The sequence below is a fragment of the Enterobacter sp. CGMCC 5087 genome (assembly GCF_003144775.1).
Classification (GTDB): Bacteria; Pseudomonadota; Gammaproteobacteria; order Enterobacterales; family Enterobacteriaceae; genus Enterobacter; species Enterobacter cloacae_M.
Genome location: NZ_QFXN01000227.1, coordinates 1 through 42609 on the forward strand (window position 1 = coordinate 1; position 42609 = coordinate 42609).

Annotated in this window: 42 protein-coding genes; 33 read left to right on the forward strand and 9 right to left on the reverse strand. The window is 55.7% G+C overall.

Translation table 11 applies throughout. The features are described from left to right. The 7 genes from DEO48_RS19635 to hisP form a co-directional block, all read left to right on the forward strand. Positions 1-737: amidophosphoribosyltransferase (locus DEO48_RS19635; RefSeq protein ID WP_258306124.1), on the forward strand; the 737-nt coding region annotated here is incomplete at its 5' end. Positions 738-826: 89 nt separating this feature from the next. After that, positions 827-1396, forward strand: a complete 570-nt coding sequence (locus tag DEO48_RS19640) for a UbiX family flavin prenyltransferase (protein ID WP_109846069.1) — start codon at positions 827-829, stop codon at positions 1394-1396. A 291-nt stretch (positions 1397-1687) separates the two neighbouring features. After that, positions 1688-2470, forward strand: a complete 783-nt coding sequence (argT, locus tag DEO48_RS19645) for a lysine/arginine/ornithine ABC transporter substrate-binding protein ArgT (RefSeq protein ID WP_047174239.1) — start codon at positions 1688-1690, stop codon at positions 2468-2470. Between the two features lie 226 nt (positions 2471-2696). Continuing rightward, a complete protein-coding gene (gene hisJ, locus DEO48_RS19650) occupies positions 2697-3479 on the forward strand; it encodes a histidine ABC transporter substrate-binding protein HisJ (RefSeq protein ID WP_109846070.1) in 783 nt (260 codons plus the stop codon). Between the two features lie 88 nt (positions 3480-3567). Beyond that, positions 3568-4254 carry a histidine ABC transporter permease HisQ gene (locus DEO48_RS19655; protein WP_109846071.1) on the forward strand — a complete coding sequence of 229 codons (687 nt, stop codon included), beginning with the start codon at positions 3568-3570 and terminating at the stop codon, positions 4252-4254. After that, positions 4251-4967 (forward strand): ABC transporter permease, encoded by a 717-nt coding sequence (locus tag DEO48_RS19660; RefSeq protein ID WP_014071132.1) that lies wholly within the window; start codon positions 4251-4253, stop codon positions 4965-4967. The genes DEO48_RS19655 and DEO48_RS19660 overlap by 4 nt, the downstream gene beginning before the upstream one ends. 8 nt (positions 4968-4975) lie before the next feature. Further along, positions 4976-5749 carry a histidine ABC transporter ATP-binding protein HisP gene (gene hisP / locus DEO48_RS19665; RefSeq protein ID WP_023312558.1) on the forward strand — a complete coding sequence of 258 codons (774 nt, stop codon included), beginning with the start codon at positions 4976-4978 and terminating at the stop codon, positions 5747-5749. Positions 5750-5859: 110 nt separating this feature from the next. Here the strand turns inward: hisP and DEO48_RS19670 are convergent, their stop codons facing one another. The 4 genes from DEO48_RS19670 to yfcG all read right to left on the reverse strand — a co-directional run bounded on the left by DEO48_RS19670 (position 5860) and on the right by yfcG (position 8394). After that, positions 5860-6369, reverse strand: a complete 510-nt coding sequence (locus tag DEO48_RS19670) for a GNAT family N-acetyltransferase (RefSeq protein WP_109846072.1) — start codon at positions 6367-6369, stop codon at positions 5860-5862. Positions 6370-6413: 44 nt separating this feature from the next. Next, positions 6414-7307: a TIGR01777 family oxidoreductase gene (locus tag DEO48_RS19675; protein WP_109846073.1), complete on the reverse strand. Its 894-nt coding sequence runs from the start codon at positions 7305-7307 to the stop codon at positions 6414-6416. Between the two features lie 13 nt (positions 7308-7320). Then, positions 7321-7689 carry a dihydroneopterin triphosphate 2'-epimerase gene (gene folX / locus DEO48_RS19680; protein WP_023312555.1) on the reverse strand — a complete coding sequence of 123 codons (369 nt, stop codon included), beginning with the start codon at positions 7687-7689 and terminating at the stop codon, positions 7321-7323. Between the two features lie 75 nt (positions 7690-7764). Then, positions 7765-8394, reverse strand: coding sequence for a GSH-dependent disulfide bond oxidoreductase (gene yfcG / locus DEO48_RS19685; RefSeq protein WP_023312554.1), 630 nt, complete (start codon positions 8392-8394; stop codon positions 7765-7767). Between the two features lie 141 nt (positions 8395-8535). Between yfcG and yfcF the strand changes: the two genes are divergently transcribed. From yfcF to yfcD, 3 genes are read left to right on the forward strand one after another with little or no spacing between them, the layout of a single operon-like run. Beyond that, positions 8536-9180, forward strand: a complete 645-nt coding sequence (gene yfcF, locus DEO48_RS19690) for a glutathione transferase (RefSeq protein WP_109846074.1) — start codon at positions 8536-8538, stop codon at positions 9178-9180. Between the two features lie 56 nt (positions 9181-9236). Next, positions 9237-9788, forward strand: coding sequence for a phosphodiesterase (gene yfcE, locus DEO48_RS19695; RefSeq protein WP_146198308.1), 552 nt, complete (start codon positions 9237-9239; stop codon positions 9786-9788). Between the two features lie 55 nt (positions 9789-9843). Continuing rightward, positions 9844-10398, forward strand: a complete 555-nt coding sequence (yfcD, locus tag DEO48_RS19700) for an NUDIX hydrolase YfcD (RefSeq protein WP_023312551.1) — start codon at positions 9844-9846, stop codon at positions 10396-10398. Between the two features lie 3 nt (positions 10399-10401). On the opposite strand, the gene DEO48_RS19705 is transcribed toward yfcD, so the two are convergent. Beyond that, a complete protein-coding gene (locus DEO48_RS19705) occupies positions 10402-11421 on the reverse strand; it encodes a LacI family DNA-binding transcriptional regulator (RefSeq protein WP_023312550.1) in 1020 nt (339 codons plus the stop codon). A gap of 234 nt (positions 11422-11655) precedes the next feature. Between DEO48_RS19705 and DEO48_RS19710 the strand changes: the two genes are divergently transcribed. The 5 genes from DEO48_RS19710 to DEO48_RS19730 all read left to right on the forward strand — a co-directional run bounded on the left by DEO48_RS19710 (position 11656) and on the right by DEO48_RS19730 (position 15638). Further along, complete coding sequence (locus DEO48_RS19710) at positions 11656-12099, forward strand: PTS sugar transporter subunit IIA (protein WP_109846076.1); 444 nt, start codon at positions 11656-11658, stop codon at positions 12097-12099. A gap of 80 nt (positions 12100-12179) precedes the next feature. Next, entirely contained in the window at positions 12180-12452 is a 273-nt protein-coding gene (locus DEO48_RS19715; protein WP_003861447.1) for a PTS sugar transporter subunit IIB, read from the forward strand. A gap of 21 nt (positions 12453-12473) precedes the next feature. Continuing rightward, positions 12474-13865 carry a PTS ascorbate transporter subunit IIC gene (locus DEO48_RS19720; RefSeq protein ID WP_032659183.1) on the forward strand — a complete coding sequence of 464 codons (1392 nt, stop codon included), beginning with the start codon at positions 12474-12476 and terminating at the stop codon, positions 13863-13865. After that, positions 13862-14692 (forward strand): transketolase, encoded by an 831-nt coding sequence (locus tag DEO48_RS19725; protein WP_109846077.1) that lies wholly within the window; start codon positions 13862-13864, stop codon positions 14690-14692. Before DEO48_RS19720 ends, DEO48_RS19725 begins: the two co-directional genes overlap by 4 nt. Further along, entirely contained in the window at positions 14685-15638 is a 954-nt protein-coding gene (locus tag DEO48_RS19730; RefSeq protein WP_109846078.1) for a transketolase family protein, read from the forward strand. Before DEO48_RS19725 ends, DEO48_RS19730 begins: the two co-directional genes overlap by 8 nt. Before the next feature lie 72 nt (positions 15639-15710). Here the strand turns inward: DEO48_RS19730 and pta are convergent, their stop codons facing one another. Further along, positions 15711-17852, reverse strand: a complete 2142-nt coding sequence (gene pta / locus DEO48_RS19735; RefSeq protein ID WP_023312545.1) for a phosphate acetyltransferase — start codon at positions 17850-17852, stop codon at positions 15711-15713. Positions 17853-17928: 76 nt separating this feature from the next. After that, entirely contained in the window at positions 17929-19131 is a 1203-nt protein-coding gene (gene ackA, locus DEO48_RS19740) for an acetate kinase (RefSeq protein WP_023312544.1), read from the reverse strand. Between the two features lie 337 nt (positions 19132-19468). Here ackA and yfbV point away from each other — a divergent pair, with 337 nt between their 5' ends. The 4 genes from yfbV (at position 19469) to DEO48_RS19760 (ending at position 23090) form a co-directional block, all read left to right on the forward strand. Then, positions 19469-19924 (forward strand): terminus macrodomain insulation protein YfbV, encoded by a 456-nt coding sequence (gene yfbV / locus DEO48_RS19745; RefSeq protein ID WP_023312543.1) that lies wholly within the window; start codon positions 19469-19471, stop codon positions 19922-19924. A gap of 92 nt (positions 19925-20016) precedes the next feature. Beyond that, the gene (locus DEO48_RS19750; protein ID WP_023312542.1) at positions 20017-20511 is read left to right on the forward strand and encodes a YfbU family protein; all 495 of its coding nucleotides are present in this window, start codon (positions 20017-20019) and stop codon (positions 20509-20511) included. Positions 20512-20522: 11 nt separating this feature from the next. Beyond that, a complete protein-coding gene (locus tag DEO48_RS19755) occupies positions 20523-21182 on the forward strand; it encodes a sugar phosphatase (RefSeq protein WP_109846079.1) in 660 nt (219 codons plus the stop codon). Between the two features lie 75 nt (positions 21183-21257). Next, positions 21258-23090, forward strand: coding sequence for an SLC13 family permease (locus tag DEO48_RS19760; protein WP_109846080.1), 1833 nt, complete (start codon positions 21258-21260; stop codon positions 23088-23090). Between the two features lie 86 nt (positions 23091-23176). On the opposite strand, the gene yfbR is transcribed toward DEO48_RS19760, so the two are convergent. Further along, positions 23177-23776, reverse strand: coding sequence for a 5'-deoxynucleotidase (gene yfbR / locus DEO48_RS19765; protein WP_023312539.1), 600 nt, complete (start codon positions 23774-23776; stop codon positions 23177-23179). Between the two features lie 94 nt (positions 23777-23870). Beyond that, entirely contained in the window at positions 23871-25085 is a 1215-nt protein-coding gene (gene alaA, locus DEO48_RS19770) for an alanine transaminase AlaA (protein ID WP_008500204.1), read from the reverse strand. Between the two features lie 937 nt (positions 25086-26022). Here alaA and lrhA point away from each other — a divergent pair. The 14 genes from lrhA (at position 26023) to nuoN (ending at position 42533) form a co-directional block, all read left to right on the forward strand. Then, entirely contained in the window at positions 26023-26961 is a 939-nt protein-coding gene (gene lrhA, locus DEO48_RS19775) for a transcriptional regulator LrhA (RefSeq protein WP_029741933.1), read from the forward strand. A 631-nt stretch (positions 26962-27592) separates the two neighbouring features. Continuing rightward, positions 27593-28033, forward strand: coding sequence for an NADH-quinone oxidoreductase subunit NuoA (nuoA, locus tag DEO48_RS19780; RefSeq protein ID WP_014171000.1), 441 nt, complete (start codon positions 27593-27595; stop codon positions 28031-28033). Positions 28034-28048: 15 nt separating this feature from the next. After that, positions 28049-28723 (forward strand): NADH-quinone oxidoreductase subunit NuoB, encoded by a 675-nt coding sequence (nuoB, locus tag DEO48_RS19785; protein WP_003861482.1) that lies wholly within the window; start codon positions 28049-28051, stop codon positions 28721-28723. Between the two features lie 89 nt (positions 28724-28812). Further along, the gene (gene nuoC, locus DEO48_RS19790) at positions 28813-30615 is read left to right on the forward strand and encodes an NADH-quinone oxidoreductase subunit C/D (RefSeq protein ID WP_023312537.1); all 1803 of its coding nucleotides are present in this window, start codon (positions 28813-28815) and stop codon (positions 30613-30615) included. Between the two features lie 2 nt (positions 30616-30617). Then, entirely contained in the window at positions 30618-31118 is a 501-nt protein-coding gene (gene nuoE / locus DEO48_RS19795; protein WP_006176513.1) for an NADH-quinone oxidoreductase subunit NuoE, read from the forward strand. Then, positions 31115-32452, forward strand: a complete 1338-nt coding sequence (gene nuoF / locus DEO48_RS19800) for an NADH-quinone oxidoreductase subunit NuoF (protein WP_023312536.1) — start codon at positions 31115-31117, stop codon at positions 32450-32452. The genes nuoE and nuoF overlap by 4 nt, the downstream gene beginning before the upstream one ends. Positions 32453-32507: 55 nt before the next feature. Continuing rightward, positions 32508-35231 (forward strand): NADH-quinone oxidoreductase subunit NuoG, encoded by a 2724-nt coding sequence (gene nuoG / locus DEO48_RS19805; protein ID WP_023312535.1) that lies wholly within the window; start codon positions 32508-32510, stop codon positions 35229-35231. After that, a complete protein-coding gene (nuoH, locus tag DEO48_RS19810; protein ID WP_008500211.1) occupies positions 35228-36205 on the forward strand; it encodes an NADH-quinone oxidoreductase subunit NuoH in 978 nt (325 codons plus the stop codon). The genes nuoG and nuoH overlap by 4 nt, the downstream gene beginning before the upstream one ends. Before the next feature lie 13 nt (positions 36206-36218). Further along, complete coding sequence (gene nuoI, locus DEO48_RS19815) at positions 36219-36761, forward strand: NADH-quinone oxidoreductase subunit NuoI (protein ID WP_003861491.1); 543 nt, start codon at positions 36219-36221, stop codon at positions 36759-36761. A gap of 10 nt (positions 36762-36771) precedes the next feature. Next, on the forward strand, positions 36772-37326 hold the full coding sequence (nuoJ, locus tag DEO48_RS19820; protein ID WP_023312534.1) for an NADH-quinone oxidoreductase subunit J: 555 nt from the start codon (positions 36772-36774) through the stop codon (positions 37324-37326). Then, positions 37323-37625 (forward strand): NADH-quinone oxidoreductase subunit NuoK, encoded by a 303-nt coding sequence (nuoK, locus tag DEO48_RS19825; RefSeq protein WP_003861496.1) that lies wholly within the window; start codon positions 37323-37325, stop codon positions 37623-37625. The genes nuoJ and nuoK overlap by 4 nt, the downstream gene beginning before the upstream one ends. Next, the gene (gene nuoL / locus DEO48_RS19830) at positions 37622-39463 is read left to right on the forward strand and encodes an NADH-quinone oxidoreductase subunit L (RefSeq protein WP_014884634.1); all 1842 of its coding nucleotides are present in this window, start codon (positions 37622-37624) and stop codon (positions 39461-39463) included. The genes nuoK and nuoL overlap by 4 nt, the downstream gene beginning before the upstream one ends. 76 nt (positions 39464-39539) lie before the next feature. After that, complete coding sequence (nuoM, locus tag DEO48_RS19835; RefSeq protein WP_023312532.1) at positions 39540-41069, forward strand: NADH-quinone oxidoreductase subunit M; 1530 nt, start codon at positions 39540-39542, stop codon at positions 41067-41069. A 6-nt stretch (positions 41070-41075) separates the two neighbouring features. Beyond that, a complete protein-coding gene (nuoN, locus tag DEO48_RS19840; RefSeq protein ID WP_023312531.1) occupies positions 41076-42533 on the forward strand; it encodes an NADH-quinone oxidoreductase subunit NuoN in 1458 nt (485 codons plus the stop codon). Positions 42534-42609: the final 76 nt, after the last annotated feature.

Genomic DNA, 42609 nt, shown 5'->3' on the forward strand with positions numbered 1-42609 from the left:
CCCGCCCGGATTCCTTCATCGATAAGATTTCCGTCTACAGCGCGCGCGTGAACATGGGTACCAAGCTGGGCGAGAAGATTGCCCGCGAGTGGGACGATCTCGACATCGACGTGGTTATTCCTATCCCGGAAACCTCCTGCGATATAGCGCTGGAGATCGCCCGCATTCTGGACAAGCCATACCGTCAGGGCTTCGTGAAGAACCGCTACGTTGGCCGCACCTTTATCATGCCGGGCCAGCACCTGCGCCGTAAGTCAGTGCGCCGCAAGCTGAACGCCAACCGCGCGGAATTCCGCGACAAGAACGTTCTGCTGGTGGATGACTCCATCGTTCGCGGCACCACCTCTGAGCAGATTATCGAGATGGCGCGCGAAGCGGGTGCGAAGAAAGTTTACCTGGCCTCTGCCGCGCCGGAGATTCGCTTCCCGAACGTGTACGGCATCGATATGCCAACCGCCAACGAGCTGATCGCTCACGGGCGTGAAGTGGATGAAATTCGCCAGATCATCGGTGCCGACGGCCTGATTTTCCAGGATCTGAACGATCTCATCGACGCGGTGCGTGCCGAGAACCCGGAAATCCAGCAGTTTGAATGTTCCGTGTTCAACGGTATTTACGTGACCAAAGACGTTGACCAGCAGTACCTCGACTATCTTGATTCGCTGCGCAACGACGATGCGAAAGCCGTTCAGCTGCAGAACGATCTCGAAAGCTTAGAGATGCACAACGAAGGTTGATGCTCCGGCAAGTGAGGGCTTATGCCCTCACTTGCAACTCCCCGCAAAATCCTGCACAGTCTGCCCTGAAATCAGTAAGGGCGAAAATCATGAAACGACTCATTGTTGGGCTCAGCGGCGCCAGCGGCGCGATTTACGGCGTACGTCTGTTACAGGTTCTGCGTAACGTGGCGGAAGTCGAGACCCATCTGGTGATGAGCCAGGCGGCGCGGCAGACCCTCTCTCTGGAAACCGATCTCTCCCTGCGCGATGTTCAGGCACAGGCGGACGTGGTCCACGATGCCCGTGATATCGCCGCCAGCATCTCCTCAGGCTCGTTTAAAACGGCCGGCATGGTTATCCTGCCCTGTTCAATTAAAACGCTCTCCGGCATTGTGAACAGCTATACCGACACCCTGGTGACGCGCGCGGCGGATGTGGTGCTGAAGGAGCGTCGTCCTCTTGTGCTCTGCGTGCGGGAAACGCCGCTGCATCTCGGTCATCTGCGTTTAATGACCCAGGCCGCCGAACTTGGGGCCATCATCATGCCGCCGGTTCCAGCGTTTTATCATCGCCCGACCTCGCTGGATGACGTGATTAATCAGACCGTTAACCGCGTGCTGGATCAGTTTGACATCGACCTGCCCGAAGATCTCTTCACCCGCTGGCAAGGGGCCTGATTCTGTGCACAAACAGAGTGCATGAAAAGAGACATTGCCCTGTTTCAGGGCAATTATGCAACGGCGATCATATCCTCGACATTTAATTCGTTTTTTCCCTTTTTCTCTTTCCGGTTCGTTCGGCAGACCTGCTATCTTTCACCATTAAGGCAATATCGCAACGTTTTATTAACATATTTAACGTCGAAGTTTTGACCAGACGGCAATGTGGCATAAGACCTGCAAGATGAAGCCTGCAACACAACACACAACACAATACATAATAAAATCACGGTACTTGAGGGTAAATGTATGAAGAAGACGGTTCTGGCTCTGTCTTTGCTCGTGGGGTTAAGTGCGGCGGCAGGTAGCTACGCAGCGCTTCCACAGACGGTTCGTATCGGTACAGACGCAACCTACGCGCCATTCTCTTCCAAGGATGCGAAAGGCGATTTCGTGGGGTTTGATATCGATCTGGGAAATGAAATGTGCAAACGCATTGCGGTGAAATGCACATGGGTGGGCAGCGACTTTGACGCGTTAATCCCGTCGCTGAAAGCCAAGAAAATCGACGCCATTATCTCTTCTCTCTCCATCACCGAAAAACGCCAGCAGGAGATTGCCTTCTCTGACAAGCTCTACGCCGCGGATTCTCGTCTGATTGCCGCGAAAGGTTCCCCGATTAAGCCAACCATCGATTCGCTGAAGGGCAAACACGTCGGCGTACTTCAGGGATCGACGCAGGAAGGTTATGCCAATGCTAACTGGCGTGAGAAGGGCGTAGACGTGGTGGCTTACCAGAACCAGGATCTGATTTACTCTGACCTGGCCGCAGGCCGTCTGGATGCGGCATTCCAGGATGAAGTCGCCGCGAGCGAAGGCTTCCTGAAACAGCCTGCGGGTAAAGATTATGCGTTTGCGGGCCCGTCGGTAAAAGACAAAAAATACTTTGGTGACGGCACAGGTATTGGCCTGCGCAAGGATGATACCGAGCTGAAAGCCGCCTTCGACAAAGCCTTTGCAGAGCTGCGTAAAGACGGGACTTACGACAAACTGGCGAAGAAATACTTCGACTTCAACGTATACGGTGAATAATACCTGGCGCTAACGCACCGCAAAGGTGCGTTGCGGGAGCGGTTGATCCAATGCGGTGCATTTGTTGCACCGTATTGGATCGCCTTGTGCATACTTACGCATTTATAATGCAAAAATTCCCGCCTGAAGGGCATTAGTCTTTGCCTGACAGAGGGGATTGATGGCACATTAGCACCACCCCGTCGTCGTAAAAATCCCGTATGAAGACAGTTTGTTGAGGACAAATATGAAAAAACTCGTGTTGTCACTATCTCTGGTGCTGGCCTTTTCCAGTGCCACCGCGGCATTCGCAGCCATTCCGCAGAAAATTCGGATTGGTACCGATCCAACCTATGCGCCTTTCGAATCGAAGAATTCAAAGGGTGAACTGGTCGGTTTTGACATCGATCTGGCCAATGAGCTGTGCAAACGCATCAAAGCACAGTGTACCTACGTTGAGAACCCGCTGGATGCGCTGATCCCGTCCCTGAAAGCGAAAAAAATCGACGTAATCATGTCCTCGCTCTCCATCACCGAAAAACGCCAGCAGGAGATTGCCTTCACCGACAAACTCTACGCGGCCGATTCTCGTCTGGTGGTGGCTAAAGATTCTGACATTCAGCCAACGCTGGAGTCGCTGAAAGGCAAACGCGTCGGCGTGCTGCAGGGCACCACACAGGAAACCTACGGCAACGAACACTGGGCGCCGAAGGGGATTGAAATCGTCTCCTATCAGGGCCAGGAAAATATCTACGCTGACCTGACGGCAGGCCGAATTGATGCGGCATTCCAGGATGAAGTCGCGGCGAGCGAAGGCTTCCTGAAAACGCCGGTGGGTAAAGATTACAAGTTTGGCGGCCCGTCTATTAAGGACGTGAAGTTGTTTGGTGTGGGCACCGGTATGGGCCTGCGCAAAGAAGACAACGAGCTGCGTGAGGCGCTGAACAAAGCGTTTGCTGAAATGCGCGCTGACGGCACCTACGACAAGCTGGCGAAAAAGTACTTTGATTTTAATGTTTACGGCGGCTAATCGCCCCGTCAAATAACGTGCGGCCCCTCCCGCTGTGGGAGGGGAAAAGACACGGTTCCACCACTCACGATACGACAGGGCTCGCGGTATGCTGTACGGATTTTCTGGCGTTATTTTACAGGGCGCGCTTGTCACCCTTGAGCTGGCTATCAGCTCCGTGGTGCTGGCGGTGCTGATAGGTCTGGCGGGCGCAGGGGCGAAGCTTTCGGCTAACAAACCGCTGGCGCTCATATTTGAAGGCTACACCACGATTATTCGCGGCGTTCCCGATCTGGTGCTGATGCTGCTTATCTTTTACGGTCTGCAGATTGCGCTGAACAGCGTAACGGACGCGATGGGCATGGGACAAATTGATATCGACCCGATGGTGGCCGGTATTATTACCCTCGGTTTTATCTACGGTGCCTACTTCACCGAAACCTTCCGTGGTGCCTACATGGCCGTGCCGAAAGGCCACATTGAGGCGGCAACCGCATTTGGTTTTACCTCTTCACAAACGTTTCGTCGGATTATGTTCCCGGCCATGATGCGTTATGCGCTCCCGGGCATCGGCAACAACTGGCAGGTTATCCTCAAAGCGACAGCGCTGGTCTCGCTGCTCGGTCTGGAAGACGTCGTAAAAGCGACTCAGCTGGCGGGCAAGAGCACCTGGGAGCCGTTCTACTTTGCGGTGGTCTGCGGCGTGATTTATCTGGTCTTTACGACCGTCTCCAATGGTGTGCTGCTTCTGCTCGAGCGTCGCTACTCCGTGGGTGTGAAGAGGGCTGACCTGTGATTGAGATTATTCAGGAATACTGGAAATCGCTGCTGTGGACGGACGGCTACCGCTTTACCGGCGTGGCGATTACGCTCTGGCTGCTGATCTCCTCCGTGGTGATGGGCGGCGTTCTGGCGGTGTTTCTTGCCATCGGCCGCGTATCGAACAATAAATTTATCCAGTTCCCGATCTGGCTGTTTACCTACGTGTTTCGCGGTACGCCGCTGTACGTGCAGCTGCTGGTGTTCTATTCGGGGATGTACACGCTTGAGATCGTAAAAGGCACTGAGATGCTGAATGCGTTCTTCCGCAGCGGCCTGAACTGTACGGTGCTGGCATTGACGCTCAACACCTGCGCCTACACCACCGAGATTTTCGCCGGGGCAATTCGCTCTGTCCCTTACGGTGAGATTGAAGCGGCGCGCGCGTACGGCTTTTCCTCAGTGAAGCTTTATCGCTGCATTATTCTGCCGTCGGCGCTGCGTATCGCGTTACCGGCGTACAGTAACGAAGTGATTTTGATGCTGCACTCTACCGCGCTCGCCTTTACCGCGACGGTGCCGGATCTGCTCAAAATCGCGCGCGATATTAACTCCGCGACCTATCAGCCGTTTACCGCGTTTGGCATTGCGGCGGTGCTTTATTTAATTATCTCTTATGTTCTGATTAGCCTGTTCCGTAAGGCTGAAAAACGCTGGTTGCAGCATATAAAACCTTCTTCGACGCACTGAGAAAGATGATGGCTGAGAACAAATTAAACGTTATTGATTTGCACAAACGCTACGGCGAACATGAAGTGCTGAAAGGGGTGTCGCTGCAGGCTAACGCAGGCGATGTAATCAGTATCATCGGCTCATCCGGCTCGGGTAAAAGTACCTTCCTGCGCTGCATTAACTTCCTCGAAAAGCCGAGCGAAGGCTCGATTGTGGTGAGCGGGCAGAATATTAACCTGGTCCGTGACAAAGACGGCCAGCTGAAGGTCGCGGATAAACACCAGCTGCGCCTGCTGCGTACGCGCCTGACGATGGTGTTCCAGCACTTCAACCTCTGGAGCCACATGACGGTGCTGGAGAACGTGATGGAAGCGCCGATCCAGGTGCTGGGTCTGAGCAAGCAGGAAGCCCGCGAGCGTGCGGTGAAATACCTGGCGAAAGTGGGTATCGACGAGCGCCAGCAGATGAAATACCCGGTGCATCTCTCCGGCGGTCAGCAGCAGCGTGTCTCTATCGCGCGCGCGCTGGCGATGGAGCCCGAAGTGCTGCTGTTTGACGAACCGACTTCCGCGCTGGACCCTGAACTCGTCGGCGAAGTGCTGCGCATCATGCAGAAGCTGGCCGAAGAGGGCAAAACGATGGTGGTGGTGACGCACGAGATGGGCTTCGCCCGTAACGTCTCGAACCACGTTATCTTCCTGCATCAGGGGAAAATTGAAGAGCAGGGCCACCCGGACGAGGTGCTGGCGAACCCGCAAAGCCCGCGCCTGCAGCAGTTCCTCAAAGGATCTCTGAAGTAAAGAGGGCATCAGCCCGCAGTGCAGCCCAATCGCCCGGTGGCGCTTCGCTTACCGAGCCTGCGGGCTGGATGTTCTCCCTCTCCCTGTGGGAGAGGGGCGGGGTGAGGGTATCAGACCGCACCGCACTCCAGTCGATACACCCAGTCGTCATAGCGCACGCCGTCAATTTCATACGCCTTTTCCAGCACCTGCGTACGCACAAACCCTGCTTTCTCCAGCACGCGCACCGAACCGCCGTTGTCCGCCAGGACGTACGCGTTAATCGCCTTTACGCCGGTCTGGTTGAACGCATAATCACACACCGCGCGCAGCGCCTCGCTGGCAATCCCTTTTCCCTGCGCGGCAGGCACAACCGTATAGCCGATATCCGCCTCTTCACGATTCTCTGCGCTGATTTGCAGGCCGATATCGCCCAGCGGCGTATCATCATCCCGGGCGCGAATAACAAACACATGAGCAGCAGCGAGTCGCGCGGCAAACACGCGTCGGGTCTCTTTTTCCGGGGCGATGGCGGCCATATAGCGCATGATGGCGCGATCTTCACGCAGCGAGCGGAAGAACGCCCAGTCAGAGGGTTCGAAAGGGGTGAGGTAAAGCCGGGGTGTGGTGATGGTTGCCATTGTTACGCCATATCTTCGGAACACGGCCTGTCACTGTACCATATTCACCCCACCACATCCCCCAGCGCCTCTTCTAATTCATACCAGCGGAACACAAACCCGGCCGCTTCCAGTCGTTTTGGCAGCGCTCTCTGTCCGCCTAATACCAGAACAGACGCTTCACCCATCAGCAGACGAATGACCGTGGCAGGCACGCGCAAAATTGCCGGACGGTGCAGGGCATGCCCCAGTGCGTGAGCAAACTGTTCATTACGCACCGGATATGGTGCAACCATATTGAACGGCCCGCGCAGATCGTTATCCAGCAGCCAGAGAATCCCGTTGACCATATCGTCGATATGGATCCAGGCCATATACTGACGGCCATTACCAATGGGGCCGCCGAGTCCGAGCCTGAAAGGGGGAAGCATCTTCGCCAGGATGCCGCCTTTCGGCGCCAGAACGACACCGGTCCGCAGCAGGCAGACGCGGGTTCTATCGCTTTGCGCCGCACTGGCGATACGCTCCCACTGGGCGCAGAGTTTGTGGGTAAACTCGTTATGGGGCGGCTCTTCCTCGGTCACCACCACCTCGCCAAGATCGCCGTAATAACCCACTGCGGAACCCGAAATCAGCACGGAAGGCGGCGTGTGGCTGTTGCGGATCAGCTCGACCAGCTTTTCGGTGATGTTCCACCGGCTGCTGCATAACAGCTGTTTTTGCTCTTCCGTCCAGCGTTTATCGGCGATGGGTTCACCCGCGAGGTTAATGACGGCGTCGAAGCCGTCCAGATTTTGCTGATCGGCCAGATTTTTCCAGATATCGACACCCGCCCCCAGCACCTGACGCGCTTTCTCCGGGCTGCGCGTGACCACGGTAATGTCGTGATGCAAGGCCTGCAGACGCGCAATGAGGTGACGACCAATCAGGCCTGTACCGCCGGTCAGCAAAATCTTCATACAACCTCCAGGTTTACGCCTGGCGCCGCCAGCTTAACGTCATGGAGACGGAATCGGCGTAGCGCAGGGCGTGAAGTTTATCGATCTCAACTTCAGCATAAGTGACCCAGTGATGTTCGCGTGCGATATCGAGCACATCCTGAGTTAATTTTTCCAGCAGAGAGAAGCGGTTATTCTCCACGTACTGAATGATGTTTTTGGTTATTGTGCGGTAGTTCAGCGCGTCGTTGATGTCTTCGCTGGCCCGCGCTTTGTCTGCGGGATAGTGAATTACCACGTTAATGACAATATCCTGACGGTTGGCGATCTCTTCCTCTTTGATACCGATGAAGGTACGCAGGCGTAAATTTTTTATGCGAATAATGGCGTCTGGCTGTGACATTGCAGGTCTTCTCCGTGTCAGTATTTCACGCTCATCATACATGAGAGGCTCGCGGGTACCCAGCCTCATAGAGGGTTAAATCTGCTGGATTTTTTGCATCGCCCGCTCGGTGGCCGGGCGGGTCCGAATGCGCTCAAACCAGTTATTCACCGCCGGGTAAGCGGCCAGGTCAATTCGGTGTTTTTCATGCGTATTCACCCACGGCCAGCAGGCGATATCGGCAATACTGTAATGATCGCCCCCGAGCCACGGCGTTTTCTTCAGCCGACGGTTCAGAACGTCATAGAGCCGTTGAGTCTCAACCTGATAGCGTTCTATCGCGTAAGGAATAGGCTGCGGGGCGTAAGCGGTAAAATGATGATTTTGTCCCAGCATGGGCCCCAGCCCGCTTGCCTGCCAGAAGAGCCACTGCAGGGTATGGTGACGCTCGCGCAGTTCGCCGCTCAGCAGTTTGCCGGTTTTCTCCGCCAGGTAGAGCAAAATTTCACCGGATTCAAACAGGCTCAGCGGCCTGCCCCCGTCGGCCGGCTGGTTATCAATAATGGCCGGGATTTTATTATTCGGCGAGATAGCCAGAAAGAGAGGGCTGAACTGTTCGCCTTTGCTGATATCCACGCGAATGATCCTGTAATCCAGTTCGGCTTCTTCAAGAAAGAGGGTGATCTTATGGCCGTTTGGGGTAGGGGCGTAATAAAGGTCGATCATTCTCAACTCCTGTCCATGCGAATAGTGGTGCCATGACAAATGAGTATAGGTGGTTGTTGTAAATCGTGAGTTTTCATCAAGTGACAGCGAGGCAAAGAGATTATATGTTGAGTAAAAACCCGATCAGCCGATGAGGATGTTATGAACCAGCCCGTAATCACGTTGTGGTCCGATGCGAATTTCTTTTCTCCCTATGTAATGAGCGTATACGTTGCGCTGGCCGAAAAAGGACTCACTTTTACGCTGAAGACCGTTGATCTCGACGGCGGTGAACATCTCAAGCCACAGTGGCAGGGTTACGACCTGACCCGACGCGTGCCGGTGCTGGAGATTGACGGTTTTGCCCTGAGCGAGTCGTCGGCGATTGATGAATATCTGGAAGATAGGTTCGCGCCGCCCGAGTGGGAGCGCATCTATCCTCACGACCTGCAAAAACGCGCGCGGGCGCGGCAGATCCAGGCGTGGCTGCGAAGCGATCTGGTGCCAATTCGCGTAGAACGCTCAACGGACGTCGTGTTCGCCGGGGTGAAAAAGCCAGCGCTCAGCGCAGAAGGCACCGAAAGCGCGCAAAAACTCATTGAAACCGCCACCTCGCTCCTCGCACACGGCAACCCGAACCTGTTCGGCGAGTGGTGCATTGCCGACGCCGATCTTGCGTTGATGCTAAACCGCCTGATCCTCAACGGCGATGAGGTGCCGCAGCTGCTGGTGGATTATGCCGCGTTTCAGTGGCAGCGCGCCTCCGTGCAGCGCTATGTGGCACTATCTGCCAGGCGCGCGGGCTGATAAGCCCGGACGCTTCAGGTATGATGGGGGCAGTCTGTTTTCCCGAGGAGTGACTGATGAAACTGATGTTTGCGTCGGATATCCATGGATCTCTGCCCGCTACCGAGCGTGTCCTTTCCCTGTTTGCACAAAGCGGCGCGCAGTGGCTGATTATTCTGGGGGATGTGCTCAACCACGGCCCGCGCAACGCGCTGCCGGAGGGCTACGCTCCGGCGCAGGTCGCGGAAAAGCTCAACCCGTACGCCTCGCGAATCATCGCCGTTCGCGGCAACTGCGACAGCGAAGTGGACCAGATGCTGCTGCATTTTCCCCTTACCGCGCCATGGCAGCAGGTGCTGCTGGAACAAAGCCGCCTGTTCCTGACGCACGGGCATCTTTTTAGCCCGGATAATCTCCCGGCGCTCGCGGCTGGCGATGTCCTGGTTTACGGTCATACTCATATTCCGGTTGCTGAAAAGCGCGGTGAGATTTATCACTTCAACCCGGGATCGGTCAGCATACCGAAAGGCGGTTATCCAGCGAGCTATGGCATGCTGGATGGAAATACCCTGCGCGTTATCGCACTTAATGATCAGCAAGTTATTGCGCAGATAGCGATTAATCCGTAAGTTACACCTCAACTGCAAACGCGCCGAAAGAGCGCTTAGAAAAGAAGGTTTTCCGATGGTGGAGCAGAGTCATTTGGCAAGTACAGAGTGGGTTGACATTGTCAGCGAAGAGAATGAAGTGATCGCGCAGGCCAGCCGCGAACAAATGCGTGCGGAGCGTCTGCGCCACCGCGCAACGTACATCGTTGTGCATGACGGTATGGGCAAAATTCTGGTCCAGCGCCGCACGGACACCAAAGATTTTCTCCCGGGTATGCTGGATGCCACCGCAGGCGGTGTTGTCCAGGCAGATGAAGTGCTGCTGGATTCCGCGCGTCGAGAAGCGGAAGAAGAGTTAGGTATCGCCGGCGTGCCGTTTGCCGAGCACGGCCAGTTCTATTTCGAAGACGAAAACTGCCGCGTCTGGGGCGGGCTGTTTAGCTGCGTCTCCCACGGGCCGTTCGCTCTGCAGGAAGAAGAGGTGAGTGAAGTCAGCTGGATGACGCCGGAAGAGATCACCGCGCGCTGCGACGAGTTCACGCCGGATTCGTTAAAAGCGCTGGCGCTGTGGATGACCCGCAACGCCAAAAACGAATCGACCAAATCAGAGAAAGAGGAAGAGGCTGAGTAATATTCAGCAACTTTCTCTCAGACACAGACTGGACGCGATGGGCTTTTGATCGCGCCAGTCACCGTCATTCAGACGCTCCAGCAACGCTTTCCCGGCTTCAATTCCAATCTTACGATGCGGCACCGCCATCGTCGTCAGCGGCGGCTGACAGACGCGGCTCACGTCGCTATCGCCAAAACCTACCACCGCCAGGTCGTCCGGCACCTTGATTCGCCTGCGCTGGCACTCGTACAGCGCCCCGCAGGCCAGCTCATCTGAGACGCATACCAGCGCATCCAGCTCCGGCCACGCCAGCAGGAATTCAGGCAGCTGTGCCGCGCCTGTCGAGAAGCTTGGCGGCATCGCCGCGTTAATCACACGGGTCGGCGACATATGGTGGCGAAGCATGGCTTTGTACCAGCCCTGCAAATGCTGCTGGAAAATCCACTGCTCCTGGTTGGCGCACAGCAGACCAATATTTTGGTAGCCGCGCTTAATCACCATTTCCGTGAGTTCATACATGGCCGCTACGTTATCAATCCCGATATTCATATCAATCGGGTCGGCGCGCATGGCGCCCATCTCCATCACCGGAATGGAGGCGTTTTTCAGCCAGTGGCGAACGGTATCGGTATGTTCAACGCTGAGCAGGATAGCGGCGGCAATATTCGACGCCAGCAGCGTCTCCAGCAACTTCTCCTCCTGCTCCAGGCGATGCTGGGATTCTGCCAGCATGATCTGATACCCGGCAGGCTGTAGCACCTGCTGTAGCCCGGCGAACATCTCCGAGCAGCCAGCTTCGGAGAGGTTAGGCACCACCATGGCTATCGTCCACGACGACGCCGAGGCAAGCGCGCTGGCGGCAAGATTAGGCATATAGCCCAGCTCCTGCACGGCAGCTTCAATTTTTTCACGTAGTTTATCGGAAACCTGTTCGGGCGTGCGGAGTGCACGGGACACGGTCATCGTGCCCACACCGGCAAGCTGTGCGACATCGGCGAGTGTCACTTTACCAGTACTGCGCCGTTTTCGGGTTAGAGACATACACCTTCCTGCTGACCAGACGCGTTCTTCATTTCCTTCGCTTCACGTGACAGGCAGTATACGCCTTAAATCCCTTTTTTTGCTGTGATTTAGCGCCGTGATTGCAATTTGATAGCGCTATCACATTTCTGGATGTTAAGTATTGGTAGCGCTATCTTTGTGATCGCGATCGCAGTCATCCAGCGATGTGTTGAATAAAGTTTGCTCATCTTTAGCGGGTAGCGGGAGTGAAAAGTGCTCAAAAAATGGATATATGATACAACCATCACGCTGCAGGATAGCGTGGAAAACTGGCCGCAGGCGCTGGAGCTGTGCGCGAAGCCGCTTCAGGATTTGCAGGTGATTGAGCCTGAATACGTCACGGCCATCATCCAGCAGCACCACGCGTTAGGACCCTATTATGTGCTGGCACCAGGGCTGGCGATGCCGCATGCGCGGCCGGAGGAAGGCGCCAAAGGACTGGGGTTGTCTTTATTAAAACTAAAACAGGGCGTCTCGTTTGGTGCTGGTGAGTTTGACCCTGTCGATGTGATTATTATGCTCGCGGCACCGGATAAACATAGCCATATCGAAATGATATCCGCACTCGCAGAATTATTTTCCAGCGACGAGGATATGGAGAAACTGCATCAGGCGAATACCCTGGAGGAAATTAAAACGATTATTGACCGCTTCTGATTTAATTCTTTAATCCGATTATTCACAACATTACGCGACAGCGTGATGGGGCGTGCTCTACTCAAAATAAGGGGACAACAATGAAAATCATGGCTATTTGCGGTTCCGGCCTGGGCAGCAGTTTTATGGTCGAAATGAATATTAAAAAGGTGCTCAAAAAGCTGGAGATTGAGGCTGAGGTTGAACATTCCGATCTCTCCTCGGCCACGCCGGGCGCGGCCGATCTTTTCGTGATGGCAAAAGACATTGCGGCCAGCGCCAGCGTCCCGGAAAGCCAGCTGGTGGTGATTAACAACATCATCGACATCAACGAACTTGAAGCGCAGCTGCGCGCCTGGTTCGAAAGACAATAACCCTGATAAGGCGAGGTGGATATGTTTATCCTTGAAACGCTGAATTTCGTTGTTGATATTTTAAAAGTCCCTTCAGTGCTGGTCGGTTTAATTGCGTTAATTGGTCTGGTTGCGCAAAAGAAAGCCTTTTCGGACGTGGTGAAAGGAACGATTAAAACCATTCTTGGCTTTATTGTGCTGGGCGGTGGTGCAACGGTGCTGGTGGGGTCATTAAATCCTTTGGGCGGTATGTTTGAACACGCCTTTACGATCCAGGGCATTATTCCAAACAATGAAGCGATTGTGTCAATTGCGCTGGAGAAATACGGCGCAGCGACCGCGCTGATTATGGCCTTCGGCATGGTGGCGAATATTATCGTCGCACGCTTTACTCGCCTGAAGTACATCTTCCTGACCGGTCACCACACGTTTTATATGGCGTGCATGATTGGCGTGATCCTGACGGTCGCGGGCTTTGAAGGCGTGGGCCTGGTGTTTACCGGCTCGCTGATCCTCGGCCTGATTATGGCCTTCTTCCCGGCGATTGCGCAGCGCTACATGAAGCGCATAACCGGCAACGATGAAATTGCCTTCGGCCACTTCGGCACGCTGGGCTACGTGCTGTCCGGCTGGATTGGCAGCAAGGTTGGCAAGGGCTCACGCTCAACGGAAGAGATGAACCTGCCGAAGAACCTGAGCTTCCTGCGCGACAGTTCGATCTCCATCTCCCTGACCATGATGATTATCTACCTCATCCTGGCGGTGAGCGCCGGGCGTGAGTACGTGGAGGCCACCTTCAGCGGCGGTCAGAACTACCTGGTCTACGCCATCATCATGGCGATCACCTTTGCGGCGGGCGTGTTCATCATCCTGCAGGGCGTGCGCCTGATTCTGGCGGAGATCGTTCCGGCCTTTACCGGCTTCTCGGAGAAACTGGTGCCGAACGCCCGTCCTGCGCTGGACTGCCCGGTGGTGTATCCCTATGCGCCAAACGCGGTGCTGATTGGCTTCCTGTTCAGCTTCCTCGGCGGGATTGTGGGGTTGTTGATCTGCGGTCAGTTTAGCTGGGTGCTCATCCTGCCGGGCGTGGTGCCGCACTTCTTCACCGGCGCAACGGCGGGCGTGTTCGGTAATGCCACCGGTGGACGTCGCGGGGCAATGATTGGCGCCTTTGCTAACGGCCTGTTGATCACCTTCCTGCCGGTCCTGCTGCTGCCGGTGCTGGGCGCCATTGGCTTTGCCAACACCACCTTCTCGGACGCCGACTTCGGCGCGGTCGGGATTGTCCTCGGCAACCTGGCGCGCTTCCTGTCGCCGCTTGCCATCACCGGACTGGTTGTCGCGTTGTTCGCGCTGCTGGTGGCGTACAACGTCTTCGCGAAAAACAAACCTGCGGGCGGTAACGCGCAGGAAAACACCGGAGCCAAATCATGAATGAGAAAGAGATAACCGAACTCGCGCGTCAGATCCGTCTTGAGACGCTGAAATCCCTGACGCAGCTTGGCTTTGGGCACTACGGCGGAAGTATGTCGGTGGTCGAAACCCTGGCTGTTCTGTACGGCGCGGTGATGAAAATCGACCCGGCGGATCCGGACTGGCCGGAGCGGGACTATTTTGTCCTGTCGAAAGGTCATGCGGGCCCGGCGCTCTACAGCACGCTGGCGATCAAGGGCTACTTCCCGGTGGAAGAGCTGAGCACCCTGAACCAGAACGGCACGCGCCTGCCAAGCCACCCGGACCGTCTGAAAACGCGGGGCGTGGACGCCACCACCGGTTCGCTGGGGCAGGGGATCTCCATTGCCGGCGGTATGGCGCTTTCGCACAGGCTGGCGGGGCGACCGAACCGCGTCTTCTGCATCGTCGGTGACGGCGAGCTGAACGAGGGGCAGTGCTGGGAAGCCTTCCAGTTTATTGCCCACCATCGCCTGAACAACCTGACGGTATTCGTGGACTGGAACAAACAGCAGCTCGACGGCGAGCTGGACGAGATCATCAGCGCGTTCGACCTGGAGGGGAAATTCCGCGCCTTTGGCTTTGACGTGGCGATGGTGAAGGGCGACGACGTTCCGGGCCTGCTGGCTTTGACGTCGCGGGTCCCGGCTGCCGACGCGCGTCCGTTAGTCGTCATCCTCGACAGCATCAAAGGGCAGGGGGTGCCCTACCTGGAACAGCTCAGCAACTCGCACCACCTGCGGTTGACCGCGGAGAGCAAAGCGGCCCTCAACGAGACGATTCGCCAACTGGAGGCTTCACATGATTAAGGTTGCACCGGCAGGAGAGAAAGACGCCGTTGAGATGCGTAAGGTCTACGCGGGCTTTGTGGCAAAGCAGATTGAGGCGGGAAGCGAGATTATCGCCCTGGAAGCGGATCTGATGAGCTCTATGGCGATGGACGGCGTGGCGCGCGATTATCCGCAGCACGTGATTAACTGCGGCATTATGGAGGCCAACGTCATCGGCACGGCGGCGGGGCTGTCGCTTACCGGGCGTAAACCGTTCGTTCATACCTTCACCGCGTTTGCCAGCCGTCGCTGCTTTGACCAGCTGTTTATGTCCCTGGACTATCAGCGCAACAACGTGAAGGTGATTGCCTCGGATGCGGGCGTGACGGCCTGCCACAACGGCGGCACGCATATGTCGTTTGAGGATATGGGCATCGTACGCGGTCTGGCGCATTCGGTGGTGCTGGAGGTGACTGACGCGGTGATGTTCGAGGACGTGCTGCGCCAGCTTATCGACCTCGAAGGCTTTTACTGGGTACGCACCATCCGCAAGCAGGCGCCGAGGGTGTACGCCCCGGGCTCAACCTTCACCATCGGCAAAGGTAACGTGCTGCGCGAAGGAACCGATATTACCCTGATTGCCAACGGCATCATGGTGGCGGAAGCGCTGGAGGCGGCGCGTCAGCTTGAGCAGGAGGGGGTAAGCGCGGCGGTCATCGACATGTTTACCCTGAAGCCCATCGACCGGATGCTGGTGAAAAACTACGCCGAGAAAACCGGGCGCATCGTCACCTGTGAAAACCACAGTATTCACAACGGGCTGGGATCGGCGGTGGCGGAAGTCCTGGTGGAAACCTGCCCGGTACCGATGCGACGGGTGGGCGTCAAGGAGCGTTACGGCCAGGTGGGGACGCAGGATTTCCTGCAGAAGGAATATGGCCTGACGGCACATGACATTGTATCGGCGGCGCGAGAGCTGCTGTAAATAAAAAAGGCGACTCTTTGTGGTCGCCTTTTTGTTGCCCGGTAAGCGCTAGCGCCACCGGGCTTTTTAACATTACTGCTGCTGCGAAGACTGGATCGCGGTCAGAGCGATGGTATAGACGATATCGTCTACCAGCGCGCCACGAGACAGGTCGTTCACAGGTTTGCGCATACCCTGCAGCATTGGCCCGATGGAGATCAGGTCTGCTGAACGCTGCACCGCTTTATAGGTGGTGTTACCGGTGTTCAGATCCGGGAAGATGAACACGGTAGCGCGACCTGCAACCGGCGAGTTCGGCGCTTTGGATTTCGCAACGTCGGCCATCACGGCAGCGTCGTACTGCAGCGGACCGTCGATCATCAGGTCAGGACGTTTTTCCTGCGCCAGACGGGTCGCTTCACGCACTTTCTCTACGTCGCTACCAGCACCAGAGGTACCGGTGGAGTAGGAGAGCATCGCTACGCGCGGTTCGATACCGAAGGCAATCGCGGAGTCCGCGGACTGGATAGCGATTTCTGCCAGCTGCTCTGCGGTTGGATCCGGGTTGATCGCGCAGTCGCCGTAAACGTAAACCTGTTCAGGCAGCAGCATGAAGAATACGGAAGAAACCAGAGAGCTGCCCGGTGCAGTTTTGATCAGCTGCAGCGGTGGGCGGATGGTGTTCGCCGTGGTGTGAACCGCACCGGAAACCAGACCGTCAACTTCGTCCTGCTCCAGCATCAGCGTGCCCAGCACCACGTTGTCTTCCAGCTGTTCGCGCGCAACGGCTTCGGTCATGCCCTTGCTCTTACGCAGCTCAACCAGACGAGCAACGTAGCTCTCGCGAACCACTTCAGGGTCAACGATTTCGATGCCAGCGCCCAGCTCAACGCCCTGAGACGCCGCAACGCGGGTGATCTCATCCGGGTTACCCAGCAGCACGCAGGTCGCGATGCCGCGCTCTGCACAGATAGCAGCTGCTTTAACGGTACGTGGTTCGTCGCCTTCTGGCAGAACAACGCGTTTGCCCGCTTTACGCGCCAGCTCGGTTAGCTGGTAACGGAATGCTGGAGGAGACAGGCGGCGGCTGCGCTCGGAGGTCGCAGTCAGGGATTCGATCCAGTCTGCGTTGATGTAGCCCGCTACGTATTCCTGAACTTTCTCGATACGCTCGTGGTCATCAACCGGCACTTCAAGGTTGAAGCTTTGCAGGCTCAGGGAGGTCTGCCAGGTGTTGGTGTTCACCATGAAGACCGGCAGGCCGGTCGCAAACGCGCGTTCGCACAGCTTGCTGACGCGTGGGTCCATCTCGTAGGCACCGGTCAGCAGGATCGCACCGATTTCCACGCCGTTCATCGCGGCCAGGCAGGCGGCAACCAGCACGTCAGGACGATCTGCGGAGGTTACCAGCAGGGAACCTGCGCGGAAGTGTTCCAGCATGTGCGGAATGCTGCGCGCACAGAAGGTCACGGACTTCACGCGGCGGGTGTTGATGTCGCCTTCGTTAACGATAGTGGCGTTCAGGTGACGCGCCATATCGATTGCACGGGTGGCAATCAGATCGAAGCTCCATGGCACCGCGCCCAGAACCGGAAGCGGGCTGGATTCCTGCAGCTTAGCCGGGTCAACTTTGATGACTTTCGCTTTGGAAGAGTCGTCGAAGATCTCGGACAGGTCAGGGCGAGTACGGCCCTGCTCATCCACCGGTGCGTTCAGTTTGTTCACGATCACGCCGGTGATGTTGGTGTTTTTCGCGCCGCCGAAGCTGCTGCGCGTCAGTTCGATACGCTCGTTCAGCTGCTCTGGGGTGTCGGTGCCCTGAGACATCACGAAAACGATCTCTGCGTTCAGGGTTTTCGCGATTTCAAAGTTCAGAGACTGGGCAAACTGGTGTTTGCGCGTCGGGACCAGACCTTCAACCAGCACCACTTCCGCGTCTTGCGCGTTAGCATGGTAGTTGGCGATGATCTCTTCCATCAGCACGTCTTTCTGGTTGCTGGACAGCAGAGACTCAACGTGGCTCATCTTCAGCGGTTCAGCCGCTGGCAGATTGGAGTTCTTGCGAACGATGGTGGTGGTCTGGTCTGGCGCATCGCCACCGGCACGTGGCTGGGCAATTGGCTTAAAGACGCTCAGACGAACGCCTTTGCGTTCCATAGCACGGATAACGCCAAGGCTGACGCTGGTCAGGCCGACGCTGGTTCCGGTAGGGATCAGCATAATAGTACGGGACACGGTTTATCCTCTTTCGTTACCGCCGCAATTGGGCGGGTTACAAAACAGCACCGCCAGCATTGCTGGCGGTGTGGAATCAGGCAGTCAGGCGGTGCGCGTCTTGCGCAATGACCAGTTCTTCGTTAGTTGGGATAACGAGAGCAGGGCGGGTGCCTTCTTTGTTGATGAAGCCAGACTTGCCGAAGCGGGCAGCCAGGTTACGCTCGTGATCAACGTCGAAGCCCAGAACGCCCAGTTTGCCCAGGGACAGTTCACGAACCATTGCCGCGTTCTCACCGATACCACCGGTGAAGATAACCGCGTCCAGACGGCCTTCCATCAGCGCAGTGTAAGAGCCGATGTACTTCGCCAGACGGTGGCAGTAAACGTCCATTGCACGTTTAGCGTCTTCTTTCTCTGCGTAGTTATCTTCGACGTAACGGCAGTCGCTGGTGACTTCGGTCAGACCCAGCAGGCCAGACTCTTTGGTCAGCATTTTGTTGATCTGGTCAACGCTCATGCCCAGGGTGTCGTGCAGGTGGAAGATGATCGCCGGGTCGATGTCACCGGAACGGGTACCCATCACCAGACCTTCCAGCGGGGTCAGACCCATGGAAGTATCAACACATTTACCGTTGCGGATAGCGGAAACAGAACCACCGTTACCCAGGTGGCAGGTGATGATGTTCAGTTCTTCAACCGGCTTGTTCAGAACTTTTGCGGCTTCCTGAGTCACATAGAAGTGGCTGGTGCCGTGTGCGCCGTAGCGACGTACGCCGTGTTCTTTGTACAGGCTGTATGGCAGGGCATAGAGGTAAGACTCTTCCGGCATGGTCTGATGGAACGCGGTGTCGAATACGGCCACGTTTTTGTCTTTCAGATTCGGGAAGGATTTCAGCGCTTCAGCGATACCGATCAGGTGAGCCGGGTTGTGCAGCGGTGCGAAGGACGCAGAGTCCTTGATGCCCTGGATCACAGATTCGTCGATGACGACGGAGCTGGTGTATTTTTCGCCGCCGTGGACGATACGGTGACCAATCGCAGTCAGCTGAGCAGACAGTTCTGGTTTTTGTGCCAGAATAGTGTTAACGATAAAGTTCAGCGCTTCACTGTGAGCGGCGCCTGCACCTAAAGCCGCTTCTTGTTTGCTGCCGTCCATCTTCCACTTGATACGTGCTTCAGGCAGATGGAAACATTCGGCCAAACCAGAGAGGTATTCGTCACCGTTGAGCGCATCGATGATGGCGAATTTCAGTGAGGAGCTACCGCAGTTCAGAACCAGTACTAACTTACTCGACATGGAAGTACCTATTATTGATACGTGGCTAAAAAAACGTCAGTGAGTCTAACAGCGTAACGCATGATGACTCAGACATTTATGATTAACATCATGCCAAACGAACATTGTGGCATGATGGAAGAAATAACTATGATTTTATGCCATTTTGCACAATTTTCAGCCAATGGCATAATGTGCAATAATTTGACGAGTTAATGATTCTCGTCTAAGGCCCTATCAGGCTGGCACAGGATACCCGATACGGGGTAGAGATGACAAAATATTTTGAACGTTGTCATAGCTTGTTGTGGTTTTGCACGAAAATTTTAATTTTTATATGTGAAGTTGAGGTACAGCCATGTCGACACCAGAGAACCCGTCCGTAAATTTCTTTAGTCTGTTTCGTCGGGGACAGCATTACGCAAAGACGTGGCCGATGGAAAAGCGCCTTGCGCCGATGTTCATTGAGAATCGCACCATTCGCGCCACGCGCTATGCGATTCGCTTTATGCCGCCAGTCGCTGTCTTTACGCTGTGCTGGCAGATTGCGTTGGGCGGCCAGCTTGGCCCTGCCGTCGCGACGGCACTCTTCGCATTAAGCCTGCCGATGCAGGGCCTGTGGTGGTTAGGTAAACGCTCCATCACGCCACTTCCCCCATCTATTTTACACTGGTTTTATGAAGTGCGCGGAAAACTGGAGGAGGCCGGGCAGGCGCTAGCCCCGGTTGAAGGCAAGCCGGACTACCAGGCGCTGGCGGACACGTTAAAGCGCGCTTTTAAGCAACTGGATAAAACATTCCTCGATGACTTGTGATTGATCATCGAAACGACGACGAAAAGAAGGCACAGTAACAATCAGTTACCGTGTCTTTTTTTTAAAGTGCAATGCGCTACAGGAGTCGAAAGATGGAAATGACCCATGCTCAACGTCTGATTTTGTCTAACCAGTACAAGATGATGACTATGCTTGATCCCGATAACGCTGCGCGCTACAGCCGCCTGCAAACCATCGTCGAACGCGGTTTTGGTTTGCAAATGCGCGAACTGGACCGCGAGTTTGGCGAGCTGAAAGAAGAAACCTGTCGCATCGTGATCGACATTATGGAGATGTATCACGCTCTGCACGTGTCCTGGACGAATCTCAAAGATCAGCAGTCCATTGACGAGCGCCGCGTGACTTTCTTAGGCTTTGATGCCGCAACGGAAGCGCGTTATCTGAGCTATGTTCGCTTTATGGTGAATACAGAAGGGCGCTATACCCACTTTGACGCGGGCACCCACGGCTTCAACGCGCAGACCCCAATGTGGGAAAAATATCAGCGTATGCTAAGCGCGTGGCACGCTTGCCCGCGTCAGTACCATTTAAGCAGCAACGAAATTCAACAAATCATTAATGCCTGACGGAGGTGCGTGTGCAGTGTAGAGGTTTTCTGTTTGATCTGGACGGTACGCTGGTGGATTCGCTGCCGGTTGTGGAGCGTTCGTGGTGCCATTGGGCTGACCGACATGGCATCGACCATCAGGAAGTGCTGAATTTTATCCATGGCAAACAGGCCATCACCTCGCTACGGCACTTCCTGGCCGGAAGCTCTGAGGACGAAATTCAGGCGGAGTTCAAATACCTGGAGCACATTGAAGCCACGGATACGGACGGCATCACAGCCTTACCGGGCGCGCGCGAGCTGCTTGAGCATCTGAACGAGGCGCAGATCCCTTGGGCTATCGTTACCTCAGGCTCCATTCCCGTCGCCCACGCCCGTCATAAGGCGGCAGGTTTACCGAAGCCGGAAGTGTTTATCACTGCGGAGCGCGTAAAGCGCGGTAAACCGGAGCCCGACGCGTTTTTACTGGGCGCTGAACTGCTGGGCCTCGCGCCCGCAGAGTGCGTGGTGGTGGAAGATGCGGCCGCTGGCGTACTGGCCGGGCTGAACGCCGGAAGCCACGTTATCGCCGTTAACGTTCCTGCGGGATCTCCCCGCCTGGAGGAGGCAGACTTTGTGCTGGATTCACTGACGGCGCTGGCTGTTTCGAAAGCCTCTGACGGGGTTGTAACCGTCTCGCTAAAAGTGTAATCACATGATATAGCCCCACATTGCTGGGGCTTTTTTGTGGCAAAATTCCTCATCTCCCACTGACAAGGACATGTTGTGAACGGTGAACTGATTTGGGTTCTGAGCCTGCTTTTAATCGCCATCCTTCTTTTTGCAACGGGCAAGGTACGCATGGACGCCGTCGCCCTGTTTGTCATCGTCGCGTTTGTGCTGAGCGGTACGCTCACGCTGCCGGAAGCCTTCTCCGGGTTTAGCGATCCCAACGTTATCCTGATTGCCGCCCTGTTTATTATCGGTGATGGGCTGGTGCGTACCGGCGTGGCAACCATCATGGGGTCGTGGCTGGTCAAGGTGGCGGGCAGCAGCGAAACCAAAATGCTGATCTACCTTATGGTGACCGTCGCCGGGCTGGGGGCGTTTATGAGCTCAACGGGCGTGGTCGCAATCTTTATCCCGGTGGTGCTGAGCGTCTCCATGCGGATGCAGATCTCGCCGTCGCGTCTGATGATGCCCCTGAGTTTTGCCGGTTTGATCAGCGGCATGATGACGCTGGTGGCAACGCCGCCGAACCTGGTCGTCAACAGCGAGCTGATCCGGGAAGGATTCCAGGGCTTCAGTTTTTTCAGCGTCACCCCGCTTGGGCTGGTCATTCTGGTGTTGGGCGTGGTCTACATGCTACTGACCCGGTTTGCCCTGAAAGGTGAAAAACAGGACAAAAATAAAGAAGGGTGGAAGCGACGCACCTTCCGCGATCTGATTAAAGAGTACCGTCTCACCGGGCGCGCGCGCCGTCTGGCTATTCGTCCCGGTTCGCCGATGGTGGGACAGCGCCTGGACGACCTGAAGCTGCGTGAGCGCTATGGCGCAAACGTGATCGGCGTAGAGCGCTGGCGTCGTTTTCGCCGGGTGATCGTCAACGTTAACGGGGTGTCGGAATTCCGCGCGCGGGACGTCCTGCTGATTGATATGTCCACCGCGGACGTGGATCTGCGCGAGTTTTGCAGCGAGCAGCTGTTGGAACCGATGGTGCTGCGCGGGGAGTATTTCTCCGATCAGGCGCTGGATGTCGGCATGGCCGAAGTATCGCTGATCCCGGAATCGGAACTGCTGGGCAAAACCGTGCGGGAAATGGGATTCCGAACCCGCTATGGCCTGAATGTCGTGGGGCTGAAGCGCGATGGCGTGGCGATGGAAGGGGCTGTGGTGGATGAGCCGATCCTGCTGGGCGATATCTTCCTGGTTGTCGGTAACTGGAAGCTGATAAGCCAGCTCGGGCAGAAAGGTCGCGATTTTGTGGTACTCAACATGCCTGTCGAGGAGAGCGACGCCTCCCCGGCGCACAGCCAGGCGCCCCACGCGATTTTTTGTCTGGTGCTGATGGTGGCGCTGATGCTGACCGATGAAATCCCCAATCCGGTCGCGGCAATCATCGCCTGCCTGTTGATGGGGAAATTCCGCTGCATTGACGCCGAAAGCGCTTATAAAGCCATTCACTGGCCGAGCATTATCCTCATTGTCGGGATGATGCCCTTCGCCCTGGCGCTGCAAAAAACCGGCGGGGTGGATCTGATCGTTAAAGGCTTAATGGACGTTGGCGGCGGATATGGGCCGTACATGATGCTGGTCTGTCTGTTTATCATGTGCGCCTCCATCGGTCTGTTTATCTCCAACACCGCGACGGCGGTACTGATGGCGCCGATTGCGCTGGCGATGGCCAAATCCATGGGCGTGTCGCCGTATCCCTTTGCGATGATGGTCGCAATGGCGGCCTCCGCGGCGTTTATGACGCCAGTTTCTTCACCGGTGAATACGCTGGTGCTGGGGCCCGGGAATTATAGGTTCAGTGATTTCGTGAAGCTTGGCGTGCCTTTCACCGTGCTGGTGATGGTGGTGTGCGTGGTATTGATACCGGTTCTGTTCCCGTTCTGATAATTTTGCCGGGTGGTGGCTGCGCCTTACCCGGCCAACAACCCGTAGGCCCTGCAAGCGCAGCGCAGCGCTGCGGGGCAAACAGATTACAACGGTGAATCCTGGCTGATCTCATCCAGAGACAGATGGAAGCTCGGCACAAACACCTGCATAAAATAGTCCATCTCTTCGCTGCGGCGGGATTCCAGCGTTTTTTCCAGACGCGTTTTCGCCAGTAAAAATTCGTTATTCCCTGCAGACAGCTCTTCCAGGCACTTCAGGTAGGCGCAGAGCGCGTCGGCCTGTTTTACCAGCGACTTTTCATCTTCCGTGTACTGATGCTCATCGATGAGCGGCTCAAAGATGTCGCGCAACTCGTCCGGCACCATGTCAATCAGCTTCTGCTGGGCAATCTTTTCGATGGCCTTGTATTCCTGCGCAATTTGCGAGTTGAAATATTTCACCGGCGTGGGCAGGTCGCCGGTCAGCACTTCTGACGCATCGTGGTACATCGCCAGCAGGGCAATGCGCTCTGGATTGACCTGGCCGTTAAATTTGCGGTTTTTAATGGCGGCCAGCGCATGAGCAACCATGGCAACCTGCAGACTGTGCTCTGACACGTTCTCTGTGCGCACGTTGCGCATCAGCGGCCAGCGGTTGATGAGTTTCAGGCGGGAGAGGTGGGCGAAGAAATGACTCTGACTCATAGGTTACCTTTTGTCTTCACTGCGACAGGCGTTCATTGTGCGGGGAGGGGAGGGAAGATGCAAATCAGGCTACCGAAGTAGCCTGATTTTAAGATTACTGATGGTATCCGGAGAGGAAGCGTCCGAAGCGGCTGATGGCCATTTCGAGGTCATCTTCGCGCGGCAGCGTCACGATGCGCACGTGATCCGGCCACGGCCAGTTAAACGCCGTACCCTGAACCAGCAGCACTTTTTCCTGCAGCAGGAAATCGAGCACCATTTTCTGGTCGTCGTGAATATTAAAGCGTTTCGCGTCAATTTTCGGGAACATATACAGCGCGCCATTCGGCTTCACGCAGGAGACGCCCGGGATATCGTTGATCAGCTCCCACGCTCGGTTGCGCTGTTCGTACAGGCGACCACCGGGAACGATGAACTCGCTAATGCTCTGATAGCCACCCAGCGCCGTCTGGATCGCGTGCTGCGCCGGAACGTTGGCACATAAACGCATGGAGGCCAGCATCTCCAGCCCTTCAATATATCCTTTGGCGTGCTTTTTCGGACCGTTTAGTACCATCCAGCCCTGGCGGAAACCGGCCACGCGGTAGGTTTTAGACAGGCCGTTAAAGGTGACGGTCAGCAGATCCGGGGCCAGTGCAGCGATTGAGTGGTGCTGCGCCGCGTCGTACAGGATCTTGTCGTAAATTTCGTCGGCAAAGATGATCAGGTTGTGCTGGCGGGCGAGTTCGACGATCTCCATCAGCAGCTCTTTTGAGTACACTGCGCCCGTCGGGTTGTTCGGGTTAATGATCACGATGCCGCGCGTGCGGGGCGTGATTTTTGCGCGAATATCATCGAGGTCCGGGAACCAGTCGGAGGACTCGTCGCACAGATAGTGTACGGCTTTCCCGCTCGACAGTGATACGGCAGCGGTCCACAGCGGATAGTCCGGCGCGGGAACCAGCATTTCGTCCCCGCTGTTCAGCAGCGCCTGCATCGCCTGCACGATCAGTTCGGAAACGCCGTTGCCGATATAGATATCTTCAACGGTAACATCACGCATACCGCGTGCCTGGTAGTGCTGCATGATGGCTTTACGTGCGGAGTAAAGTCCTTTTGAATCGCAATAACCTTGTGCAGTAGGAAGGTTGCGGATCACATCAACCAGAATTTCATCCGGCGCTTCAAAACCAAATGGCGCAGGGTTACCAATGTTGAGTTTCAGAACCTTATTGCCTTCCTCTTCAAGGCGTTTTGCCTCTTTCAGAACCGGGCCGCGGATGTCATAACAGACGTTATCTAGCTTGCTGGATTTTTCGATAGGGGACATGAACCTTTAACCTTTTCGCTATTATTGCCGCTCCCTGCCGTGGAAGTCAGCACGGAATAATGTACTCCCCCCTCGCTTCGTTTTGAAGGGTGTGCAGTAGAAGATTTTGTGCCGGGTGCAAAATTTTGATAAATCTTTTTCGCTGTGCGTTAGCTTTTTTACTGTCTTAAAGTTGTGCGCATAGCACGATGACAGGTTAAACGTGCTATTCATTTGTCAAAATTCTGTATATTGTGCTGGGAAAAATAAGTGGTGAACCTGACAAGGGTAGCAATCACCCTGGGTGACTTTTCGTAAAACCTGAATGCTTGATACATGTTCCTGTAAAAGCATAATGTGGCTAAAAGTTACTCATGTGAAATTAATGTTAAGTGCCATTAATGAATGGTCTTAATCTAAATTAAAATTTATTTATTATTAACCTATAAAATGCAACTTTAGTTAATTTTAATAAAATTAGTTTAGAAGCTTAACATTCTTCTTTAATCCTCAATATTGCAATAAGACTTATAAATAAAGTGGATTTGGGTTAAGATGTCTTTCAGGAAAGCAGAGGACAGATGCAAGAATTTTGTATGTCTGGCACTGACTTTCCGAATTAATTGATTGTTATTGTTGGAGTTATCTCTGGCTGGAATGTGTCGAACATCTCCTGCTACGTTGACAGCGCTGCGATAAAGATGGCAGAAAAGGTGTTATACCTTTAATGTAATTTACATAAACCTGCGAACATCTAAATATCCTGAACGTTTAAGAGAATAAAAATAACGTCATGAAACGTGCTTTCTGACTGTTGATATAAAGCAGCACAATAACTATCTGTCAGGCAGTCTGCCGGGCCGGGATGCGAGGGAAAACCTTCAGAGGGAATTGCTTAACTGTTACACACAGCTTCAACCCGGGCAGCTCCGCACGAGCAACCTGAAAGTGAATAGATATGATAAATGCAAATCGTCCGATAATGAATCTCGACCTCGATCTGCTGAGAACGTTTGTTGCGGTCGCCGATCTCAACACTTTTGCAGCAGCTGCTGCCGCCGTTTGCCGAACTCAGTCCGCCGTTAGCCAGCAAATGCAGCGGCTGGAGCAGCTGGTCGGTAAAGAGCTTTTTGCACGTCACGGGCGTAATAAGCTCTTAACGGAACACGGTATTCAGCTACTGGGTTATGCCAGGAAAATTCTTCGCTTTAATGATGAAGCATGTATGTCATTAATGTTTAGCAACCTTCAAGGAGTGCTAACGTTAGGCGCATCTGATGAGTCAGCGGATACTATATTGCCGTTTCTTCTCAATCGTATTAGTTCGGTTTATCCGAAGCTTGCGCTTGACGTTAGCGTAAAACGTAATGCCTTTATGGTTGAGATGTTAAATGAGCATAAAGTCGACCTGGTGGTGACGACGCATCGTCCCGGGCAGTTTGATTGCCTGACGCTGCGCACATCGCCTACGCACTGGTATTGCGCAGCCGAATACGTGCTGCAAAAAGGGGAGCCGGTTCCGCTGGTATTACTGGATGACCCGAGCCCGTTCCGCGATATGGTGCTCACTGCGCTGAATGAGGCCAACATTCCGTGGCGTCTGGCGTATGTGGCTTCCACGCTGCCAGCGGTTCGTGCCGCCGTGAAGGCTGGTCTGGGCGTAACGGCCCGTCCGGTAGAGATGATGAGTCCCGATCTGCGCGTCCTGGGGAAATCCGATGGTCTTCCTGCGCTGCCGGATACGGAGTATCTGCTCTGCCACAATTCGTCCAGCCATAACGAGTTGGCAAAAGTGGTGTTCGAGGCGATGGAAAATTACCATAACCCGTGGCAGTTCGAGCGCGTTACCTCCGAAGGGGGGGATGATTCCCTGATCGTCGAAGGGGATTTTGAGTGATCGATAGCTCAATATTCTGGTAACAAAATGTAAGTGTAAAAAACAGCCACTCGTGTGATTTTCACATGCAGTGGCTTTTTTTACGCAATAATACCCGCTTATGGCGCAAGGGTTTTCAGGATACTCTCTTATTTATCAATAAGCTGAATACTTTTGCTTAAAACTTGTCCGTTTTCCGTTCTAACTTCGCCCATATCCCTCTCATGTTAAAAAAACAGGAAATATGTTGCCGTTTTCCATGTTGAATTAACAAAAGCGTGTCGCAGATCAAGAAAATACTCCCATTTGGGGGGAGGAATCGTTGGCAAATCCTGTCAAAATAGGAGGGTTATTTTTTTTACTTCCGAAACGGACACGATTCAACAACATACATTTGACGGAAAGTCATGCACCCACCAGGGTTAAAGGGCACCAAATGTTAATGAGAATCGCTCGATGTAATTTAATGTGAAGAAACCTTTGTTAAAGTTGACAATAGGTTATAGAAAGGAGTAAAAAACCCCATCATTTTGCTGTCTACGTCTCATTTCTGACAGTTAGTGTAAGGTTATTTGTTCCTCCCCATGAATCGATGTGATGCCCATCTGCCAGCAAGAGCAGTGTCGTTGGTATCACTTTTGATGAGTAAGCAATGAGTATGTCAACATCCACAGAAGTCATCGCTCATCACTGGGCATTCGCAATCTTTCTTATTGTAGCCATTGGCCTGTGCTGCCTGATGTTAGTCGGCGGCTGGTTCCTGGGCGGTCGCGCCCGTGCAAGGCACAAAAACACACCTTTCGAATCAGGTATTGATTCAGTAGGTTCCGCTCGCTTACGCCTGTCTGCCAAGTTCTATCTGGTAGCCATGTTCTTCGTCATCTTCGACGTGGAAGCGCTTTACCTTTTCGCATGGTCAACGTCCATCCGCGAAAGTGGTTGGGTGGGCTTTGTCGAGGCCGCAATTTTCATTTTAGTGCTACTGGCCGGTCTGGTTTATCTGGTGCGTATTGGCGCGCTTGACTGGACGCCTGCGCGTTCACGTCGTGAACACATCAACCCGGAAAACAGTATCTCTAATCGTCAGCAGTAACAGCGAGGCAATAAGATGGATTATACGCTCACCCGCATAGATCCTAACGGTGAGAATGACCGTTACCCCCTGCAAAAACAGGAGATCGTAACCGACCCCCTGGAGCAAGAAGTCAATAAAAGCGTGTACATGGGCAAGCTCGAACATGCCATGCACGATATGGTCAACTGGGGTCGTAAGAACTCCATCTGGCCTTACAACTTTGGCCTTTCTTGCTGCTACGTTGAAATGGTGACGTCATTCACTGCGGTGCATGACGTTGCGCGTTTTGGGGCCGAGGTACTCCGTGCTTCCCCGCGTCAGGCTGACCTGATGGTGGTAGCCGGTACGTGCTTTACCAAGATGGCACCTGTTATTCAGCGTCTTTATGACCAGATGCTGGAGCCAAAATGGGTTATCTCCATGGGCGCATGTGCAAACTCTGGCGGTATGTACGACATTTATTCCGTCGTGCAGGGCGTAGATAAATTTATCCCAGTGGATGTGTACATCCCGGGTTGTCCGCCACGTCCGGAAGCCTACATGCAGGCGCTGATGCTGCTGCAGGAATCTATCGGTAAAGAACGTCGCCCACTGTCGTGGGTTGTTGGCGATCAGGGTGTGTATCGCGCGAACATGCAGTCTGAGCGCGAGCGTAAACGTGGTGAACGTATTGCCGTCACCAACCTGCGTACGCCTGACGAAATTTAATTTGCGCCTGTAGGCCTGGAGAACACCTTCGCATATCACTACTCAAATAGCGCGAAGCCAGGCTCAACAGTCACCACGGACCATTTGCAATGGTGAACAATATGACCGACTTAACCGCGCAAGAAGCCGCCTGGCAGACTCGGGATCATCTGGATGACCCAGTCATTGGCGAACTGCGCAACCGTTTTGGGCCGGATGCCTTTACTGTTCAGGCTACCCGCACCGGGGTACCCGTTGTTTGGGTGAAGCGTGAGCAATTGCTGGAAGTTGTCGATTTCCTCAAGAAATTGCCAAAACCGTACGTCATGCTGTTTGACTTACACGGCATGGATGAACGTCTGCGTACCCACCGCCAGGGTCTCCCTGCTGCGGATTTTTCCGTTTTCTACCACCTGATCTCAATAGACCGTAATACGGATATCATGCTCAAGGTGGCATTGTCTGAAAACGACATGCATCTGCCGACAATCACCAAACTTTTCCCGAACGCGAACTGGTATGAGCGTGAAACCTGGGAAATGTTTGGCATGACCTTCGACGGCCACCCGCATCTGACGCGCATCATGATGCCGCAGACCTGGACCGGCCACCCGCTGCGTAAAGACTACCCGGCACGTGCAACCGAATTCGATCCGTTTGAGCTGACCAAAGCCAAACAGGATCTGGAAATGGAAGCGCTGACCTTCAAACCGGAAGACTGGGGCATGAAGCGCGGTACCGACAACGAGGACTTCATGTTCCTCAACCTCGGTCCAAACCACCCGTCTGCGCACGGTGCATTCCGTATTATTCTTCAGCTTGATGGCGAAGAGATTGTCGACTGCGTTCCGGACATCGGCTACCACCACCGTGGTGCTGAGAAGATGGGCGAGCGTCAGTCCTGGCACAGCTACATTCCGTATACCGACCGTATCGAGTACCTCGGCGGCTGCGTCAACGAAATGCCATACGTGCTGGCCGTTGAGAAACTGGCGGGTATCGTTACGCCGGATCGCGTTAACGTGATTCGCGTTATGCTGTCAGAACTGTTCCGTATCAACAGCCACCTGCTGTACATCTCCACGTTCATTCAGGACGTCGGCGCGATGACCCCGGTCTTCTTCGCCTTTACCGACCGTCAGAAAATTTACGATCTGGTGGAAGCGATTACCGGCTTCCGTATGCACCCGGCCTGGTTCCGTATCGGCGGTGTGGCACACGATCTGCCGCGCGGCTGGGACCGTCTGCTGCGTGAGTTCCTCGACTGGATGCCAAAACGTCTGGCCTCTTACGAGAAAGCCGCGCTGCGTAACACCATCCTGAAAGGCCGTTCCCAGGGCGTTGCTGCCTACGGCGCGAAAGAAGCGCTGGAGTGGGGTACGACAGGTGCAGGTCTGCGTGCGACCGGTATTGATTTCGACGTGCGTAAAGCGCGCCCTTACTCTGGCTACGAGAACTTCGACTTTGAAGTCCCGGTGGGCGGCGGTGTTTCCGACTGCTACACCCGCGTGATGCTGAAAGTGGAAGAGCTGCGCCAGAGTCTGCGCATCCTTGAGCAGTGCCTCAACAACATGCCGGAAGGCCCGTTCAAGGCGGATCACCCGCTGACGACGCCGCCACCGAAAGAGCGCACGCTGCAACATATCGAAACCCTGATCACCCACTTCCTGCAGGTTTCATGGGGTCCGGTCATGCCGGCGCAAGAATCCTTCCAGATGATTGAAGCGACCAAGGGTATTAACAGTTACTACCTGACCAGTGACGGCAGCACCATGAGCTACCGTACCCGCGTACGTACGCCGAGCTTTGCGCACCTGCAGCAGATCCCGTCCGCCATCCGCGGCAGTCTGGTCTCCGACCTGATTGTGTATCTGGGTAGTATCGATTTTGTTATGTCAGATGTGGACCGCTAATTATGCACGAGAATCAACAACCACAAACCGAGGCTTTTGAGCTGAGTGAAGCAGAACGTGCCGCCATTGAGCACGAGATGCACCACTACGAAGACCCGCGTGCGGCGTCCATTGAAGCGCTGAAAATCGTACAGAAACAGCGTGGTTGGGTGCCGGATGGGGCGATCTATGAGATCGCGAAAGTGCTGGGTATTCCGGCAAGTGACGTAGAGGGCGTAGCCACGTTCTACAGCCAGATCTTCCGTCAGCCGGTAGGCCGCCATGTGATCCGCTACTGTGACAGCGTTGTCTGCCACATCACCGGTTATCAGGGCATTCAGGCTGCGATTGAGAAAAAGCTCAATATCAAGCCGGGCCAGACCACGTTCGATGGACGCTTTACCCTGCTGCCAACCTGCTGCCTGGGTAACTGCGACAAGGGGCCGACCATGATGATTGATGAGGACACTCACAGCCATCTGACGCCGGAAGCGATTCCTGACCTGCTGGAGCAGTACAAATGAAAACTGTAATTCGTACTGCTGAGACGCATCCGCTGACCTGGCGTCTGCGCGATGACAAACAGCCGGTATGGCTCGATGAATACCAGAGCAAAAACGGCTATGCCGGCGCGCGTAAAGCCCTTGGCGGCATGGCGCCGGACGACATCGTTAATGCGGTGAAAGACTCCGGCCTGAAAGGGCGCGGCGGTGCGGGCTTCTCCACCGGTCTGAAGTGGAGCCTGATGCCGAAAGACGAATCCATGAACATCCGTTACCTGCTGTGTAACGCCGATGAAATGGAGCCGGGCACCTATAAAGACCGCCTGCTGATGGAACAGCTGCCGCACCTGCTGGTGGAAGGCATGCTGATCTCCGCGTTTGCGCTGAAAGCCTACCGTGGCTACATCTTCCTGCGCGGTGAGTACATCGAAGCGGCGGAAAACCTGCGTCGCGCGATTGCCGAAGCCACCGAAGCGGGCCTGCTGGGTAAAAACATTCTGGGTACCGGCTTTGACTTTGAACTGTTCGTGCACACAGGCGCAGGGCGTTATATCTGCGGTGAAGAAACCGCGCTGATTAACTCCCTGGAAGGCCGCCGCGCGAACCCGCGTTCCAAGCCACCGTTCCCGGCAAGCTCCGGCGTATGGGGTAAACCGACCTGCGTAAACAACGTTGAAACCCTGTGTAACGTTCCGGCTATCCTCGCCAACGGCGTGGAGTGGTATCAGGGCATCTCCTCAAGCAAAGATGCTGGTACCAAGCTGATGGGCTTCTCTGGTCGCGTTAAAAATCCTGGCGTCTGGGAACTGCCGTTCGGTACCACCGCACGTGAAATTCTTGAGGACTACGCTGGCGGCATGCGCGATGGCCTGAAATTCAAAGCCTGGCAGCCGGGTGGGGCAGGGACAGACTTCCTGACCGAAGCCCACCTTGATCTGCCAATGGAATTCGAAAGCATTGGTAAAGCAGGCAGCCGTCTGGGTACGGCGCTGGCGATGGCCGTCGACCACGAGATCGGCATGGTCTCGCTGGTGCGTAACCTGGAAGAGTTCTTCGCCCGCGAGTCCTGCGGCTGGTGTACACCGTGCCGTGATGGTCTGCCGTGGAGCGTGAAGATCCTGCGTGCAATCGAACGTGGCGAAGGCCAGCCTGGGGATATCGAGACGCTTGAGCAACTGTGTCGATTCTTAGGCCCGGGTAAAACCTTCTGTGCCCACGCACCGGGTGCCGTCGAACCTCTGCAGAGCGCGATCAAATATTTCCGCGACGAGTTCGAAGCAGGTATCAAGCAGCCGTTCAGTAATACCCATGCGATTAATGGGATTCAGCCGAACCTGCTTAAAGCGCGCTGGTAACGACAAGAATTTTGATTAACGCTCGGTTTCGACCGAGCCAACTGGAAGCATGCTAATGGCTACGATTCATGTAGACGGCAAAGAATACGAAGTCAACGGGGCGGACAACCTGCTGGAAGCTTGTCTGTCTCTTGGCCTCGATATTCCGTACTTTTGCTGGCATCCGGCGCTGGGCAGCGTCGGTGCTTGCCGCCAGTGTGCGGTGAAGCAATATCAAAACGCGGAAGACACGCGTGGTCGCCTGGTGATGTCCTGTATGACGCCAGCCACCGAAGGCACTTTTATTTCGATTGATGACGAAGAAGCCAAACAGTTCCGCGAAAGCGTTGTGGAATGGTTGATGACCAACCACCCGCACGACTGTCCGGTCTGTGAAGAGGGCGGTAACTGCCACCTTCAGGATATGACCGTGATGACCGGCCACAGCTTCCGTCGCTATCGCTTTACCAAGCGTACCCACCGTAACCAGGACCTGGGGCCGTTCATCTCTCACGAAATGAACCGCTGCATCGCCTGCTACCGCTGCGTGCGTTACTACAAAGACTACGCAGACGGTCAGGATCTGGGCGTATATGGCGCGCACGATAACGTCTACTTCGGTCGTCCGGAAGACGGTACGCTTGAAAGCGAATTCTCTGGTAACCTGGTAGAAATCTGCCCGACCGGCGTATTCACGGATAAAACTCACTCCGAGCGTTACAACCGTAAATGGGACATGCAGTTTGCGCCAAGCATCTGCCAGCAGTGTTCCCTCGGCTGTAACACCAGCCCGGGTGAGCGTTACGGCGAGCTGCGTCGTATCGAAAACCGTTACAACGGTACCGTTAACCACTACTTCCTCTGCGACCGCGGTCGTTTCGGCTATGGCTATGTGAACCTGAAAGACCGTCCGCGTCAGCCGGTTCAGCGCCGTGGCGACGACTTCATTACCCTGAATGCTGAACAGGCGATGCAGGGCGCGGCAGATATTCTGCGCCAGTCGAAGAAAGTGATCGGTATCGGCTCCCCGCGCGCCAGCATCGAAAGCAACTTCGCGCTGCGCGAGCTGGTTGGAGCGGAAAACTTCTATACCGGTATCGCCCAGGGCGAGCAGGAACGTCTGCAGCTGGTACTGAAAGTGCTGCGTGAAGGTGGTATTCATACCCCTGCGCTGCGCGAAATCGAATCTTATGATGCGGTCCTGGTGTTGGGTGAAGACCTGACGCAGACGGGCGCACGCGCGGCTCTGGCGGTTCGTCAGGCGGTGAAGGGTAAAGCACGTGAAATGGCAGCGGCGCAGAAAGTGGCTGACTGGCAGATTGCGGCGATCCTGAACATCGGCCAGCGCGCGAAGCATCCTCTGTTTGTGACCAACGTCGACAACACCCGTCTGGACGATATCGCGGCGTGGACCTACTGCGCGCCGGTTGAAGATCAGGCTCGTCTTGGCTTTGCGATTGCCCACGCGCTGGACAGCAGCTCGCCGGCCGTTGAGCTGGATCGCGACCTGCAAAACAAGGTCGACGTGATTGTTCAGGCCCTGGCGGGTGCGAAAAAACCGCTGATTATTTCCGGTACCAACGCCGGTAGCGCCGAGATCATTCAGGCGGCAGCCAACGTTGCCAAAGCCCTGAAAGGCCGCGGTGCGGACGTCGGTGTGACCATGATTGCCCGTGCGGTGAACAGCATTGGTCTGGGCATGATCGGCGGCGGCTCGCTGGAAGAAGCGTTAAGCGAACTGGAATCCGGTGCCGCTGACGCCGTTGTGGTGCTCGAAAACGACCTGCATCGCCACGCCTCTGCCGCTCGCGTTGACGCCGCGCTCTCCAAAGCGCCGCTGGTGATGGTCATTGACCATCAGCGAACCGCGATCATGGACAAAGCGCACCTGGTGCTCTCTGCGGCAAGCTTCGCAGAAAGCGACGGTACCGTTATCAACAACGAAGGTCGCGCACAGCGTTTCTTCCAGGTTTACGACCCGGCGTACTACGACAGCAACACCGTGATGCTGGAAAGCTGGCGCTGGCTGCACTCCCTGCACAGCACCGTGCAGAGCCGTGAAGTGGACTGGACGCAGCTCGATCACGTTATCGACGCGGTAGTGGAAAAACTGCCTCAGCTGGCAGGCATTAAAGATGCCGCACCTGAAGCAAGCTTCCGCATTCGCGGCCAGAAACTGGCGCGTGAACCGCACCGCTACAGCGGCCGTACCGCGATGCGCGCCAACATCAGCGTGCACGAACCGCGCCAGCCGCAGGATAAAGACACCATGTTCGCCTTCTCCATGGAAGGGAACAACCAGCCGTCTGCGCCGCGTTCGCAAATCCCATTCGCATGGGCACCGGGCTGGAACTCCCCGCAGGCATGGAACAAGTTCCAGGCTGAAGTGGGTGGCTCCCTGCGCCACGGCGATCCGGGCGTGCGTCTGATTGAAGCCTCTGAAACCGGTCTGGACTTCTTCACCACCGTACCGGCGAGCTTCCAGGCGCAGGATGGCAGCTGGCGTATCGCGCCGTACTACCATCTGTTCGGTAGCGACGAGCTGTCCCAGCGTTCACCGGTCTTCCAGACCCGCATGCCGCAGCCGTACATCAAGCTCAACCCGGCGGATGCCGCGAAGCTTGGCGTTAACGCGGGCGCAAACATTGCCTTTAGCTATGACGGCCAGACAATCAGCCTGCCGCTGATTATCTCCGAAGGTCTGACAGCAGGGCAGGTGGGTCTGCCGATGGGTATGCCTGGCATCGCGCCGGTTCTGGCGGGTGCGCGTCTTGATAATCTGCAGGAGGCAAAAGCATGAGTTGGTTAACGCCGGATCTTATCGACATCCTGCTGAGCATTCTGAAAGCGATTGTTATCCTGCTGGTGGTAGTCACCTGCGGCGCGTTCATGAGCTTTGGTGAACGTCGTCTGCTCGGTCTGTTCCAGAACCGTTACGGACCGAACCGCGTGGGCTGGGGTGGTTCACTCCAGCTGGTCGCGGACATGATCAAGATGTTCTTTAAAGAGGACTGGATCCCGCGCTTCTCTGACCGCGTGATCTTTACTCTGGCACCGATGATCGCCTTCACCTCGCTGCTGCTGGCGTTTGCTATCGTTCCGGTCAGCCCGACCTGGGTGGTCGCTGACCTGAACATCGGCATTCTGTTCTTCCTGATGATGGCAGGCCTCGCGGTTTACGCGGTGCTGTTCGCAGGCTGGTCCAGTAACAACAAATACTCGCTGCTGGGTGCGATGCGTGCTTCCGCGCAGACGCTGAGCTACGAAGTGTTCCTGGGGCTTTCCCTGATGGGCGTGGTGGCGCAGGCCGGTTCATTCAACATGACCGACATCGTCAATAACCAGGCCGACATCTGGAACGTTATCCCGCAGTTCTTTGGGTTTATTACCTTTGCTATCGCGGGCGTGGCGGTGTGTCACCGTCACCCGTTTGACCAGCCAGAAGCCGAACAGGAACTGGCCGACGGTTACCACATCGAATATTCCGGTATGAAATTCGGTCTGTTCTTCGTGGGCGAGTACATCGGTATCGTCACCATTTCCGCGTTGATGGTAACGCTGTTCTTTGGTGGCTGGCATGGCCCGTTCTTACCGCCGTTCATCTGGTTCGCGCTGAAAACCGCGTTCTTCATGATGATGTTCATTTTGATTCGCGCAGCGTTACCGCGTCCGCGTTATGACCAGGTAATGTCCTTCGGCTGGAAAGTGTGCCTGCCGCTGACGCTCGTCAACTTGTTGGTAACGGCGGCTGTCATTCTCTGGCAGCAGCCATAAGGGGCTATAGACCATGACCTTAAAAGAATTACTGGTAGGCTTTGGTACCCAGGTACGCAGTATCTGGATGATCGGCCTGCACGCGTTTGCCAAACGCGAAACCCGGATGTACCCGGAAGAGCCGGTATATCTGCCGCCGCGCTACCGTGGCCGTATCGTGCTGACGCGCGACCCGGACGGTTCCGAGCGCTGCGTTGCCTGTAACCTGTGTGCGGTAGCGTGTCCGGTAGGCTGTATCTCTTTGCAGAAAGCAGAGACGGTAGACGGCCGCTGGTACCCTGAGTTCTTCCGCATTAACTTCTCACGCTGCATCTTCTGCGGTCTGTGTGAAGAAGCGTGCCCAACCACGGCGATTCAGCTGACTCCAGACTTCGAGCTGGGTGAGTACAAGCGTCAGGACCTGGTGTACGAGAAAGAGGATCTGCTGATTTCCGGTCCGGGCAAATACCCGGAATATAACTTCTACCGGATGGCGGGTATGGCAATCGACGGCAAAGATAAGGGCGAAGCAGAGAACGAAGCTAAGCCTATCGACGTCAAGAGCCTGTTACCGTAAGGAGAGGGCAATGGAATTCGCTTTTTATATCTGTGGCCTTATCGCCATCCTGGCTACGCTGCGAGTGATTACGCACACCAATCCGGTGCATGCGCTGCTGTACTTAATCATCTCGCTGCTGGCCATTTCCGGGGTGTTCTTCGCACTGGGCGCGCACTTCGCCGGTGCGCTGGAAATCATCGTCTACGCCGGGGCCATCATGGTGCTGTTCGTGTTCGTGGTGATGATGCTGAACCTGGGCGGCTCTGAAATAGAGCAGGAACGTCAGTGGTTAAAACCGCAGGTGTGGATTGGTCCGGCAATTTTGTCGGCCATCATGCTGGCGGTGATTGTTTACGCCATTCTGGGCGTCAACGATCAGGGCATCGACGGCACGCCGATTGGCGCTAAAGAGGTCGGTATCACGCTCTTTGGCCCATACGTTCTGGCGGTTGAACTGGCCTCAATGCTGCTGCTGGCAGGTCTGGTTGTTGCTTTCCACGTTGGCCGCGAAGAGCGTGCTGGTGAGGTGCTGAGCAACCGCACTGACGACCGCGCGAAAAGAAAAACGGAGGAGCGCGCATGATCCCCTTAACACATGGACTGATCCTCGCTGCGATTTTATTCGTTCTGGGTTTGACCGGTCTGGTTATCCGCCGCAATCTGCTGTTTATGCTGATCGGTCTGGAAATCATGATTAACGCCTCCGCGCTGGCCTTCGTGGTCGCCGGAAGCTACTGGGGCCAGACCGATGGTCAGGTGATGTACATTCTCGCCATCAGCCTTGCGGCTGCCGAAGCGAGTATTGGCCTGGCGCTGTTGCTGCAGCTCCATCGTCGCCGCCAGAACCTGAACATCGATTCAGTAAGTGAGTTGCGTGGATGAACATGCTTGCCTTAACCATTATTTTTCCGCTGATTGGCTTCGTGCTGCTGGCGTTTTCTCGCGGCCGCTGGTCTGAGAATCTGTCTGCGACCGTGGGCATTGGCTCCATCGGTCTGGCTGCGCTGGTGACGGCGTATGCGGGTATCGATTTCTTTAACAACGGGCGTCAGCCTTTCAGCGTGCCGCTGTGGACCTGGATGTCGGTCGGTGATTTCAACATCGGCTTCAACCTGGTGCTGGATGGCCTCTCGCTGACCATGCTTTCCGTGGTCACCGGCGTTGGCTTCCTGATCCACATGTTCGCCTCCTGGTATATGCGCGGTGAAGAGGGTTACTCCCGCTTCTTCGCCTACACCAACCTGTTTATCGCCAGCATGGTGGTTCTGGTGCTGGCCGATAACCTGCTGCTGATGTATCTGGGCTGGGAAGGCGTAGGTCTGTGTTCTTACCTGCTGATCGGTTTCTACTACACCGATCCGAAGAATGGCGCAGCGGCCATGAAAGCGTTCGTCGTGACCCGCGTGGGTGACGTCTTCCTCGCTTTCGCGCTGTTCATTCTTTACAACGAACTGGGCACGCTGAACTTCCGCGAAATGGTGGAACTGGCGCCGGCGCACTTCGCTGCAGGCAACAACATGCTGTGGTGGGCAACGCTGATGCTGCTGGGTGGTGCCGTGGGTAAATCCGCGCAGCTGCCGTTGCAGACCTGGCTGGCAGACGCGATGGCGGGTCCAACCCCTGTCTCCGCGCTGATCCACGCCGCGACCATGGTCACCGCCGGTGTTTACCTGATTGCGCGTACCCATGGCCTGTTCCTGATGACCCCGGAAATTCTGCATCTGGTGGGTATCGTCGGTGCGGTCACGCTGGTGCTGGCAGGCTTTGCCGCGCTGGTGCAGACCGACATCAAACGCGTTCTCGCGTATTCCACCATGAGCCAGATTGGTTACATGTTCCTCGCGCTGGGCGTTCAGGCGTGGGACGCAGCCATTTTCCACCTGATGACGCACGCGTTCTTTAAAGCGCTGCTGTTCCTCTCATCCGGTTCCGTGATTCTGGCCTGCCATCACGAGCAGAATATCTTCAAGATGGGCGGACTGCGTAAGTCCATTCCGCTGGTGTATGTCTGCTTCCTGGTGGGCGGCGCGGCGCTGGCGGCACTGCCGCTGATCACCGCGGGCTTCTTCAGTAAGGACGAAATCCTTGCGGGTGCCATGGCGAATGGTCATATCAATCTGATGGTTGCGGGTCTGGTCGGTGCGTTCATGACCTCCCTGTATACCTTCCGTATGATTTTCATCGTATTCCACGGTAAAGAACAAATTCACGCTCACGCAGGGAAGGGGATTACCCACCACCTGCCGCTGATTGTGCTGCTGGTACTGTCCACCTTCGTTGGCGCGATGATTGTGCCACCGCTGCAGGGCGTACTGCCAGACACCACCGAGCTTGAGCACGGTCGCGTTCTGACGCTTGAAATCACCTCCGGTGTGGTCGCTATCGCGGGCATCCTGATCGCTGCATGGCTGTGGCTGGGCAAACGTACGCTGGTAACTGCCGTTGCCAACAGCGCGCCGGGCCGTCTGCTGGGCACCTGGTGGTACAACGCGTGGGGCTTCGACTGGCTGTACGACATGATCTTCGTTAAGCCGTTCCTGGGCATTGCGTGGCTGCTGAAGCGCGACCCGCTGAACAGCCTGATGAATATCCCGGCGATCCTTTCCCGCTTTGCAGGTAAAGGCCTGCTGTACAGCGAGAACGGTTACCTGCGCTGGTATGTGGCGTCCATGAGCATTGGTGCGGTTGTCGTGCTGGCGCTGCTGATGGTGTTGCGTTGATCGTTAAGTGAATTTTATTCGAATTCGTTGAAAATCAGGCCCCTGCTGGGGGCCTTAAAAAGGAATGTAAATCGCCATGTTACTACCCTGGCTAATATTAATTCCCTTCATCGGCGGCTTCCTGTGCTGGCAGACTGAACGCTTTGGCGTGAAGATGCCGCGCTGGATCGCGCTGATCACCATGGGATTGACGCTCGCGCTTGGCCTGCAACTGTGGTTGCAGGGCGGTTACTCACTGACTCAGTCTGCGGGCATTCCGCAGTGGCAGTCTGAGTTCATTCTGCCGTGGATCCCGCGTTTCGGCATTACGATCCACCTGGCGATTGACGGTCTGTCGCTGCTGATGGTGGTGCTGACCGGTCTGCTCGGCGTTCTGGCGGTACTTTGCTCCTGGCGAGAAATCGAAAAATACCAGGGCTTCTTCCACCTGAACCTGATGTGGATCCTGGGCGGCGTGATCGGCGTGTTCCTTGCCATCGACATGTTCCTGTTCTTCTTCTTCTGGGAGATGATGCTGGTGCCGATGTACTTCCTGATCGCGCTGTGGGGCCACAAGGCGTCCGACGGTAAAACGCGTATCACGGCGGCAACCAAGTTCTTCATCTATACCCAGGCGAGTGGTCTGGTGATGTTGATTGCCATTCTGGCGCTGGTGTTTGTTCACCACAACGCGACCGGTACCTGGACCTTCAACTACGAAGATCTGCTGAAGACGCCAATGTCCCACGGCGTTGAATACCTGCTGATGCTGGGCTTCTTCATCGCGTTCGCGGTGAAAATGCCGGTCGTTCCGCTGCACGGCTGGCTGCCAGACGCGCACTCTCAGGCACCAACGGCGGGCTCCGTTGACCTGGCGGGCATCTTGCTGAAAACGGCGGCCTACGGTCTGCTGCGTTTCGCACTGCCGCTGTTCCCGAATGCCTCCGCTGAGTTCGCACCGATTGCCATGTGGCTGGGTGTGATCGGTATCTTCTACGGTGCCTGGATGGCCTTCACGCAGTACGACATTAAGCGTCTGATTGCCTACACATCCGTTTCCCACATGGGCTTCGTGCTGATTGCTATCTACACCGGCAGCCAGCTGGCGTACCAGGGCGCGGTGATCCAGATGATTGCGCACGGTCTGTCCGCAGCCGGCCTCTTCATCCTGTGCGGTCAGCTGTACGAACGTCTGCATACCCGCGACATGCGTATGATGGGCGGCCTGTGGAGCAAAATTAAATGGCTGCCAGCGCTGTCCATGTTCTTCGCGGTGGCTACCCTGGGGATGCCGGGTACCGGTAACTTCGTCGGCGAATTTATGATTCTGTTCGGCAGCTTCAAAGTGGTACCGGTGATTACCGTGATCTCCACCTTTGGTCTGGTGTTCGCTTCCGTGTACTCGCTGGCGATGCTGCACCGCGCCTACTTCGGTAAAGCGAAGAGCGAAATTGCTGCACAAGAACTGCCGGGGATGTCGCTGCGTGAGCTGTTCATCATCCTGCTGCTGGTCGTACTGCTGGTGCTGCTGGGCTTCTTCCCGCAGCCGATTCTGGATACCTCGCATAGCGCGATGGGTAACATCCAGCAGTGGTTTGTTAATTCTGCTTCTACTACAAGGCCGTAATTCGCCATGACAATAACTCCACAACAACTGATCGCGCTGCTACCGCTGCTGATCGTCGGATTGACGGTGGTGGTTGTGATGCTCTCCATTGCGTGGCGACGCAATCACTTCCTGAATGCCACGCTGTCGGTCATCGGCCTGAACGCCGCGTTAGTCTCTCTCTGGTTTGTTGGCCAGGGTGGGGCGATGGACGTCACGCCGCTGATGCGCGTTGACGGTTACGCCATGCTGTATACCGGTCTGGTGCTGCTGGCGAGCCTGGCAACCTGTACCTTTGCGTACCCGTGGCTCGAAGGCTACAACGACAATAAAGAAGAGTTTTACCTGCTGGTTCTGATTGCCGCGCTGGGCGGCATTCTGCTGGCGAATGCGAACCACCTGGCCGCGCTGTTCCTCGGTATTGAGCTGATCTCTCTGCCGCTGTTCGGTCTGATTGGTTACGCCTTCCGTCAGAAGCGCTCCCTGGAAGCAAGCATCAAGTACACCATTCTGTCTGCTGCTGCGTCCTCGTTCCTGCTGTTTGGTATTGCGCTGCTGTACGCACAGTCCGGTAACCTCTCTTTCATGGCGCTCGGCAAGAGCCTCGGTGACGGCATGCTGCATGAGCCGCTGCTGCTGGCAGGTCTGGGCATGATGATTGTTGGCCTTGGCTTCAAACTCTCTCTGGTGCCGTTCCACCTGTGGACGCCAGACGTATACCAGGGCGCCCCGGCTCCGGTGTCGACCTTCCTGGCGACGGCGAGCAAGATCGCTATCTTCGGTGTGGTCATGCGTCTGTTCCTGTACGCGCCTGTGGGTGACAGCGAAGCGGTTCGCGTGGTGCTGGGCATTATCGCGTTCGTCTCCATCATCTTCGGTAACCTGATGGCGCTGAGCCAGACCAACATTAAGCGTCTGCTGGGCTACTCGTCTATCTCTCATCTGGGCTACCTGATGGTGGCGCTGATTGCGCTGCAGAGCGGCGAGATGTCGATGGAAACCGTAGGCGTGTATCTGGCCGGTTACCTGTTCAGCAGCCTCGGCGCCTTCGGCGTAGTGAGCCTGATGTCCAGCCCGTACCGTGGCCCGGATGCCGATTCACTGTTCTCCTACCGTGGTCTGTTCTGGCACCGTCCGATCCTGTCCGCGGTAATGACCGTGATGATGCTCTCTCTGGCAGGTATCCCGATGACGCTCGGCTTCATCGGTAAGTTCTACGTGCTGGCTGTGGGTGTGCAGGCGCACCTGTGGTGGCTGACCGCGGGCGTGGTTATCGGCTCCGCGATTGGTCTCTACTACTACCTGCGCGTGGCCGTGAGCCTGTACCTGAGCGCGCCTCAGCAGCTCAACCGTGATGCCCCAACCAACTGGCAGTACAGCGCCGGTGGTATCGTCGTGCTTATCTCCGCACTGCTGGTGCTGATCTTCGGTATCTATCCGCAGCCGCTGATTGATATCGTGCAGCGAGCGATGCCGCTGATGTAAAAACAAAAAACCCGCCTCGGCGGGTTTTTTTATGGTTTTCTCCCTCTCCCCGTGGGAGAGGGCCGGGGTGAGGGCA

Bases quoted from the DNA above. Each gene is read 5' to 3' on its own strand.
- yfbV (WP_023312543.1), top strand. From the start codon at position 19,469: ATGTCGACACCAGAGAACCCGTCCGTAAATTTCTTTAGTCTGTTTCGT.
- argT (WP_047174239.1), top strand. From the start codon at position 1,688: ATGAAGAAGACGGTTCTGGCTCTGTCTTTGCTCGTGGGGTTAAGTGCG.
- DEO48_RS19655 (WP_109846071.1), top strand. From the start codon at position 3,568: ATGCTGTACGGATTTTCTGGCGTTATTTTACAGGGCGCGCTTGTCACC.
- DEO48_RS19670 (WP_109846072.1), bottom strand. From the start codon at position 6,369: ATGGCAACCATCACCACACCCCGGCTTTACCTCACCCCTTTCGAACCC.
- nuoC (WP_023312537.1), top strand. From the start codon at position 28,813: ATGGTGAACAATATGACCGACTTAACCGCGCAAGAAGCCGCCTGGCAG.
- yfcF (WP_109846074.1), top strand. From the start codon at position 8,536: ATGAACCAGCCCGTAATCACGTTGTGGTCCGATGCGAATTTCTTTTCT.
- yfcE (WP_146198308.1), top strand. From the start codon at position 9,237: ATGAAACTGATGTTTGCGTCGGATATCCATGGATCTCTGCCCGCTACC.
- nuoL (WP_014884634.1), top strand. From the start codon at position 37,622: ATGAACATGCTTGCCTTAACCATTATTTTTCCGCTGATTGGCTTCGTG.
- DEO48_RS19715 (WP_003861447.1), top strand. From the start codon at position 12,180: ATGAAAATCATGGCTATTTGCGGTTCCGGCCTGGGCAGCAGTTTTATG.
- nuoB (WP_003861482.1), top strand. From the start codon at position 28,049: ATGGATTATACGCTCACCCGCATAGATCCTAACGGTGAGAATGACCGT.
- ackA (WP_023312544.1), bottom strand. From the start codon at position 19,131: ATGTCGAGTAAGTTAGTACTGGTTCTGAACTGCGGTAGCTCCTCACTG.
- nuoA (WP_014171000.1), top strand. From the start codon at position 27,593: ATGAGTATGTCAACATCCACAGAAGTCATCGCTCATCACTGGGCATTC.
- DEO48_RS19675 (WP_109846073.1), bottom strand. From the start codon at position 7,307: ATGAAGATTTTGCTGACCGGCGGTACAGGCCTGATTGGTCGTCACCTC.
- nuoJ (WP_023312534.1), top strand. From the start codon at position 36,772: ATGGAATTCGCTTTTTATATCTGTGGCCTTATCGCCATCCTGGCTACG.
- nuoH (WP_008500211.1), top strand. From the start codon at position 35,228: ATGAGTTGGTTAACGCCGGATCTTATCGACATCCTGCTGAGCATTCTG.
- alaA (WP_008500204.1), bottom strand. From the start codon at position 25,085: ATGTCCCCTATCGAAAAATCCAGCAAGCTAGATAACGTCTGTTATGAC.
- nuoF (WP_023312536.1), top strand. From the start codon at position 31,115: ATGAAAACTGTAATTCGTACTGCTGAGACGCATCCGCTGACCTGGCGT.
- DEO48_RS19640 (WP_109846069.1), top strand. From the start codon at position 827: ATGAAACGACTCATTGTTGGGCTCAGCGGCGCCAGCGGCGCGATTTAC.
- yfbR (WP_023312539.1), bottom strand. From the start codon at position 23,776: ATGAGTCAGAGTCATTTCTTCGCCCACCTCTCCCGCCTGAAACTCATC.
- hisP (WP_023312558.1), top strand. From the start codon at position 4,976: ATGGCTGAGAACAAATTAAACGTTATTGATTTGCACAAACGCTACGGC.
- nuoE (WP_006176513.1), top strand. From the start codon at position 30,618: ATGCACGAGAATCAACAACCACAAACCGAGGCTTTTGAGCTGAGTGAA.
- DEO48_RS19750 (WP_023312542.1), top strand. From the start codon at position 20,017: ATGGAAATGACCCATGCTCAACGTCTGATTTTGTCTAACCAGTACAAG.
- DEO48_RS19720 (WP_032659183.1), top strand. From the start codon at position 12,474: ATGTTTATCCTTGAAACGCTGAATTTCGTTGTTGATATTTTAAAAGTC.
- nuoM (WP_023312532.1), top strand. From the start codon at position 39,540: ATGTTACTACCCTGGCTAATATTAATTCCCTTCATCGGCGGCTTCCTG.
- nuoI (WP_003861491.1), top strand. From the start codon at position 36,219: ATGACCTTAAAAGAATTACTGGTAGGCTTTGGTACCCAGGTACGCAGT.
- nuoG (WP_023312535.1), top strand. From the start codon at position 32,508: ATGGCTACGATTCATGTAGACGGCAAAGAATACGAAGTCAACGGGGCG.
- DEO48_RS19725 (WP_109846077.1), top strand. From the start codon at position 13,862: ATGAATGAGAAAGAGATAACCGAACTCGCGCGTCAGATCCGTCTTGAG.
- yfcD (WP_023312551.1), top strand. From the start codon at position 9,844: ATGGTGGAGCAGAGTCATTTGGCAAGTACAGAGTGGGTTGACATTGTC.
- nuoK (WP_003861496.1), top strand. From the start codon at position 37,323: ATGATCCCCTTAACACATGGACTGATCCTCGCTGCGATTTTATTCGTT.
- folX (WP_023312555.1), bottom strand. From the start codon at position 7,689: ATGTCACAGCCAGACGCCATTATTCGCATAAAAAATTTACGCCTGCGT.
- yfcG (WP_023312554.1), bottom strand. From the start codon at position 8,394: ATGATCGACCTTTATTACGCCCCTACCCCAAACGGCCATAAGATCACC.
- hisJ (WP_109846070.1), top strand. From the start codon at position 2,697: ATGAAAAAACTCGTGTTGTCACTATCTCTGGTGCTGGCCTTTTCCAGT.
- nuoN (WP_023312531.1), top strand. From the start codon at position 41,076: ATGACAATAACTCCACAACAACTGATCGCGCTGCTACCGCTGCTGATC.
- lrhA (WP_029741933.1), top strand. From the start codon at position 26,023: ATGATAAATGCAAATCGTCCGATAATGAATCTCGACCTCGATCTGCTG.
- DEO48_RS19730 (WP_109846078.1), top strand. From the start codon at position 14,685: ATGATTAAGGTTGCACCGGCAGGAGAGAAAGACGCCGTTGAGATGCGT.
- DEO48_RS19705 (WP_023312550.1), bottom strand. From the start codon at position 11,421: ATGTCTCTAACCCGAAAACGGCGCAGTACTGGTAAAGTGACACTCGCC.